Annotated in this window: 55 protein-coding genes (2 of these 55 cut by a window edge); 25 read left to right on the plus strand and 30 right to left on the minus strand. The window is 73.7% G+C overall.

Annotated elements, in window-relative coordinates; all coding sequences use genetic code 11:
* Window positions 1–903, plus strand: partial view of a ComEC/Rec2 family competence protein gene (locus ACX9MN_RS15100; protein WP_489724825.1) — the end only. Its footprint begins 1,425 nt before the window's first position; the window shows 903 of its 2,328 coding nt (coding positions 1,426–2,328); its start codon lies beyond the left edge, outside the window; its stop codon occupies window positions 901–903.
* Here the strand turns inward: ACX9MN_RS15100 and lexA are convergent.
* Window positions 897–1,625 (minus strand): transcriptional repressor LexA, encoded by a 729-nt coding sequence (lexA, locus tag ACX9MN_RS15105; RefSeq protein WP_489724826.1) that lies wholly within the window; start codon window positions 1,623–1,625, stop codon window positions 897–899. The genes ACX9MN_RS15100 and lexA overlap by 7 nt on opposite strands.
* Window positions 1,626–1,875: 250 nt before the next feature.
* Here lexA and ACX9MN_RS15110 point away from each other — a divergent pair, with 250 nt between their 5' ends.
* Entirely contained in the window at window positions 1,876–2,325 is a 450-nt protein-coding gene (locus ACX9MN_RS15110; RefSeq protein WP_026604787.1) for a hypothetical protein, read from the plus strand.
* Window positions 2,326–2,342: 17 nt separating this feature from the next.
* On the opposite strand, the gene ACX9MN_RS15115 is transcribed toward ACX9MN_RS15110, so the two are convergent.
* Window positions 2,343–2,558: a hypothetical protein gene (locus ACX9MN_RS15115; protein WP_020092272.1), complete on the minus strand. Its 216-nt coding sequence runs from the start codon at window positions 2,556–2,558 to the stop codon at window positions 2,343–2,345.
* Window positions 2,559–2,878: 320 nt separating this feature from the next.
* On the opposite strand from ACX9MN_RS15115, the gene fae reads away from it, so the two are divergent.
* Window positions 2,879–3,418: a formaldehyde-activating enzyme gene (gene fae, locus ACX9MN_RS15120; RefSeq protein ID WP_020092273.1), complete on the plus strand. Its 540-nt coding sequence runs from the start codon at window positions 2,879–2,881 to the stop codon at window positions 3,416–3,418.
* 146 nt (window positions 3,419–3,564) lie between these two features.
* Here fae and ACX9MN_RS15125 read toward each other — a convergent pair whose 3' ends face one another.
* The 5 genes from ACX9MN_RS15125 to ACX9MN_RS15145 form a co-directional block, all read right to left on the minus strand.
* Complete coding sequence (locus ACX9MN_RS15125) at window positions 3,565–4,191, minus strand: Uma2 family endonuclease (protein WP_042675400.1); 627 nt, start codon at window positions 4,189–4,191, stop codon at window positions 3,565–3,567.
* A gap of 65 nt (window positions 4,192–4,256) precedes the next feature.
* The gene (locus ACX9MN_RS15130) at window positions 4,257–4,721 is read right to left on the minus strand and encodes a hypothetical protein (protein WP_489724827.1); all 465 of its coding nucleotides are present in this window, start codon (window positions 4,719–4,721) and stop codon (window positions 4,257–4,259) included.
* A gap of 67 nt (window positions 4,722–4,788) precedes the next feature.
* A complete protein-coding gene (locus ACX9MN_RS15135) occupies window positions 4,789–8,073 on the minus strand; it encodes an error-prone DNA polymerase (protein WP_489724828.1) in 3,285 nt (1,094 codons plus the stop codon).
* Entirely contained in the window at window positions 8,070–9,755 is a 1,686-nt protein-coding gene (locus ACX9MN_RS15140; protein ID WP_489724829.1) for a Y-family DNA polymerase, read from the minus strand. The genes ACX9MN_RS15135 and ACX9MN_RS15140 overlap by 4 nt, the downstream gene beginning before the upstream one ends.
* Entirely contained in the window at window positions 9,682–10,467 is a 786-nt protein-coding gene (locus tag ACX9MN_RS15145) for an ImuA family protein (RefSeq protein ID WP_489724830.1), read from the minus strand. Before ACX9MN_RS15145 ends, ACX9MN_RS15140 begins: the two co-directional genes overlap by 74 nt.
* Window positions 10,468–10,692: 225 nt before the next feature.
* Here ACX9MN_RS15145 and ACX9MN_RS15150 point away from each other — a divergent pair, with 225 nt between their 5' ends.
* Complete coding sequence (locus ACX9MN_RS15150) at window positions 10,693–11,595, plus strand: collagen-like protein (RefSeq protein WP_489724831.1); 903 nt, start codon at window positions 10,693–10,695, stop codon at window positions 11,593–11,595.
* A 10-nt stretch (window positions 11,596–11,605) separates the two neighbouring features.
* Here ACX9MN_RS15150 and ACX9MN_RS15155 read toward each other — a convergent pair whose 3' ends face one another.
* Entirely contained in the window at window positions 11,606–12,823 is a 1,218-nt protein-coding gene (locus ACX9MN_RS15155) for a TIGR03862 family flavoprotein (RefSeq protein WP_489725228.1), read from the minus strand.
* A gap of 256 nt (window positions 12,824–13,079) precedes the next feature.
* Here ACX9MN_RS15155 and ACX9MN_RS15160 point away from each other — a divergent pair, with 256 nt between their 5' ends.
* Window positions 13,080–14,627 carry an MDR family MFS transporter gene (locus tag ACX9MN_RS15160; protein ID WP_489724832.1) on the plus strand — a complete coding sequence of 516 codons (1,548 nt, stop codon included), beginning with the start codon at window positions 13,080–13,082 and terminating at the stop codon, window positions 14,625–14,627.
* A gap of 275 nt (window positions 14,628–14,902) precedes the next feature.
* Window positions 14,903–15,937, plus strand: a complete 1,035-nt coding sequence (locus ACX9MN_RS15165) for a TerC family protein (RefSeq protein WP_020092281.1) — start codon at window positions 14,903–14,905, stop codon at window positions 15,935–15,937.
* A gap of 24 nt (window positions 15,938–15,961) precedes the next feature.
* Here ACX9MN_RS15165 and ACX9MN_RS15170 read toward each other — a convergent pair whose 3' ends face one another.
* The 3 genes from ACX9MN_RS15170 to ACX9MN_RS15180 all read right to left on the minus strand — a co-directional run bounded on the left by ACX9MN_RS15170 (window position 15,962) and on the right by ACX9MN_RS15180 (window position 17,876).
* Entirely contained in the window at window positions 15,962–16,717 is a 756-nt protein-coding gene (locus ACX9MN_RS15170; RefSeq protein WP_489724833.1) for an N-acetylmuramoyl-L-alanine amidase, read from the minus strand.
* Window positions 16,714–17,454: a TerB family tellurite resistance protein gene (locus ACX9MN_RS15175; protein WP_020092283.1), complete on the minus strand. Its 741-nt coding sequence runs from the start codon at window positions 17,452–17,454 to the stop codon at window positions 16,714–16,716. Before ACX9MN_RS15175 ends, ACX9MN_RS15170 begins: the two co-directional genes overlap by 4 nt.
* A gap of 152 nt (window positions 17,455–17,606) precedes the next feature.
* Window positions 17,607–17,876: a YMGG-like glycine zipper-containing protein gene (locus ACX9MN_RS15180; protein ID WP_012318984.1), complete on the minus strand. Its 270-nt coding sequence runs from the start codon at window positions 17,874–17,876 to the stop codon at window positions 17,607–17,609.
* A 251-nt stretch (window positions 17,877–18,127) separates the two neighbouring features.
* On the opposite strand from ACX9MN_RS15180, the gene ACX9MN_RS15185 reads away from it, so the two are divergent.
* Window positions 18,128–18,817, plus strand: a complete 690-nt coding sequence (locus tag ACX9MN_RS15185; protein ID WP_489724834.1) for an urease accessory protein UreE — start codon at window positions 18,128–18,130, stop codon at window positions 18,815–18,817.
* Window positions 18,818–18,912: 95 nt separating this feature from the next.
* On the opposite strand, the gene ACX9MN_RS15190 is transcribed toward ACX9MN_RS15185, so the two are convergent.
* The 3 genes from ACX9MN_RS15190 to ACX9MN_RS15200 all read right to left on the minus strand — a co-directional run bounded on the left by ACX9MN_RS15190 (window position 18,913) and on the right by ACX9MN_RS15200 (window position 19,902).
* Complete coding sequence (locus ACX9MN_RS15190) at window positions 18,913–19,338, minus strand: GFA family protein (RefSeq protein ID WP_489725229.1); 426 nt, start codon at window positions 19,336–19,338, stop codon at window positions 18,913–18,915.
* Between the two features lie 164 nt (window positions 19,339–19,502).
* On the minus strand, window positions 19,503–19,718 hold the full coding sequence (locus ACX9MN_RS15195) for a hypothetical protein (RefSeq protein ID WP_091680256.1): 216 nt from the start codon (window positions 19,716–19,718) through the stop codon (window positions 19,503–19,505).
* Window positions 19,719–19,731: 13 nt separating this feature from the next.
* Window positions 19,732–19,902 (minus strand): hypothetical protein, encoded by a 171-nt coding sequence (locus ACX9MN_RS15200; protein ID WP_157862090.1) that lies wholly within the window; start codon window positions 19,900–19,902, stop codon window positions 19,732–19,734.
* A gap of 321 nt (window positions 19,903–20,223) precedes the next feature.
* On the opposite strand from ACX9MN_RS15200, the gene ACX9MN_RS15205 reads away from it, so the two are divergent.
* A complete protein-coding gene (locus tag ACX9MN_RS15205) occupies window positions 20,224–21,099 on the plus strand; it encodes an SDR family oxidoreductase (RefSeq protein ID WP_091680254.1) in 876 nt (291 codons plus the stop codon).
* Between the two features lie 68 nt (window positions 21,100–21,167).
* Here ACX9MN_RS15205 and ACX9MN_RS15210 read toward each other — a convergent pair whose 3' ends face one another.
* From ACX9MN_RS15210 to motA, 3 genes are all read right to left on the minus strand, one after another.
* Complete coding sequence (locus ACX9MN_RS15210) at window positions 21,168–22,778, minus strand: methyl-accepting chemotaxis protein (RefSeq protein ID WP_489724835.1); 1,611 nt, start codon at window positions 22,776–22,778, stop codon at window positions 21,168–21,170.
* Window positions 22,779–23,674: 896 nt separating this feature from the next.
* The gene (locus ACX9MN_RS15215; RefSeq protein ID WP_056532644.1) at window positions 23,675–24,535 is read right to left on the minus strand and encodes a flagellar motor protein MotB; all 861 of its coding nucleotides are present in this window, start codon (window positions 24,533–24,535) and stop codon (window positions 23,675–23,677) included.
* 22 nt (window positions 24,536–24,557) lie between these two features.
* On the minus strand, window positions 24,558–25,421 hold the full coding sequence (motA, locus tag ACX9MN_RS15220; protein ID WP_020092314.1) for a flagellar motor stator protein MotA: 864 nt from the start codon (window positions 25,419–25,421) through the stop codon (window positions 24,558–24,560).
* Window positions 25,422–25,711: 290 nt separating this feature from the next.
* On the opposite strand from motA, the gene dusA reads away from it, so the two are divergent.
* Window positions 25,712–26,770, plus strand: a complete 1,059-nt coding sequence (dusA, locus tag ACX9MN_RS15225; RefSeq protein WP_447699098.1) for a tRNA dihydrouridine(20/20a) synthase DusA — start codon at window positions 25,712–25,714, stop codon at window positions 26,768–26,770.
* Window positions 26,771–26,791: 21 nt separating this feature from the next.
* Here the strand turns inward: dusA and ACX9MN_RS15230 are convergent, their stop codons facing one another.
* From ACX9MN_RS15230 to cobS, 3 genes are read right to left on the minus strand one after another with little or no spacing between them, the layout of a single operon-like run.
* Window positions 26,792–27,484, minus strand: coding sequence for a retropepsin-like aspartic protease family protein (locus ACX9MN_RS15230; protein WP_091680249.1), 693 nt, complete (start codon window positions 27,482–27,484; stop codon window positions 26,792–26,794).
* Window positions 27,481–27,693, minus strand: coding sequence for a DUF1289 domain-containing protein (locus tag ACX9MN_RS15235; protein ID WP_489724836.1), 213 nt, complete (start codon window positions 27,691–27,693; stop codon window positions 27,481–27,483). The genes ACX9MN_RS15230 and ACX9MN_RS15235 overlap by 4 nt, the downstream gene beginning before the upstream one ends.
* A gap of 52 nt (window positions 27,694–27,745) precedes the next feature.
* Window positions 27,746–28,579, minus strand: a complete 834-nt coding sequence (gene cobS, locus ACX9MN_RS15240; protein ID WP_100251970.1) for an adenosylcobinamide-GDP ribazoletransferase — start codon at window positions 28,577–28,579, stop codon at window positions 27,746–27,748.
* Between the two features lie 86 nt (window positions 28,580–28,665).
* Here cobS and cobT point away from each other — a divergent pair, with 86 nt between their 5' ends.
* On the plus strand, window positions 28,666–29,706 hold the full coding sequence (cobT, locus tag ACX9MN_RS15245) for a nicotinate-nucleotide--dimethylbenzimidazole phosphoribosyltransferase (protein WP_100251971.1): 1,041 nt from the start codon (window positions 28,666–28,668) through the stop codon (window positions 29,704–29,706).
* A 138-nt stretch (window positions 29,707–29,844) separates the two neighbouring features.
* Here the strand turns inward: cobT and ACX9MN_RS15250 are convergent, their stop codons facing one another.
* Window positions 29,845–31,437, minus strand: coding sequence for an ABC transporter substrate-binding protein (locus tag ACX9MN_RS15250; RefSeq protein WP_489724837.1), 1,593 nt, complete (start codon window positions 31,435–31,437; stop codon window positions 29,845–29,847).
* Between the two features lie 117 nt (window positions 31,438–31,554).
* On the opposite strand from ACX9MN_RS15250, the gene ACX9MN_RS15255 reads away from it, so the two are divergent.
* The 4 genes from ACX9MN_RS15255 to queC all read left to right on the plus strand — a co-directional run bounded on the left by ACX9MN_RS15255 (window position 31,555) and on the right by queC (window position 34,456).
* A complete protein-coding gene (locus ACX9MN_RS15255; RefSeq protein ID WP_489724838.1) occupies window positions 31,555–32,232 on the plus strand; it encodes a GntR family transcriptional regulator in 678 nt (225 codons plus the stop codon).
* A 104-nt stretch (window positions 32,233–32,336) separates the two neighbouring features.
* Complete coding sequence (locus ACX9MN_RS15260; protein ID WP_489724839.1) at window positions 32,337–33,290, plus strand: dihydrodipicolinate synthase family protein; 954 nt, start codon at window positions 32,337–32,339, stop codon at window positions 33,288–33,290.
* A gap of 100 nt (window positions 33,291–33,390) precedes the next feature.
* Entirely contained in the window at window positions 33,391–33,747 is a 357-nt protein-coding gene (queD, locus tag ACX9MN_RS15265) for a 6-carboxytetrahydropterin synthase QueD (protein WP_020092323.1), read from the plus strand.
* The gene (gene queC, locus ACX9MN_RS15270) at window positions 33,737–34,456 is read left to right on the plus strand and encodes a 7-cyano-7-deazaguanine synthase QueC (RefSeq protein ID WP_489724840.1); all 720 of its coding nucleotides are present in this window, start codon (window positions 33,737–33,739) and stop codon (window positions 34,454–34,456) included. Before queD ends, queC begins: the two co-directional genes overlap by 11 nt.
* Here the strand turns inward: queC and ACX9MN_RS15275 are convergent.
* A complete protein-coding gene (locus ACX9MN_RS15275) occupies window positions 34,443–35,009 on the minus strand; it encodes a TetR/AcrR family transcriptional regulator (RefSeq protein ID WP_042673639.1) in 567 nt (188 codons plus the stop codon). The two genes, queC and ACX9MN_RS15275, sit on opposite strands and share 14 nt — an antisense overlap.
* Window positions 35,010–35,169: 160 nt before the next feature.
* Here ACX9MN_RS15275 and ACX9MN_RS15280 point away from each other — a divergent pair, with 160 nt between their 5' ends.
* The 6 genes from ACX9MN_RS15280 (at window position 35,170) to ACX9MN_RS15305 (ending at window position 40,567) form a co-directional block, all read left to right on the plus strand.
* Window positions 35,170–36,132 carry a quinoprotein relay system zinc metallohydrolase 2 gene (locus ACX9MN_RS15280; protein ID WP_489724841.1) on the plus strand — a complete coding sequence of 321 codons (963 nt, stop codon included), beginning with the start codon at window positions 35,170–35,172 and terminating at the stop codon, window positions 36,130–36,132.
* Window positions 36,133–36,173: 41 nt separating this feature from the next.
* A complete protein-coding gene (locus ACX9MN_RS15285; RefSeq protein WP_489724842.1) occupies window positions 36,174–37,028 on the plus strand; it encodes a quinoprotein dehydrogenase-associated SoxYZ-like carrier in 855 nt (284 codons plus the stop codon).
* A 2-nt stretch (window positions 37,029–37,030) separates the two neighbouring features.
* On the plus strand, window positions 37,031–37,627 hold the full coding sequence (locus ACX9MN_RS15290) for a rhodanese-like domain-containing protein (RefSeq protein ID WP_100251975.1): 597 nt from the start codon (window positions 37,031–37,033) through the stop codon (window positions 37,625–37,627).
* A gap of 122 nt (window positions 37,628–37,749) precedes the next feature.
* On the plus strand, window positions 37,750–38,568 hold the full coding sequence (panB, locus tag ACX9MN_RS15295; RefSeq protein ID WP_489724843.1) for a 3-methyl-2-oxobutanoate hydroxymethyltransferase: 819 nt from the start codon (window positions 37,750–37,752) through the stop codon (window positions 38,566–38,568).
* Between the two features lie 22 nt (window positions 38,569–38,590).
* Complete coding sequence (locus tag ACX9MN_RS15300; RefSeq protein WP_489724844.1) at window positions 38,591–38,863, plus strand: DUF333 domain-containing protein; 273 nt, start codon at window positions 38,591–38,593, stop codon at window positions 38,861–38,863.
* 147 nt (window positions 38,864–39,010) lie between these two features.
* Window positions 39,011–40,567: a serine hydrolase gene (locus tag ACX9MN_RS15305; protein ID WP_489724845.1), complete on the plus strand. Its 1,557-nt coding sequence runs from the start codon at window positions 39,011–39,013 to the stop codon at window positions 40,565–40,567.
* Between the two features lie 9 nt (window positions 40,568–40,576).
* On the opposite strand, the gene ACX9MN_RS15310 is transcribed toward ACX9MN_RS15305, so the two are convergent.
* Window positions 40,577–41,572, minus strand: coding sequence for an NUDIX hydrolase (locus tag ACX9MN_RS15310; protein WP_020092332.1), 996 nt, complete (start codon window positions 41,570–41,572; stop codon window positions 40,577–40,579).
* A 216-nt stretch (window positions 41,573–41,788) separates the two neighbouring features.
* Here ACX9MN_RS15310 and thiE point away from each other — a divergent pair, with 216 nt between their 5' ends.
* From thiE to ACX9MN_RS15325, 3 genes are all read left to right on the plus strand, one after another.
* The gene (thiE, locus tag ACX9MN_RS15315) at window positions 41,789–42,517 is read left to right on the plus strand and encodes a thiamine phosphate synthase (RefSeq protein WP_489724846.1); all 729 of its coding nucleotides are present in this window, start codon (window positions 41,789–41,791) and stop codon (window positions 42,515–42,517) included.
* The gene (gene thiD / locus ACX9MN_RS15320; RefSeq protein ID WP_489724847.1) at window positions 42,514–43,329 is read left to right on the plus strand and encodes a bifunctional hydroxymethylpyrimidine kinase/phosphomethylpyrimidine kinase; all 816 of its coding nucleotides are present in this window, start codon (window positions 42,514–42,516) and stop codon (window positions 43,327–43,329) included. The genes thiE and thiD overlap by 4 nt, the downstream gene beginning before the upstream one ends.
* A 136-nt stretch (window positions 43,330–43,465) precedes the next feature.
* Entirely contained in the window at window positions 43,466–44,092 is a 627-nt protein-coding gene (locus ACX9MN_RS15325) for a helix-turn-helix domain-containing protein (RefSeq protein ID WP_020092335.1), read from the plus strand.
* Here the strand turns inward: ACX9MN_RS15325 and ACX9MN_RS15330 are convergent.
* The 6 genes from ACX9MN_RS15330 to ACX9MN_RS15355 form a co-directional block, all read right to left on the minus strand.
* Entirely contained in the window at window positions 44,067–45,086 is a 1,020-nt protein-coding gene (locus ACX9MN_RS15330) for an AraC-like ligand-binding domain-containing protein (RefSeq protein WP_489724848.1), read from the minus strand. The genes ACX9MN_RS15325 and ACX9MN_RS15330 overlap by 26 nt on opposite strands.
* 257 nt (window positions 45,087–45,343) lie before the next feature.
* Window positions 45,344–45,922, minus strand: coding sequence for an ABC-type transport auxiliary lipoprotein family protein (locus ACX9MN_RS15335; protein ID WP_020092337.1), 579 nt, complete (start codon window positions 45,920–45,922; stop codon window positions 45,344–45,346).
* A gap of 121 nt (window positions 45,923–46,043) precedes the next feature.
* Window positions 46,044–47,126, minus strand: coding sequence for an MlaD family protein (locus ACX9MN_RS15340; protein ID WP_020092338.1), 1,083 nt, complete (start codon window positions 47,124–47,126; stop codon window positions 46,044–46,046).
* A 134-nt stretch (window positions 47,127–47,260) separates the two neighbouring features.
* Entirely contained in the window at window positions 47,261–48,070 is an 810-nt protein-coding gene (locus ACX9MN_RS15345) for an ABC transporter ATP-binding protein (protein ID WP_056532693.1), read from the minus strand.
* A gap of 10 nt (window positions 48,071–48,080) precedes the next feature.
* Complete coding sequence (locus tag ACX9MN_RS15350; protein WP_056532696.1) at window positions 48,081–49,235, minus strand: ABC transporter permease; 1,155 nt, start codon at window positions 49,233–49,235, stop codon at window positions 48,081–48,083.
* Window positions 49,236–49,309: 74 nt separating this feature from the next.
* A complete protein-coding gene (locus ACX9MN_RS15355; protein ID WP_489724849.1) occupies window positions 49,310–50,452 on the minus strand; it encodes an MFS transporter in 1,143 nt (380 codons plus the stop codon).
* 145 nt (window positions 50,453–50,597) lie between these two features.
* Here ACX9MN_RS15355 and ACX9MN_RS15360 point away from each other — a divergent pair, with 145 nt between their 5' ends.
* Both ACX9MN_RS15360 and ACX9MN_RS15365 read left to right on the plus strand, forming a co-directional pair.
* Entirely contained in the window at window positions 50,598–51,896 is a 1,299-nt protein-coding gene (locus tag ACX9MN_RS15360; protein WP_489724850.1) for a hypothetical protein, read from the plus strand.
* A 103-nt stretch (window positions 51,897–51,999) separates the two neighbouring features.
* Complete coding sequence (locus tag ACX9MN_RS15365) at window positions 52,000–52,440, plus strand: DUF1489 family protein (RefSeq protein ID WP_091925910.1); 441 nt, start codon at window positions 52,000–52,002, stop codon at window positions 52,438–52,440.
* Between the two features lie 69 nt (window positions 52,441–52,509).
* On the opposite strand, the gene ACX9MN_RS15370 is transcribed toward ACX9MN_RS15365, so the two are convergent.
* A protein-coding gene (locus tag ACX9MN_RS15370; RefSeq protein ID WP_489724851.1) for an apolipoprotein A-IV repeat region-like domain-containing protein crosses the window boundary here: on the minus strand, window positions 52,510–54,582 show its 3' end. The gene runs 5,331 nt beyond the window's last position; only the last 2,073 of its 7,404 coding nucleotides appear in the window; its start codon lies off the right edge, out of view; its stop codon occupies window positions 52,510–52,512.

Raw genomic sequence — 54,582 nt, forward strand, 5'->3', positions numbered from 1 at the left:
CTCGTCGGCAACGCCCTGACCCTGCCGCTCGTCTCCCTGGTGGTGATGCCCGCCGCGGTGATCGGCTGCCTCGCCTATCCCTTCGCCCTCGACCGGCCGGTCTGGTGGCTGATGGGGCAGGCGGTGGCCGGGATGCTGGCGATCTCGGACTGGATCGCCGGGTTCGAGCGGGCGGTCCTGGTGCTGCCGGCCTTCGGCGCCGGGGCGCTGGCCCTGCTGACCGCCGGCCTGCTGCTGGGGACGCTGCCGGCCTCGCGCCTGCGCTGGCTCGCCGTGCCGCCGGTCCTGCTCGGGCTCGTCCTCGCGGCCCGGCCCGACCACTACGACCTCTACGTCGACCGGCAGGGCGCGGGGGCCGCGGTGCGGGGCCCGGACGGGCGGCTCGCGGCCCTCGGCAGCCCTTCGGGCTTCGTCCTCGAGCAGTGGCTGAAGGCGGACGGCGACGGGCGGCGGTCCGCGGCGCTGATCGTCCGGTCGGGCAGCGGGCGCTGCGACCGGCTCGGCTGCACCGCCCGGCTGCCGGACGGGCGGGCGGTCGCCCTGGTCCGGGACCGGCGGGCCTTCCCGGAGGATTGCGCCCGCGCCGCGGTGCTGATCACGGGCCTCGCGGCGCCGCCGACCTGCACGGGGCCGCTGGTGATCGACCGGCGCGTCCTCGCCGCCCGCGGGGCCGTGGCCCTCCGGATCGACGGCGACGGCTTCGCCGCGCGCTACGCCCGGAACGACGGCCGCGCCGTGCCCTGGCAGCCGGCCGCCGGGCGCGGGCCTGGACCGCCGCGGCCGGTCACCGCGGAGCCGGGCGACCGCCCCGCGGAGGACGGGGTCGCCGCGACGCCGGAGGCCGACGCCGCGCCGGGCGGAGACCTCGCCCCCGGCGACGCGCCGGCCGAGCCGCTTCAGTAGCGGCGGACGAGGCTCACGAGGCGGCCCTGGATCCGGACCCGGTCGGGCCCGAGCACGCGGGTCTCGTAGGCCGGGTTGGCGGCCTCGAGGGCGATCGACGAGCCGCGGCGGCGCAGGCGCTTGAGCGTCGCCTCCTCGTCGTCGATCAGTGCCACGATGATGTCGCCGGTATTGGCCGTCTCCTGCTTGCGGATGACCACGAGGTCGCCGTCCAGGATGCCCGCCTCGACCATCGAGTCGCCGCGCACCTCGAGGGCGTAGTGCTCGCCGCCGGCCACGAAGTCCGGCGACAGGGTGATGGCGTGGCTCTGGTTCTGGATCGCCGAGACGGGCGTACCGGCCGCGATCCGGCCCATGACCGGGATCGAGATGGCGCGGCCGGACTCGTCGATCATCCGCGTGCTCGCCGGGGCCGGCGGCTGCTTGGACTTACCGCCCTCGACCACGCTCGGCGTGAAGCGGCGCGGCTCGACGGGGGCCTGAGTCGCCGGAGCGGCCTGGGTCAGGCTCTCGGGGATCCGGATCACCTCGATGGCGCGCGCCCGATTGGGGAGGCGCCGGAGGAAGCCGCGCTCCTCGAGCGCCGTGATCAGCCGGTGGATGCCGGATTTCGACTTGAGATCGAGGGCATCCTTCATCTCGTCGAACGACGGCGGGACACCGCATTCCTGCATCCGGCTCTGGATGAATCGCAGGAGGTCCAGCTGCTTGCGCGTGAGCATCGACGGGGGACTCGCGGCTTGGCGGACCGCCACGTGACGGTCTCCGAAACAAATCACGAACAGGTTAAACGTTCCGCAAGTGTTCCGCAAGAGCGGCACCGCTCGGCCCGGCGCGCCGCGGCGCGCCCGCGGGAGTAAGGTCGAGAAACGCATTGACGGCGCAAGCGGAGCCGTTTCAATGCATCGCGGCGCCCCGCCGGGAAGGCGGCGGATCCGGGGCGCGGGCTGGGACCCTCTTGGAATGACGAGGATGCGACGACCCGCAGCTCTGCTGCCCCTCGGCCTCGCCGCCCTCGGCCTCGCCGGCTGCACCACCGGATTCTCCTACATCTCGCGGAACTACGTGGCGCTCACTCCCCAGGTCGTCACGATCGGCTGCAAGGAGCCCTACGAGGTCTACGACAACCGGCAGCTGCGCCGGATGCTGATCGTGTCCAACGCCCTGCGCGAGTATACCGGCTGCAACCTGAGCGAGGTCCGGATCGATCCGGAGCCGGGCGCCACCCGGGTGAAGCGCTTCCGCACCGCCGCCCGGGCCTATCTCGACGAGACCGTGCGCGAGGATTGCCGGATCACCGGCGAGACCGTGTTCGATCCGCTGAAGACTGAGTTCGCCTACGCCTGCGACGCGCCGATCGAGAAGCGCGGCACCGTGGTCCCCCGCCTGCCGGGCCGCAATCCGGGCCTCGGCGTGCGCTGACGGCTGGCGGCGCGTCCTCAGGCGCCCGGCTTCGGGAAGGTCCGCTCCGCGGCGTCGCCGGCGGCGGCCAGCAGGGCGCGGGCGAAGGCCCGGGCCTCCGTCCGGTCGAGCACGATCGCGGCGGTGACCGGCGCACCGCCGAGGTCGGCGAGGGCGAGTTCCAGGCGCACCCCGTCGGGCACGGCGCTCGCCTGAAGGCTCCAGCCGGAGCCCCGGTCCGTGCTCTCCGCCATCGTGTTCCTCCCGCATGCCCGGCACGGCGCCGCGCGCCCACCGGAACGGCCAGGCCCGGGACCGCTCCCGGAGCCGCGCTCCGATCTTCCCTGCCTCGCCTGTCCGCGTTCCTCAAGGCCACAGGCCGCGCAGGGGTGGAGATGCGCGCCGTCGCGGATGCCGGCGGCCGCATCGCGGCGACGCGGGGCGGCACGGGTCCGCGCCCGCGCCGCAGCGCGGGCGAGGGCAGGGGCGGCCGGGATGGGAGCCGGCTTCGGGGCGATTGACGCGAGGCCGCCGATGATGTCTCCCGCGGGCTCCGATCAGGTGGAGTTCGAACATGCAAGAGATCTGGTTCCGCACGGGCGAGGCCACGGTGCTGGCGGCCGAGGGCCAGTACACCGACGCCATGCCGGAGGTGCTGATCGGCTCGGTGCGCGGCCCGGTCGGTCAGGCCTTCGCGTCGATGATGGGGCAGGTCCAGGGCCACACGCGGATGTTCGTGGTGCGCGACCTCAACCAGCTCGTGCGCCCGGCCACGATGATGACCACCAAGGTCACGATCCACACGGCCGAGTATGCCGAGCTCCTCGGCGGCGTGGTCCAGGCCGCCACCGGCGACGCGATCGTGGACTGCATCATCGAGGGCATCCTGCCGAAGGACGGGCTCGACGAGCTGTGCATGATCATCATGATCTGGCTCGATCAGCGCTGCGCCGAGGACGACAACCTCGACCAGAAGGACCTCTACCGGACCAACTACGAGGCCACGAAACTCGCCATCGCCCGCGCCCTCAAGGGCGAGCCCACGGTCGACGAGCTGATCGCCAACCGGAAGACCGTGAAGCACTACGCGCTCGACGGCGTGATCGAGTACTGAGCGGCCGCTCGGCGGGGCACGCCGCCCCGTCATCGCGCGGCGAAGCGCGTCGGGGCAGCGCGCGTTCGGTGACCGTGGCGCCGCCTGGATCGCTTCGCTGCGCTGGCAAGGAGGGGGCCAGCCCGGTTCCTTCGATGGTTTGTGGGTCAACCCGGTCCCGACGCACGCCCCACGGGCGTGCGTGCGTAGAGATCGGCCACGGCACACTCGAGGCCGAAGACGGGGAGCGCCAGACGATCATCCCCGGTGAGGCGGGTGCGGGTCCAAGTCTCACCGCTGCGCACGGAAAGAGACAGTGCGCAGCTCCTCTGCTCGATCAGAAGCACGGCCTGACAGAGCGGCAACGCCTCGTAGCCCGCGCGCTTGACGTCGATCTTCGTCCGGTGCGTACCGGGCAGCTTCCGGTGATCGCTCGGCGAGAGGATCTCGGCGGCGAGGTAACAGCCCTCGACCACGTTCTGGTCGGGCTCGATGGTCGCCGCATCGATGACCGCGACATCCGGGACGTAGGTGTGTCCCGTGAGGAACGGCCTGAGGTCGATGGCGGGATCGTGGATGGCGATCCACGACGAGCCCGACCGCTCCAGAGCCGCGTTCAGCAGGCGCTGGAAATTCACGACCACGACCTGATGGATGAGGCTCGGCCGGGCCTGCATCACGATCTGGCCCTCGATGAGCTCCCACTTCTCCTCATCGGGGCGCGTCTCGATGAAGTCCCGGAAGCCCCGATGGGGATCGGTCCTGTGGATGGGCGGGGTCTTGAGAGTCGTCATGGGCAGCCAGGGCCGAGTCGACGGAGATCGAGGATTCCGCCGACGGTTCGCCCGGTCAAGGGCGCCTAACCCGGCGGGATACGCCCCACCGAGCACAGGGTGCGCATCGTGCTGCTGCCCGGGTCGGTGTAGCAGGACGCCGACCAGCCGTTCTGCTGGATGAACGACTTGCGCCGCTCCGCCAGCGCGGTCCGGTAGGCGGTGGCGATGATCGGCTCGACGGTCGCGGCCGGTTGGCCGATGAGGATCTCGGAGGCCACCGACAGGTCGCGGAAGAAGGTCGCCGAGGGGCTCGGCTCGGCGGAGGTCGCCTGCACGATCGGCTCGGCCCGGCAGGTCACGTCGAACTTGATCGGGCCAGCCACGCGGATGTCGATGCTGGGGCCGGCGCGCTTGCCGACCCGGCCGCCGATCGCGTCGGCGATCTGGCGGGTGAGGTCGTCGCAGCTGTCGGCCCGGGCGGCCTCCGCCAGGAGGGGCAGGGCCGCGCAGGCGGCGAGGAGGAGGCGCGGGACGGAGAAGCTCGACATCGCCGCACTCTACGCGCGGCGCAGGGCCTGTCGAGGGGCTGGTCGAGGGCCGCTCGAAGGGCCGGCCTCAGTGGAAATCCCGGCTGGGGAACACGCGCCGGTCCGGGGGCACGCCGAAATCCGTGTTCTCGGGCGGCAGCTTCATGCCGGCCTCGCGCAGGTCGCGCAGGGCGGCGGTGAGGTCGCGAAACCCCTCCGCCACGAGGTGGACCACCCCGTCCGCCCGCTGGATCCGGCCGCGCACGGCGAGGAACCGCGCCTGCATGGCGATCCGGCGGTTCGCCTCGAACACGGTCTTCCAGACGATCACGTTGGCGATACCGGTCTCGTCCTCCAGCGTCAGGAAGACCACGCCCTTGGCGGTGCCGGGCCGCTGGCGGATCAGCACGAGCCCCGCCACCGTGACCCGCGCCCCCTGGGGCAGCGCCGGATCGAGATGGGCCCGGGCCGGGATCGCGCCGATCCGGGCGAGCCGCCCCCGGAAGAACGCGACCGGGTGCCCCTGGAGCGACAGGCCGGTGGCGGCGTAATCCTCGGCCACGGCCTCGGACGGGGCCAGGGGCTGAAGGTCCACCGTCGGCTCGTGCCGGAACAGGCCGTCATCGGCGTGCCACGCGAAGAGCGGCAGGGGTGCGTCGAGGAGATGGGCGCGGCGCTCGCTCGCATCGGCCTTGGCGGCCTTGCGGGATGACGTCCCCTCCAGGGTGCGGACCATCCACAGGGCGGCGCGCCGGTCGAGGCCGAGCGAGCGGAACGCGTCCGCCTCCGCCAGCCGCTCCAGGGTGTTGCGGGGCAGGGCGAGGGACGCCTGCAGGCCCTCGATGCTGGCGTAGCCGTTGGCGCGCAGCCGCACGAGCCGGCGCATCGCGGCCTCGGGCAGGCCGCGCACGACGCGCAGACCGATCCGCACGGCGTGCAGCGCCGGATCCCCGGCCGGCTCCAGGGTGCAGTCCCAGTCGCTGGCGTTGACGCAGACGCCCCGCACCTCGACCCCGTGGGCCCGGGCGTCGCGCACCAGCTGGGCCGGCTGGTAGAAGCCCATCGGCTGGGCGTTGAGGATCGCGGCCAGGAAGACGTCGGGGTGCCGGCACTTCATCCAGGCCGAGGCGTAGACGAGGAGCGCGAAGCTCGCCGCGTGGCTCTCCGGGAAGCCGTAGGTCGAGAAGCCGCGGATCTGCGCGAAGCAGCGCTCGGCGAAGTCCTGCGGGTAGCCCCGGCGGGTCATGCCGCCCACGAACTTCTCCGCGAAGCCGCCGATCGACCCGACGTGGCGGAAGGTCGCCATCGCCCGGCGCAGCCCGTCGGCCTCGGCCGGGGTGAAGCCCGCCGCCGTGATGGCGATCTGCATGGCGTGCTCCTGGAACAGCGGCACGCCGTAGGTCTTCTGCAGGACCTCCTTCAGCTCGTCCGCCGGGCCGTGATCCGGGTGCGGGGCCGGGTACTCGACCGGGTCGATCCCGGAGCGTCGCCGCAGGTAGGGATGGACCATGTCGCCCTGGATCGGGCCGGGGCGCACGATCGCGACCTGCACCACGAGGTCGTAGAACTCCCTGGGCTTCAGGCGCGGCAGCATCGACATCTGCGCCCGGCTCTCGACCTGGAACACGCCGACGGAATCGGCCTTCGTCAGCATCGCGTAGGTCGCGGGATCGTCCTGCGGCAGGTCGGCCAGCGTCTCGTAGAAGGTGCCGTGATCCTTCTCCAGGAAATCGAGGCCGCGCTTGAGGCAGGTCAGCATGCCGAGCGCCAGCACGTCGACCTTCATCAGGCCGATCGCGTCGATGTCGTCCTTGTCCCACTCGATGAAGGTGCGGTCCGCCATGGCGCCGTTGCCCACCGGCACGGTCTCGTCGAGGCGGCCGCGTGTCAGCACGAAGCCGCCGACATGCTGCGACAGGTGGCGGGGGAAGCCGATCAGCTGGTGGGCGAGGTCGAGCGCCTGCCGGATCGCCGGGTTCTCCGGGTCGAGCCCGGCCTCGCGCACGTGCTGGTCCGGCATGCCGGTGCCCCAGGAGCCCCAGACCGTGTCGGCGATCGCCGCGGTCACGTCCTCGGTCAGGCCCAGGACCTTGCCGACCTCGCGGATCGCCATGCGGGGCCGGTAGTGGATCACCGTGGCGCAGAGGGCGGCCCGCTCCCGGCCGTAGCGGGCGTAGAGGTGCTGGATCACCTCCTCGCGGCGCTCGTGCTCGAAGTCGACGTCGATGTCGGGGGGCTCGCCGCGGTTCTCCGAGATGAAGCGGGCGAAGAGCAGCCGGTGCTTCGACGGGTCCACCGCGGTGATGCCGAGGCAGAAGCACACGGCGGAATTGGCCGCCGAGCCGCGGCCCTGGCACAGGATGCCCCGGCCGCGGGCGAACTCGACCACGTCGAACAGGGTCAGGAAGTAGCGGGCGTATTTCATCTTTGCGATGAGCCGCAGCTCCTCGCGCAGCGTCGCCGCGACGCCGTCCGGGACCTCGCCGCCGTAGCGCCAGCGCGCCCGTTCCCAGGTCTTCTCCTCCAGGTATTCCTGCGGCGTGCGCCCGGGGGGCACCGGCTCGTCCGGGTACTCGTAGTGCAGCTGCGACAGGCTGAACTCGCAGGCCTGCGCGATCTCGACGGTGCGGGCGAGCGCCTCCGGGTGGTCGGCGAACAGCCGCGCCATCTCGGCGGCGGGCTTCAGGTGGCGCTCGGCATTGGCCTCCAGCCGGTAGCCGGCGTCCTCGATCCGGCAGCCTTGGCGGATGCAGGTGACCACGTCCTGCAGCGGGCGTCGCTCGGGATGGTGGTAGAGCGCGTCCGAGACCGCGACCATCGGGGCGCCGGAGGCCGCGCCCAGCTCGGCGAGCAGCCCGAGGCGCCGCCGCTCGTCGCCGCGGCGCGTGTGGCTCGCCCCGAGGAAGGTCCGGCCCGGGGCGGCGGCGGCCAGCGCCTCTAGCCGCGCCCGGAAACCCTCCGGCAGGCGCCGGGCCGGCGGCATCGCGATGAACATCTGCCCCTCGGCGGCCTCCACCATCTCGGCGAAGGAGAAGCGGCACGCGCCCTTGCGGACGCGCCGGTTGCCCAGGGTGAGCAGCCGGCAGAGGCGCCCCCAGGCGCCCCGGTCCATCGGGTAGGTGACGGCCTCGAACCCCTCCTCGGTGACGAGGCGCACCCCCGGCAGGATCCGGATCGGTGTGCCTTCCTGGTCGAGCGCCAGCGCCGCCGCGTGCGCCCGGACCACGCCGGCCACGGTGTTGCGGTCGGCGATGCCGATGGCCGCGAGGCCGTAGGACGCCGCCTGCACGACGAAGTCCTGCGGATGGGAGGCGCCGTGCAGGAAGGAGAAGTTCGTGGTGACGGCGAGCTCGGCGTAGGCGGGACCGCTCACGCGAAGAGCCCGTGGACGTACCACGCGGCCGGGCGATCGGGGGCGTGCGGGCCGTCGCGGTAGAGCCAGAGCCGGTGCCCGGCCTCGCACTCGATGCGGTAGTAATCGCGATCCGCACCGGGCGCGCGCCACCATTCGGCGGCGATCCGCTCCGGCCCCTCGGCATGGGCGACGCGGTGGATCCGGGCGCGCCAGCGGAAGCGCCGGGGCGGCCCTTCCGGGACGGTCGAGAGCACGTCGAGGGCGGCCTCGCCGCGGGGGAAGATCACCAGGGGGCGGGGCGGGAGGTGGTCGGGCCAGGGGGACGCGCCGGTGCGCGCCTCCTCTTCCGCCGCTGGGCCGGAAGGCTCAGCCATCACGGTTGAACGCCGACGCTGAAGGAGCGCATCCGGCCCACTCTCCCGTTCGGGAGCGGGGGGCGGGAGAGGCGCCCGTGGCCGGCCGACGCCTCGATCGGTCGACGGTCCGTGCCCCATTCCGGCAACCCAGACCCGGTCCCGGTCGGCCCGCTCCGGCAGGTGGCTCGCCCGCGGCTCGAGCCGCAGGAGCGCCCGCCCGAGGCGCTGCGCCAGGGCGTCGGCCAGGAACCCGATCCCGTCGCCCGGGGCCGCCGCGCCGAGATCCGTCTGGCGGGCCGGCATGGGGCCGGTCACCGTCACGGCGAGCGCCACCGTCTCGAAGCCGAAGCCGGCGTCGAGGGCGGGGCCCAGCCGGTCGAGGCGCAGGGCGACGAGGGCCGCGACCCGCTCAGGATCGCGCTCGGGGCGGGACAGGCCGAGATCGATCACCCGCAGGGCGCCGTCGACCCGGTGCAGGCCGAGGCGCAGGGCGCAGGCGCCGAGCCCGTCCCGCTCCAGCCGCGGCGCGGTCTCCGCCATCAGGTCCCGGGCGGTCCGGACGATGTCCGACTGCCGGCCGATCGGGTCGAGGAAGCCGCGGGCGGCGGCGTAGGCGGCCGCCTCCGTCAGGGGCGCCAGCGGCTCGGGCCGGCGGCCCAGGGCCTGGTCGAGCCGCAGCAGCAGCGCCGCGCCGAAGCGGCGGGCGAGGGGCCCCCGGGGCAGGGCGTCGAGCTCGCCGATCCGGCGCAGGCCGAGCCGCTTCAGGCCCGCGACCGTGCCGGGATCGAGGCGCAGGGCGTCCACCGGGAGGGCCCGCAGGGCCTGCGAGGCCCCGCCCGGCGGCACCACGACCGGATCAAGCCCGCCCTGCCGCGCCAGCGCGAAGGCGGCGCCGGGCGTGTCGGTCAGCGCGATCCCCGCCGGTACGCGGCTCCGCGCGAGCCGGGCGGCCAGGTCCGCGACGAGGTTCGCCTCGCCGCCGCGCAGGTGGCTCGCGCCGGCGACGTCGATGTAGAGCCCGTCCGCCGCCTCGCCCGGCCCGAACGGGGCCACGTGGGGCGCGTAGCCGCTCGCCCAGCGGCAGAGCCGCAGCAGGGCGTCCCGGTCGGCCTCCGGGTCGGCCGGGTAGACCTGGAGCGGCACGCCGATCCGCGCCCGGACCCGGCCGAGGGGCTCGCCGACCCGGAGGCCGAGGGCGCGGGCCTCCGGGTCGAGGGCCACGAGCCGCAGCCCGCCGGACCCCTCGGCCGCCACCGCGAGGGGGCCGCGCTCAGGCGCGAGACCGGCCCGCCGCAGCCGCGTCACCGGCCAATGGCTCAGGCAGATGCAGACGATGCGCGGCATGGTCCCACTCCAGAAGCCAGTCGCCGCCCCGCCCGTTGCGGCAGCGCTCGAGCCGCGCCCGCCAGCGCGGCCTGTCCAGGGTGCCGAACCGGTCCCGCGCCGCCGGGGCGGCGGCGATCCGCCAGCGCGTGGCGGCCCCGTTGGGCAGACCGGCCGACGCCGGCCGCAGGATCAGCAGCAGCGGCGGCGCCGGCCCTTCCGCGGCGAGCTGCAGGCGCCGGCCCGGCTTCAGCGGCAGCCCGTCCCGCAGGAGGCCGATCAGGGCCGTGAGCGCCCGCGCGTGCAGGGCCGCCTCCAGGGCGCGGAACACCTCCGCGTCGCTGCCGGCTTCCAGCAGCAGCAGGCGGCCGGGGTCGAGGCCGAGGCCGGCGAGGCCGTGCCCGTAGGGCAGGGGCTGGCCGGGCGCGGCGGCGATCAGCGCTTCCCCCGGCTCCCGGGCGAGCTGGCGGGCGCAGAGCGCCAGGGCGAAGCCCAGGGCCGCGATCGCATCCGCGGGCTCGGCCGGCGCGATCTCGTGGGGCGGCCCGAGGGCGAGACCGCCGCCCGGCAGGTGCGCGTCGAGATCCGGAACGCCCAGCGGCAGGACCGGGGCCGGATCCCGGCCGCGATCCGGCGGCGCGAGGCGCGCCCGCAGGACCGCCAGCCGGGCCCGGGGATCGCCCCGCGCGATCGCCGCCTCGGTCTCGTCGGCAGGGTCCAGCCCCATCTCCATCGGCTCCGGTCATGCTGGACGATAGGAACATAACAGGAACATGCACAAACGGTTTCCGCGGGGTCCCGGAATCGCGCGTGGCGGCAGCGGCTTGGCCTGTGGACGGCTGTGGACGCCTGTGGAATCGACCGCCCCCGCGCCGTCCGAGGTCGCGGTTGACCGCAATCGCAGGGCGAGACCAATGTCCGGACGCCGCGCGCGTGACGCGGCCGAACCGGACCGCGCATGCGCTCAGCCCTCAGCTCAGCCCTCACTCTGACGCTCCTGCTCGCCCTGCCGGGCGCGGCGCTCGGCCAGCAGGCGGATCCGCCGGGGGCCGCCGCCCCGGATCCCGCCGCGTCCACCCCCGCGACGGGGCGGGCGCGCCCGGCCCGCCCGCGGGTCCGCCACGCGCAGGCCCCGAGCCAGCCGATCATGGTCTACGACGCGCGGATCGAGGCCGGCGACCTGAGGATCTCGGGCTCCGTGCGCAAGCCCGGCGCGATCGTGGTGCTGGACGACGACATCTCGATCCAGGCCGACCGGCGCGGCCGGTTCACCTTCCGGCTGCCCTACCGGCCCTCGACCTGCGTGGTGACGCTGAAGGCGGAGCCGGACGAGCGCGAGGCGGTCGTGGCGAACTGCGCGCCCGAGGGTCCGCCCGGACCGCCCGGTCCCCAGGGTGCGGCGGGACCGCCCGGCGAGACGGGTCCCAGGGGCGAGACGGGGGCCAAGGGCGAGACCGGTCCCAAGGGGGAGCAGGGCCTCAAGGGGGATCAGGGCCTCAAGGGCGATACGGGTCCCCAGGGCGAGCCCGGCCCGAAGGGGGAGCCCGGTGCCACGGGCGCGGCCGGCCCGCAGGGCGCACCGGGCCCGAAGGGCGACGCAGGAGCCTCGGGCCCGCCGGGCGCACCGGGCTCGCGGGGGCCGATCGGGCCGCAGGGCGGCCCGGGCCCGAAGGGCGAGGCCGCCAGCCTGCGGCCCGTGCGCAAGTCCGACTGCCCGGGAGGCTGCACGATCACCTGCGGGACCGGGGAGATGCTGGTCACGGCCCACTGCCTCAAGGGCGGCGCGCCGACCTACGACGGGGAGGGCGCCAGCTGCCCGGCGGAGGCGACCGGCATCGTCGGGTTCTGCACGCGGCCGTGAGCCGGGCGGGTCAGCCGCCGGTCTCGCGCAGCCAGTCGAGCATCCCGGCGGCGGCCGACCGGCCGCCCGCGAAGGCGCCCTGGAGGAGGTAGCCGCCGGTCGGCGCCTCCCAGTCGAGCATCTCGCCGGCCAGGAACAGGCCGGGATGGGCGCGCAGCATGGACCGCCCGTCCAGCGCGTCGAGCCGGACGCCGCCCGCCGTCGAGATCGCCCGCTCGATCGGCGCGGAGGCGGTGAGGGTGATGGGCGCAGCCTTGATCAGCCCGGCGAGGGCCCCGGGCTCCGCCGGGAGGGCGCCGCCGGCCGCCTCGCGCAGCAGCCCCGCCGCCGCGGGCGCGAGGCCCGCGGCCTTGCGCAGCCGGGTCGCGGCCGAGTCGCCCGGCCGGGCGCCGGACAGGCGGCGGGCGAGGGCGTCCCGGGTCAGGTCCGGGCGGAGATCCACGACGAGCCGGGCGCTGCCCCCGGCCGCGATCGCCTCGCGCAGGGCGCGCGAGAGGGCGTAGACCGCCCCGCCCTCGAGGCCGGCCTCCGTGATCACGGCCTCGCCCCGCACCGTGGTGCCCGCGCAGGTGAGCGCCACCCGCTTCAGCGGCGCGCCGGAGAACCGCTCCCGGAACAGGTCGGACCACGCCGCCGCGAAGCCGGCATTGGCCGGACGCAGGGGCGACACCGCCACGCCGAGCCCCTCGAGGAGCGGCACCCAGCGCCCGTCCGAGCCGAGGCGCGGCCAGCTCGCCCCGCCCAGCGCCAGCAGGGTGGCGCGCGGCCGGATGTCCAGGGGACCGTCCGGGGTCTCGAAGCGCAGGCCCCCGGCGATCCCCGTGAGCCGGTGGCGGGTCCGGATCCGGACGCCGAGGCGGTCGAGCCGCGCCAGCCACGCCCGCAGCAGGGGCGAGGCCTTGAAGCTGCGCGGGAAGACGCGCCCGCTCGTGCCGACGAAGGTCGGCTCGCCGAGATCCGCGCACCACGCCCTGAGCGCGTCGGGCGGGAAGGCCGCGATGGCCGCGTCGAGGGCGCCGCGCGGATGGTAGCGGGCGAGGAACTCGGCCCGCGCCTCGCCGTGGGTGATGTTGAGGCCGCCGCGCCCGGCGATCAGCAGCTTGCGGGCGACCGACGGCATGCGCTCGTAGACCGTGACCGCGCGGCCGGCCTCGCCCAGCAGCTCGGCCGCGGCGAGCCCGGCGGGCCCCCCGCCCACGATGGCGATTGCGTCCCTGTCATCCGGCATGGGGCGGGAGAGCGACAGCCCGGCACCCTCTGTCAAGGGCGAAGGTCGGATCGGCGCCGGGCGCCATGGGCCGGCCTCCGGCGTTGCGCTAGGAAACGGACACGCCCGAACGCACGTTCTTCCCGATCCCGGGCGCCGCGGTTACCGGTGCACCGGCCCGCGACCGCGGCCCGCCCGCGCCCCCCTCATGCCGCCCCAGGCCCCGTCCGCCCCGGACGGTCGGCCGGCACGGTCCGGATCAGAGGCTCTCAGACACGTGGCCAGTCCCGTCGCCGTCACCGAGATCCAGCCGCAGGCCCAGGCGCAGGCCCAGGCGCGGGCCGCCCCGCAGGCCGCGCTCAGCCCCGGCGAGATCCGCGCCATCGTCTACGGGCTGATGACCGCGATGCTGCTCGCGGCCCTCGACCAGACCATCGTGGCGACCGCCATGCCGACCATCGGCCTCGACCTCGGCGACGCCGCGAACCTGCCCTGGATCGTCACCGCCTACCTGCTGGCCTCCACGGCGGTGACCCCGCTCTACGGCAAGCTCAGCGACATCCACGGCCGGCGGGTCATGCTGCTGATCGCCATCGCGACCTTCGTGGTCGGCTCGCTCGCCTGCGCGCTCGCGCCCACGATGGTGGCGCTGGCGCTCGCCCGGGGTCTCCAGGGTGTCGGCGGCGGCGGCCTGATCGCCCTGGCGCAGACCATCCTGGCCGACATCATGTCGCCCAAGGAGCGGGCGCGCTACCAGGTGGTGATCGCGGGCGTGTTCGTGACGGCCTCGGTGGCGGGGCCGCTGCTCGGCGGCCTCTTCGCCCAGCACCTGCACTGGTCCCTGATCTTCTGGATCAACCTGCCGATCGGCGTCCTCGCCTTCGCGCTCACCAACGCCAACCTCAAGCGCCTGCCCCGCCACGAGCGCCGCCACCGGCTGGACTATCCCGGCGCCGCCCTGATGGTGGCGGGCTCCGTCACCCTCCTGCTGGCCCTGAGCTGGGGCGGGGTGCGCTATCCCTGGGACTCGGCGCCGGTCCTCGCCCTCCTGGCCGGGGCGGCCGTGCTGGGCGGCGGCTTCGCGGCGCGGCTCGCCACGGCGGCCGAGCCGCTGATCCCCACGGAGGTGCTCAAGGACCGGGTGGTCTACAGCGCGACGCTGGCGGCGTGCTTCGCCATGGGCACCTTCATCGGGCTCACCATCTACGTGCCGATCTTCCTCGAAGGGGTGATCGGGCTCTCGGCGAGCGAGTCCGGGGTGGCCCTGGTGCCGCTGATGATCGGCACCGTCACGGGCGCGACCCTGTCGGGCCGGTCGATGCTGCATTTCCGGCACTACAAGCGCGTGCCCCTGGCGATGATGTGCGTCAGCCTCGCCTGCTGCGCCACCATCGCCTGGCAGGGCCGGGCGCTGCCCTTCTGGCTCATGGAGGTGCTGTTCGCGCTGCTCTCCATGGGGATCGGGACGATCCTGCCGCTCTCGACCATCTCGATCCAGAACGCGGTGGAGACGCACCAGCTCGGCATCGCCACCGCCGCGATGAACTTCTTCCGCTCCCTCGGCGGGGCCCTGATCGTGGCGGCCTTCGGCACGATCGTGCTCGGCGGCGCCGCGGGCGGGGCGGGGGGAGGGGCCCACGACGTGGAGAGCCTGATCCGCGGCGCGGACCCGGCCCAGCTCGCCCTGACCTTCCGCCACGTCTTCCTGGCCGCCTGCCTCGGCCTGCTCGGGGCCTTCACGTTCCTGGCGCTGATGGAGGAGCGGCCCCTGCGCGAGCGCACATCCCCCAAGATGGCCGCCGAGACGCCGGACGCCTCCGCCTGACGGCGGCGCGGAACCGGACGCGGTCCCTCACCCCGCGCGCGCTCCTGCTCCGGGACAGGAGGTCGCCCCGACACGCGCGCCCGCGTCGCGGCGGGGCCACGGGGAGCGGATAGCGTCACCGGACCGCGCGCCGGCCGGGCGCTCTGCCCTTGATTCGCCCGGATCACCGCTTACGTCGGCCCCATCGGCTGCGGGCCCCTCTGGCGGGCGCTCCTCAGCGCCCGTGATGTCGGAGCCGATGCTTTCCATCTGGAATCAGCATCAGGTCCCCGCACATGATGGACGTCCTCACCGTCGAATGGCTCGGCAAGCCGTTGTGGATGTGGCTCGGGTTCCACGTCCTGATCGCCTGCCTGCTCGCCTTCGACCTCGGGCTCCTCCACCGCGACAAGGAGCACGAGATCGGCGTCCGGGAGAGCTTGGCTCTCACCGGCTTCTACCTCGCCCTCGGCCTCGCCTTCGGCGGCTGGATCTGGTGGTATCTCGGGCCGTCTTCCGCCGAGGAGTACGTCACCGGCCTCGTGGTCGAGAAGTCGCTGTCGATGGACAACGTCTTCGTCATCGCCATGATCCTCACGGCCCTGGGCATCCCGCGGGCGGCCCAGCACCGGGTCCTCCTCTGGGGCATCCTGGCGGCCGTGGTGCTGCGCGGCCTGATGATCGGGCTCGGCGCCGCCCTGGTGCACGAGGTGCACTGGGTGCTCTCCCTGTTCGCCGCCTTCCTGATCTACGCCGGCCTGAAGATCCTGCTCTCGGGCGACGAGGAGGAGGGCGACTTCCAGAACAGCGCCGTCGTGCGCTGGTTCAAGACGACCTTCCGGGTCACGCCCGACCTGCACGGCCAGCGCTTCACCGTGCGCAAGACCGACCCGAGGACCGGCAAGGTCGCCCTGTACTTCACCCCGCTGGCGCTCGCCCTGGTGCTGGTGAACGGCGCCGACGTGATCTTCGCGGTCGACAGCGTGCCGGCGATCTTCGCGATCACCACCGACACGTTCGTGGTCTACACCTCCAATATCTTCGCGATCCTGGGCCTGCGCGCCCTCTACTTCGCGCTCGCCGCGATGGTCGACCGGTTCGCCTACCTGAAGACGGCGCTGGCCTTCATCCTGATCTTCATCGGCGCCAAGATCGTCGTGGCCGACACGTTCGGGCTCATCCACGTGCAGCCCTGGGTCTCCCTGGTGGTGACCCTGACGCTGCTGGCGGCCGGCGTCTTCTACAGCCTCTGGCGGACCCGGACCGACGCGCCGGTCGCGCCGGCCCCGGAGGCCGGGCACCCCCGTGAGGCCCGGGCCCACCGCGCCTGAGGGGGCCCGGCGGGCGCCCGGCCCTCAGGCCGCCGGCAGCGCCGCGATCAGGTCGCGCAGGGTGGTGATGGTGGAGGCGTCGGCCACGCCGTCCACCCGCGCCGGGCGGAAGTGGCGCTGGAACGCGGTGACCACCGCCTGGGTGCGCGCGTCGAACAGCCCGGTCACCGGCAGGTCGTAGCCGTAGAGCGCGAACATCGCCTGCAGCGCCTCGACGGGCTGGCCGGCATCGCCCCGCGCGAAGAACCGGCCGTCCTGGAGGCGCGCGGGGGGCACGCGGTGCCCCACCCCCGCCGCCGCCAGACGGTCCCACGGGAAGATCTCCCCCGGATCCACCTTGCGCTCGGGCGCGACGTCGGAATGGGCGAGCACCCGCTCCGGCGGGATCGGCCAGCGGGCGAGGATGTCCCGGGCCAGCGCGATCACCGCCTCGACCTGGGCCTCCGGGTAGGGCGGCAGGCCGCCGGCATGGCCCGGGTTCACGATCTCGATCCCGATCGACCGGGAATTGACGTCGGTCTCGCCCTTCCAGGCGCCGGCGCCGGCGTGCCAGGCCCGGCGGGCCTCCGGCACCATCTGGACGATCCCGCCATCCTCGAACACGAGGTAGTGCGCCGAGACCTCGCTCAGCGGGTCGCGCAGGCGCGCGAGGGCGGCGGCCCCGCTGTCCATCCCGGTATAGTGCAGGATCAGCATGTCGAGCGGCCCCGCGCGGCGGGCGCCGTGGTTCGGCGAGGGCGCGACGCGGCGGGCGAGGGGGCTGTCGGGGGTCAGGCTCACCGCAGCCCGCGCTCCTGCGCGATCCGGTCATAGGCGGCGTTGATCGCGGCGAGCCGCCGCGTGGCGATGGCCACCGCCTCCGTCGGCAGGCCGCGGGCGAGCGCCCGGTCCGGGTGGTGCTCGGCCACCAGCGCCCGGTGGCGGGCCTTCACGGCGGCGTCGTCCGCCTCGCGGTCGAGCCCGAGGACGCCGTAGGGATCGTCCGGCAGCCGCACGTGGCGGGCAGCGATGCGCCGGAACGCCGCCTCGTCGAAGCCGAAGATGCCCGAGACCGCGCGCAGGTAGCGCTCCTCGGCCTCGTGCAGCGCCCCGTCGGCGCCGGCGATCTGGAACAGGCCGTCGAGCACGTCCTCGAGGAGCGCCGGCTCGTCGCCGAAGGTGGTCGCCAGCTGCTGGGCGTAGGCCTCGAAGCCGTTCGTGGTCTTCTTGGCGAGGTCGAACAGGCGCTCGACGCCTGCCCGCGCGGACGGCTCCACCTGCACGACCCGGCCGAACGCCTCGACCTCCGAGGGCAGCACGACGCCGTCGGACTTGGCCATTTTGGCGGCGAGCGCCACGAGGCCGGTGGTGAACACGACGTCGCGCGGCGTCCGCCCGAAAGGCGCGCCGACGCGGTCGAGCAGGAAATGACCGGCGACCCCGCCGATCAGCGCCCCGAGGGGGCCGCCGATCGCGAGGCCGAATCCGGCGCCGCCGAGCTTGCCCCAGACGCCCTGAGTCTTGGTCGCCTGAGTCATGGGACGACCGGTCCCGGCGCTGATCCTCGGCTCGGCTCTGTCATCGGCGGCGGCGGGGTTCCGGCACCGGGACGGGCCCGGCCGAGCGACGGGATAGCCGCTCCGCACGCCGCGAGGAAGGGCCGGGACGCGCCCGGCCCGCCCCCTTCAGCTCAGCGGCAGTACACGTTGCCGTAGGCGTCGCGATAGGTGCCGTAGGGGCAGCGCGGCGCGGTCGAGGCGCCCACGATGGCGCCGCCGGCGCCGCCGATCGCGGCCCCCGCCAGGGCACCGCCCGCGCGGCCGGTGGCCGCCGCGCCGATCGCGGCACCGGTCAGGGCGCCGAGGCCGGCGCCGCCCAGAGCCCGGTCCTCCGGGGTGTTGCAGCCGGCGAGCGAGAGGGCGGCGATGGTGGCGATGGCGGCGGCCGTCAGCTTCTTCATGGTCCCCAGAACTCCCTTGTGAATCCGGTCCGGCCGGTGGCCGTGATCGTTGCGGATCGGGTCGAGCTTAGCAGGAAAGGAATGTCGGCCATACGGCTAAGGTTCCATCGGCCGCGAGACGCGTTGCGAGACGAGTTGCGCCCGGTTCCCGTCTCGCCCTATGCCACGTTCGGAGGCGCTCCGGCCGCGGTGCCGCGACGCCCTATCCGGCACCACGCCCGGCACCAGTCCGGCACATGTCCGAGGGTCCCATGCCGACAGCCACCACGATCGTCCGCCGGGCCGCGGTCCGCGCCGACCGCGTCGCCGACACGGTGACCCTCGACCGCGCGGGCCGGGCTGCCGTCGCCGGATCCCTGGTCGCCGAGGGCGGCCTCGGCTTCGACGTCGCGCTCACCAAGGCCGCGGCGCTCGAGGACGGCGACGCCCTGCGCCTCGACGACGGCCGGCTCGTCGCGGTGCGGGCGGCCGCCGAGGATCTCTTGGAGGTGCGCGCCGAGAATCCGGCCCGCCTGCTGCGCCTGGCCTGGCAGCTCGGCGGCAGCCACGTGGACGCCGAGATCGGCGCGGACGTGCTCTACGTGCCGGCGACGCCCGCCGCGGCCGAGTTGGTGCGCGGGCAGGGCTGCGTCGCGACCCCGGTCTCCCGTGCCTTCCGTCCCGAGCAGGCCGCCCACGATCACAGCACCTGCGGGCACGATCACGGGCACGACCATCACGCCCACCATCATCACGACCACGGGCATGAGCACGGCCATGACCACGGGCATGACCACGCCCACGCGCACGATCATGGGCACAGCCACGATCACGGGCACGAGAAGCACGGCCACGATCATGCCCACGGTCACAGCCATGATCACGGCCATGATCACGAGCACGGGCACCAGAAGCACGGCCACGTGCACGGTCCCGGCTGCGGCTGCGGCCACGATCACTAGCGGTTGAGCCGGGCCCGATCGGGGATCCCGCACCGGGCCCCGACCGCGGACGGTCCGCCGCCGTCACGCGACCCTCACGCAGCCCTACGCGGCCGTCACTCTGCCGGGACGAAGCGCAGCGTGCCGGCGCGCCGCGTGGGCTGGCCGGTGTCGTTCGTGTGATTGACGCCGTCCATCACCGGGACCTCCGGAAAGTCGAAGGGACTGACCCCGTCCAGGCAGGCCACGTTGACGGCGTGGACGTTCGGGTCCGACCGCCGCTGATGGTGCGTGTAGACGCCGCAGCGGGAGCAGAAGAAGTGCTGCGCCGCCCCGGTATGGAACCGGTAGGTCGTCAGCGCCTCCGCCCCCTCCAGGATCCTCACCCCGCCCGGCCGCGCCATGACGACGACGGCGCCGCGCATGCGGCAGTAGGAGCAGGTGCAGCGTCGGATCGACGCGAGATCCCCGTCAAGGGCCGCCTCGAAGCGCACCGCCCCGCAGTGGCAGCGTCCGGACCGGGTCATCGCGTCGTCCGCCATGGTGCTGGGCATCCCGTGCGTTTTCCTGCGACCGGGCGCGGCGGCAGAGCCGGCCGGCACCTCGAACCGTAAGTTTCCGGCACCGTGCGGACAATCACCATGTCGTCACACGATGTGTCAGGAAAACTCACACAGGGTCGTCGGCGGGCCGAGATCCCTGCCGGTCACAGGCGCTTCGGGACGGGCCTGAGGCAGTAGAGGCGCGCCGCCTCGGCGGACAGGCTGTCCTGGGCGGCCACGCACTGGTCGAGGGTGAGGCCGATGCTGGCCGCGTAGGGCTCGTTGGGCGACAGCGCCGCGCGCGCGAGGGCCGCCAGGTACAGCAGGAACGCCGCGACCGCGACGACCAGCGCGGCGACGAGGACGCGGTTCAGCAGCATCGCCGGCGACCGCTCACGGGATCCCGACCAGCAGCAGCGCGAGCGCGAGCACCGTGAGTCCCGCTCCGATCAGCGTCACGGCGGTGTAGTCGCGTCCGGACCGCCGCGCGGGCGCGCGACCGGGCCGGATCGTGATCCGCGCCCCGGATCCCTGCGCGGGACCCGGATCCCCGGGCTGGCTCACTGCAGCAGGCCCCACAGGCCCGTCGCCAGCCCGAAGGTGAGCGAGAGCATCGCTGCGCAGATCAGGACCCGGTCGATCACGCGGGCGGGCCGATCCTCCGGCTGAACGTCGATCATGGCGGGACCTCCTCTCGGCCAGAGTGACGAGCGGCTGTTGCTGACCTGTGTCGGCCGCTCGCCGGCACACGGGTTCGTGTTGTCCGCGAGGGGGGAGGGGGGAGGGCGGCCTCGAACGGGGCTGTGCCGGCGGGGCGCGGCGCCAGGGCACCGGAACACCCGGGATGCCGTGCGGTTGGACCGGCATCCCCATCGGAGACGACGCGTGACCACGGATCCGCTGCACAAGTATCCCCGCCCGCCCTTCGCGGCGCAGCCCCAGAGTTTCCCCGGCAAGACCGGCCGCATGGAGCCCGAACCCGACCACGGCGAGGCGAGCTACAAGGGCTCGGGCAAGCTGACCGGCCAGGCCGCGCTGATCACCGGCGGCGATTCCGGTATCGGCCGCGCGGTCGCCATCGCCTTCGCCCGGGAAGGGGCCGACATCGCCATCTCCTACCTGCCGGACGAGCAGGCCGACGCGGAGGCGGTCGCCCAGTGGGTCGAGAAGGCGGGTCGGCGGGCACTGCTCCTGCCGGGCGACCTCAAGGACGCCGCCTACGGGCGCCAGATCGTCGCCCGCACGGTCGAGACGTTCGGGCGCCTCGACGTGCTGGTCAACAACGGCGCGTTCCAGCAGCCGAACGAGGACCTCGCCGCGATCGACGACGCCGTGTTCGAGGACCATTTCCGCACCAACGTGTTCGGCGCGTTCTACGTGACCAAGGCGGCGCTCGCCCATCTGAAGCCCGGCGCCTCGGTGATCTTCACCTCCTCGGTGAATTCCAAGCACCCGATGCCGTCGCTCATGGCCTACAGCGCCACCAAGGGCGCCCTGAGCAACATGGTGCTCAGCTTGGCCCAGCTCCTCGCCGAGAAGGGCGTGCGCGTGAACGGCGTGCTGCCCGGGCCGATCTGGACCCCGTTCATCCCCTCCGGGATGAGCCAGGATTCGGTGAAATCCTTCGGCAGTCAGGTTCCGTTCGGCCGGCCCGGACAACCGGCCGAACTCGCCTCGGCCTACGTGATGCTGGCCTCCGAGGAGAGCAGCTACACGTCGGGCGCGCTCGTCACGGTGGCCGGGGCCATGCCGGTGTTCTGACGCGCCTCGCCCGCGCGTTTCACGGACAGGCCCCGCGGCAGCGGCGCCCGTCCGGGGCGACGGCGCGCTCAGGCGGCGCGCATCTCGACGAGGAAGCGCATCACCTCGGCGCGCAGGGCCTCGGCGCTGCGGCAGACGTCGCCGGCCGCGGCACCGACCTCCCCGGCCACGCGGTGCGTCGCCTCCGCCGCCGACGAGGCCGAGACCACGTTCGCGCTCACCGCGTCGGTCCCCCGGGCGGCCTCGTCGATGTTCTGCGAGATGTGCCCGGTGGCGAACCGCTGCTGCTCGACCGCCGTCGCGATCGCGCTGGCGATCGCGTTCATCGTGTCGACGGTCCTCCCGATCGAGTGGACCGCGCCGACCGCCTCCGTCGTCTCGCCCTGGATCGCCGCGATCTGCGCGGTGATCTCCTCCGTGGCCTTCGCGGTCTGCCCGGCCAAACCCTTCACCTCGGCGGCGACCACCGCGAAGCCGCGCCCCGACTCGCCCGCCCGCGCCGCCTCGATCGTGGCGTTCAGCGCCAGCAGGTTGGTCTGCTCGGCGATCGCCGAGATGATCCGCACGACTTCCCCGATCCGCTCCGCCGCCCCGGCGAGGCCGCGGATCTGCCGGTCGGTCCGCTCCGCCTCGCTCACCGCCTGACCGGCGATCGCGGCCGACTTGGTGACCTGCCCGCCGATCTCGCCGATCGAGGCGGACAGCTCCTCGGTCGCCGCCGCCACCGTCTGCACGTTGGCGGCCGCCTGCTGCGCCGCCCCGGCCGCCGAGCCGGCCTGCCGCGACGCCTGCGCGGCGGTGTCGGCCATCGCCCGACAGGCCTCCCGCATGCCGGCCGCGGCGGTGTCGACCCGTGCCAGGAGCTGGCTCGCCTCGGTGTCGAAGCTGCGGGTCACCGCCTCCATCCACTGGGCCCGCTCCTGCCGACGCTCCTGCTCGGCGCGCTGCTCGGTCGACAGGGTCCGCGCCTCGATCATGCTGTCCCGGAACACGCCGGCGGCCTCGGCCATCTGGCCGATCTCGTCGCGCCGGCCGAGACCCGGGATGGCGACGTCCGTCGCGCCGCCGGCGAGGCGGCGCAGGGCGGCCGTGAAGGCGCTCAGGGGGCGGGTGATGCTGCGCGCCAGCAGGAACCCGACCAGCCCGATCCCGATCGCGAGGGGGATCAGCCAGAGCAGGGTGGTGACCATCCGCGCCCGGTCCAGGGCGTGGATGTCGTCCACGTACAGGGCCGAATTGATGACCCATTGCCAGGGCTCGTAGGCGAGCGAGTAGGCGACCTTCGGGGCGGGCTCGGTCTCGCCGAGGCGGGCCCAGCGGTACTCGGTGAAGCCGCCGCCCTCCCGGGCGTGCTGGATCATCGTCCAGACGAAGGTCTTCTTCATCGCCGCGTCGTCGCGGGACCGCGTGCCCTCGATCTTGGGATCGGGATGCACGACGTTGCGGCCGATGTTGCCCGGCTCCGAGCTGTAGACGAAGACGTAGTCGCCGCCGTTGTAGCGCATGGCCCGCAGCGCCTCCGCCGCGCGCCGCCGCGCCTCGTCGGCCGAGACGGCGCCGGCCTCCGCCTGCCGGGCGAACGCCGCCACGATGCCGTGCGCCGACTCGACCTGGGCGCGGATGGCGGCCTTGCGCCCCTCCATCATCACCGCGCCGACGGACGAGACCTGGACGCCCACGATCGATATGAATGCCAGAAGGATGCTACTGATAAGACAAAATATCTTTCTACCGATCGTCATATCAAATATTCCTAACTATAAATAAAGCTACACCGCGAAGCTCGCGGATCGAATCAACTGTCCTTCGGCGCCGCGGCCGCCGATCATCTGCCGAACATTGGAATAATTCCATTCCGGCCACACATGTGAGATATGCTTCATCGCGCTCCCGGCGGAGCGGTCGGCCGGGACGATCGACCTCGTCGCGGACGGTCTCGTGCCGCCGTCGCACGACCCGCGGGCGCCGATCGGCGGGCCGGACGCGCCCACCGCGCGGCCGGAGCGGGCGAGGCAGGAACACGACGTTCGAGAGGCGCACGCCGCGCGACACGCGGCGGGTCAGCGAGCCGCCGGTCGTCCACGCCCGCCCGTCGACCGCGCTCGACCAGCTGCTCCGGGCGGCCTGCCGCCGGTCCGCTTCCGGGAGTCAGGGCGGGGGGGCGAATTGCGCGCAGGTCCCGGCGGTGAATCGTCGGACGCTGTCGCGCCCCGTGGAGCGCGAGGCGCGCGGCCCGACCGCGACATCGATGTCCGGCGTCCCGGCGAGAGGATGCCCGGGGCTGACCCGGATCGCGCCGGTGCGGCCTCGAACCCGGAGGCTCCGAGCGCGGCGGGCTCAGGGATCGCGGTGCCGCTCGCGGGCGACGCGCGCGCCGCCGCGCCGTCAGCCTTCCGCCTCGGCGCGGCGCGGGCGCTCGGCCCGGTCGCCGGCCACCCGCGCCGCCTCGACACCGCGCGCCGGAAGCGACGCGGCGGCGCGCGGTCCCGCGCGGAGCGCGTGACGCGCCGCGGTGACGTGAGGCGGCATCGACGGCGCGCCGCGTCGCGGTCCGACGCGACGCGCCGCTCCGGCGTCAGCGGAGAAGGTTCGGGGGCACCGGCGGGCTCGCGTTGAGCAGCGTGATCGTCACCCGCCGGTTCGGCGCGAGATAGGGATTGTCCGGGAAAACCGGCTCCGTGTCGCCGCGTCCCGACACGGAGGAGAAGTTGTCGTTGGGAACCCCGGCACCCGACAGGACCTCGCGCACGGCGAGGGCACGCCCGGCGGAGAGGTTCCAGGGCTCGCCGGCCCGCGTCGAGCCCGGGCGCGCAACGGCCGTGTAGCCGGTGATCGACAGGCGGTTGGGCAGCCGCCGGATGGCGGGCGCGAGGGCCTCCAGCACGCGACGGGTGCGGTCGTAGGGCTCGACGGACCCCTCGCGGAACATGGAGCGGCCGTCCTGGTCCACGAGGGAGACGTTCACGCCCTCCTTGGTCTGCTCGATCACGATGTTCTTCGACAGTTCGGCGATGTCGGGCATCGTCTGGAGCGCCTGCCGGAGGCTGGCTATGGCGCTGAAATTGGCCTCCACGTTGGCGACCGGGCGGCTGGCATCGACGTCGCTGACGCGCCCCGGGCTGGTCGGGCGCGTGATCTCCTCCCGCTCGGCGGAGCCCCGCTCCGCGTCGCGGGGCGTGGATGGCTTGTTGCCGGACGTGTCGAGGGCGGTCCCGTACAGGATTCCGCCGGCGCCGCTGGTCGCAGGGCTCAGAGCCGCCGGCGAGAAGTACTCCGCCAGGCCGATCTTCTGCTCCTGCGTCGTCATGCTGATCAGCCACATCAGCAGGAAGAACGCCATCATGGCGGTCACGAAGTCCGCGTAGGCGATCTTCCAGGCCCCGCCGTGGTGGGCGTGGGCGGCCTTCTTGACCTTCTTGATGATGATCGTCGCCATGGACTCCCTCCCGGATGTCGGATCAGCTCTGGGCGGGCAGAGCGGCGGTCGCCGCTTCCACTTCGTTGAAGGTCGGGCGGACGTCGCTCATCAGGGACTTGCGGGCGAACTCGACCGCCATCACCGGCGGCTGGCCGGCGATGTGGGCGAGCAGCCCCGCCTTGAGCGAGAGATAGTACTTGGACTCGGCCTCGAAGAGGCTCTTGAGCGACTGCGCCATGGGCCCGAAGAAGCCGTAGGCCACGAAGACGCCGAAGAAGGTGCCGACGAGCGCGCCGCCGATCAGGTGCCCCAGCACCTCCGGCGGCTCCTTGATCGCCCCCATCGTCTTGATCACGCCGAGCACGGCGGCGACGATGCCGAGCGCCGGCGTCCCGTCGGCGAGCGACTGCATGGCCGAGACGACGCGCTCCTGCTCCTGGTGGTGCGTCTCCAGTTCCTCATCCATAAGCGCGTCGATCTCGTGGACGTTGTTGGCGCCCAGCGTCACCATGCGCATGTAGTCGCAGACGAACTCGACCGCGTGGTGGTTCGCCGCGAAGGTCGGGAAGGCGTTGAACAGCGTCGACTCGCCCGGATCCTCGATGTGCGGCTCGAGCGCCATCGCACCCTTCTGCTTCGCGAGCTTGAACAACGAATACTGCATTCCCAGCAGCTCGACATAGGATTGCTGGTTGTACTTGGGGCCCTTGATCAGCGTGCCCAGCATGGCGGGCACGGCCTTGAGCACCGGCCCGGTGTTGCCGATGACGAAGGCGCCGATCGCCGCACCCAGGATGATGACGAACTCGAACGGCTGCCACAGGACCAGCAGATGGCCGCCCATCGCCGCGTAGCTGCCGAAGACGCAGGCGAAGACGATCACTGTGCCGACGATCAGCCGCATGATGTGCCATCCTTGCGCGGCGGCAGATGCACCCCGCGCGACGCTACCAATGACCTGGGAAATCACTGATCTTGGTTAACGGCGCGTTTAGAGCCGCGGCGGCGCGCCGGTCGACGGTCCGGGCCCCGCGGTGGACCGTGCCGTCTCTTTTGACGACGATCCGGGCGTGATACCCCGTCGTCCCGTGCTTCCCCGCGGACTCGACGATGGTCCCCATCGCGCCCCCGCGGTGGGACCGGACGGGGCCGAGCGGGCACGCCACAGCCGGATTCCGAGCAGTCCGACGCCCGATGGGGCATCGCCGAGGTACAGCACGAGAGCGACAGCAAGTGATTGCCGCAACGGAAGAACCCAGAACTCTCAGCGGATGGCGCTTCTCCGTCGCCCCGATGATGGACTGGACGGACCGCCACTGCCGGGCGTTCCACCGGTCCCTCTCGGCGCGCGCCCGCCTCTACACCGAGATGGTGACGACCGGCGCGGTGCTGCACGGGCCGCGGGAGCGCCTGCTCGGCTTCGCGGAGATCGAGCACCCGGTAGCGGTCCAGCTCGGCGGCTCGGACCCGGCGGACCTGGCGCGGGCCGCCCGGATCGCCGCGGATCTCGGCTACGACGAGGTCAATCTCAACGTCGGCTGCCCCTCGGACCGGGTGCAGGAGGGCCGCTTCGGCGCCTGCCTGATGCGCGAGCCGGCCCTGGTCGGCGACTGCGTCGCCGCCATGAAGGCCGCGGTCCCCGTGCCGGTGACGGTGAAGTGCCGGATCGGCGTCGACGACCAGGACCCCGAGGCGGCGCTCGACACCCTGGCCGACGCCGTGGTGGCGGCGGGCGTCGACGGGCTGATCGTCCACGCCCGCAAGGCGTGGCTCCAGGGACTCTCGCCCAAGGAGAACCGGGACGTGCCGCCCCTCGATTACGGCCGCGCCGCGCGGCTGAAGCGGCGGCTTCCCGGCCTGCCGATCGCGGTCAACGGCGGCCTGCGCGACCTGGATTCCGCGCGGGCGCGGCTCGCCGAGGTCGACGGCGTCATGGTCGGCCGCGCCGCCTACACCGAGCCGGCGCTCCTGCTCGGGGTCGATCCCGACCTGTTCGGCGTGCCGGCGCCGGCCCCCGACGCCTTCGCGGCGGTCGCGGCGTTCGAGCCCTACATCGCCGCGTGCCTCGCCCGGGGCGAGCGCCTCCACGCGGTCACCCGGCACATGCTCGGCCTGTTCAACGGCCGGCCGGGCGCGCGGGCCTTCCGGCGCCACCTCTCGACCCACGGGATGCGCCCGGAGGCCGACCTCGCGACCCTGCGGGAGGCGGTGGCGCTGGTCTCCCGCGCCGCCCCCGAGGCCCGCGCCGCCTGAGCGCCTTGCGCGGCGGCCCGGTCAGGGCCGGCGCAGGATCAGGCGGTCGCCCCGGACCTCGTAGCCGGAGAGCCGCGACAGGAAGGTCTGGCCGAGGAGGTTTGCCGAGAGCGCGCCCGGCTTGGCCACCATGGCGTTGACGCGCCGCTCGGTGATCGTCCCGACGCTGAGCGAGTCGAGCTGGGTCGGCGCCGCGTAGGTGATGCCGTTGGCGGTGGAGACGCGGGCGGTGAACTCGGAGGGCGCGGGCGTGAGCCCCAGCGCGGCGGCGTTCTCGGCGGTGAGCACGACGCTGCTCGCCCCGGTGTCGAACAGGAAAGGCTGCACCCGGCCGTTGACCAAGGCGTCGACCCGGAAATCGCCGTCCGCCCGCCGGGTGACGGTGACGGCGCCGTCGCCGCTCGAGGTCGCGCTCCCCGGCCGGAGATCGCCGAGCACCCGGGCGCCGACATCCTGGATCCGGTCGCGGTAGCTGTAGCCGATCACCAGGGCGAGGCCGATCAGCGCCCAGGCCAGGAGCGCCTGCAGGTTCGCGCCGAGCCGGGCCGTGAACTGCCGCCAGAACCCGGCCACCACCAGGAGCAGGATCGTGCCGGTCCAGGCGAGGTTCGCCAACTGGTCGGGCTCGATCACGCCGCCGACCCTGTCGCTGCCGTCGCTGAGGACCAGGGCGACGAGAACCAGGGCGAGGGCCGCGAGGCCGAGATAGATCATGACGGCAGCGGCGCTTCCAGGGCGGTGAGGCCGGCGGCCCGCATCCGGGCGCCGAGCCCCGCCATCACGGCGCGGCGCCGGTCCTCCGACAGCGAGCCCCAGGCGGCGATCTCGTCGCGGGTCCGGCCGCAGCCGCAGCACAGGCCGGTCGCGGCGTCGAGGACGCAGACCTTGGTGCAGGGCGAGGAGGGTTTCGGCGCGGGCGGCATCGGTGATCCTTGGCCGGGGGATCGTGGCCGGGTCAAGACGCGGCGGCCTCCCTCAATCCGCCACGCCCGCCGTCGCCGCCACCAGGGCCAGCAGGGCGGCGATCTCCGCGACCTGCTGGCAGGCGCCGATGACGTCGCCGGTCTGGCCGCCGATCCTGGCGCGCGCCAGCCGGGTCAGGCCCAGGGCCGCGAGGCCGGCGCACAGGATCATCAGCGCGACGCCGCCGAGGGGCAGGCCGAGGGGCACGGCGCCGAGCGCCAGCACCGCGCCGAGGCCCAGCGCGGTGGCGAGGCTCGCCCGGCCCGGGCGGCCGACCGAGGCGGAGAGGCCGCCCGGCCGCGCCGGCGCGAGCAGCACCATCGGGGCGAGGGCGGCGACCCGCGACAGGGCGGCCGCCAGGATCAGGCCGGTCACGGCCGCGTGGCCGATCCGGTCGAGGAGCGTCGCCAGGGCGCCGATCCGCAGGGCCAGCGCCAGGACCAGGGCGGCGCCACCGTAGGCGCCGATCCGGCTGTCGCGCATGATCTCCAGGCGGCGCTCCCGGGTGGCGCCGCCGCCGAACCCGTCGGCGACGTCCGCGAGCCCGTCCTCGTGGAGGGCGCCGGTCGCCACCACGGCGACCGCCACCGCGAGGGTCGCGGCCAGGAACGGCCCGAGCCCGACGGCCCAGCCGGCCGCCAGCACCAGGGCGGCGGGCAGCGCCAGGATCAGGCCGGCCAGCGGCAGCATCCGCGGCAGGGTGGTGAAGTCGGGGCTGCGGTGCGGGTCCGGCTCGCCGGGCAGTTGCGGCACCGGCAGGCGGGAGTAGAAGCGCAGGCACCCGGCGAGGTCGTAGAGGGCGCCGCGCCCGGGCCAGTCGGCCTCCCCGCCGGTCTGCCTGTTCATCGCGGCCTCTCGCATCCGCCCGCCACCGCGCGCCGCTCCCGTATAGTCTCCCCGTCCGGAGGCGCCCACAGGAAATCATCGCCGCCATGACCGATTCGACGACCGCTCCCGAACCCGGCCCCTTCGACGACATCCGCAACCTGCTGAAGGCGATGCCGGGCCCCGACGCGGAGGCGAAGGAAGCCGTCGCGGCCCGGGACGCGACCCTGACGAAGCCCGCCGGTTCGCTGGGGCGCCTCGAGAGCCTCGTGACGTGGCTGGCGGCGTGGCAGGGCAAGGCGCCGCCGACCTTCGACCGGCCGCTGGTCTGCGTCTTCGCCGGCAGCCACGGGGTCACGCGCCGCGGCGTCTCGGCCTTCCCGGACGCGGTCAACCGCCAGATGCTCGACAACTTCGCCGCCGGGGGCGGGGCGATCAACCAGATCTGCGCGGCCTACGGCCTCGGCTTCAAGGTGTTCGACCTCGCCCTCGACATGCCCACCGGCGACATCGCGGAGGGGCCGGCCCTCGACGAGCGCGCCACGGTCGCCACCATGGCGTTCGGCATGGAGGCGGTGGCCGCCGGCACCGACTGCCTCGGCATCGGCGAGATGGGCATCGGCAACACCACGGTGGCGGCCGCCCTCTACGCCGCCCTGTTCGGCGGCGATCCCGCCCACTGGGTCGGGCGCGGCACAGGAGTCGACCGGGACGGCCTGTCCCGGAAGGTCGCGGCCGTGGAGGCGGCGCTCGCGCACCATGCCGGCCACCTCGACGACCCGCTCCAGGTCCTGGCGCGCCTCGGCGGCCGGGAGATCGCCGCCATGGCGGGGGCGATCCTGGCCGCGCGGCTGCAGCGCATCCCGGTGGTGATCGACGGCTACGTGGCGACCGCCGCCGCGGCCGTGCTGCACGCCGCCGACCCGGGCGCCCTCGACCACTGCCTCGCCGGCCACGTCTCGGCGGAGGGCGCCCACGCGGAGGTTCTGGAGCGGCTCGGGCTGGTGCCGCTGCTGGCGCTCGGCATGCGCCTCGGCGAGGCCTCGGGCGCCGGCATGGCGATGGGCCTGCTGAAGGGCGCGCTCGCCTGCCACACCGGCATGGCGACCTTCGCGCAGGCCGGCGTGTCGGGGAAGGGCGCGGGCTGAAGCCGCGCGGGCACCTGCGCCCTCGCGTCTTTGCGAGCGGAGCGAAGCAATCCAGGGCAGCGGGACGTCGGCAAGCGTAGCGTCGCTGGATTGCTTCGCTGCGCTCGCAAAGACGGACGGTCTTCTGGCCGGCCGTGATCAGCCGGTCTTCTCGATGTTCCAGAAGAACTGCACCGGCGCCATGACCATGCCCTTGAGCTTCGCGCTGACCGCCATCGGCTGCTGCACGAGGCCCGCGGGGGCGTAGGGCACGACCGCGAAGGCCCGCTCCTCGATGCGCGCGGCGAGCGCCTTCTGCTGCGCCTCGTCGCTGGTGGCGATCCACTCGCTGCGCAGGCCCTCCAGGGTCGGGTCGTCCGGCCAGCCGAACCACGCCGCCTGACCGTTGGCGCGGATCAGCGGGTGGAGCGCCGGGTTCAGCACGTCGGCCCCCGACCAGAGGGTGTGGAACAGCGACCAGCCGCCGGCATCGACCGGCCCGCGGTTGCCGCGGCGGGCGATGAAGCTGCCCCAGTCGGTCGAGACCAGATCGACGTTCATGCCGAGCTGCTTGAGCAGGTCCTGGGTCACCAGCGACTGGTTGTAGGCGATCGGCTGGTCGGCCGGGGCCAGCAGCACCACGCGCTCGCCCTTGTAGCCGGCCTTGGCCAGCATCGCCTTGGCCTTGGCGAGGTCCGCCTGCATGGCCGCGGCCCCGCCGGCCCCGGTCGACATCGGCGAGCCCGGCGTGAAGAAGGTCTTGGCCTCCCGGTAGTATTCGGGGCTGCCGACGACCGCCTGCATGTAGTCGTCCTGCTTCATGGCCATCATCACGGCCCGGCGGATCTCGGGATTGTTGAACGGCGGCTGCGTGTGGTTGAACCGCATCAGCAGGATCAGCCCGAGCGGCACGTTGCGGATCTCGATCCCCGGCTTGCCCTTGAGGACGGGGATCAGGTCGATCGCCGGCTGCTCGTACCAGTCGACCGCCCCCTGGATCATCGCGCCCACCGCCGCCGAGGCCTCGGTGATGGCGAGCCACTCGATCCGGTCGACCTTGGCGACCTTGCCGCCGGCCGCCCAGGAGGGCGCCTCCTCGCGGGGGCGGTAGCCGGCGTGGCGGGTGTAGATCGCGTTCTGGCCCGGGATCCACTCCCGCGCCTCGAAGCGCCAGGGCCCGGAGCCCGTGGCGTCGGCGATCGGCTTGGACGCGTCCTGGAGGGCGACGCGCTCCGGCATGATGAAGGGCACGTTCGAGGACAGCTTGCCGAGCGCCGCCGGGAGCAGGGGGAACGGCTTCTTCAGCGCGACCGTGAAGGTCCGCGCGTCCTCCTGGCCGTACCCCTCCACGAAGCCCGCCAGGGTCTGGCCGAACGCGTCCCGCTTGGACCAGCGCGCGATGGACGCGATGCAGTCCTTGGCCTCGACGGGGGAGCCGTCGTGGAACGTGAGGCCGTCGCGGAGATGGAAGGTCCAGCGCAGGCCGTCGGGCGCGGTCTGCCACTCGCTCACCATCTGCGGCTGGATGCGGAAATTCTCGTCGGTGGCGAACAGCGTGTCGTAGACGAGATAGCCGTGATTGCGGATGACGTAGCTCGTGGCGACGATCGGATCGAGGGACGGCAGGGGCGTCGACGGGATGAAGCGCAGCACGCTGCCGCCGCCGGGCTGGGCCCGGACCAGGTGCGGGAGGCCGAGGCCGGCGGCCGCGCCTGCGGTACCGGCCAGGATCTGGCGGCGGGAGAGCGTCATCGCGGGCACCCTTGTCGTGATCGAGCCCGTTGCCCGATTGATTTTATACAATTTCAACACCGGAGCTCCGCCGTCAAGGGTCCTGCGGGGCATCCGGGGTCGACCGGGAGCGAGACGATGAAGAACCGGACCATCGCGGGCTCGATCGGGACCGAGATCCGGCGGCGCATCCTCGACGGCCGCTATCCGGCCGGCTCGCAGCTCCGGCAGGACGGCCTCGCGGCTGAGTTCGGCGCCAGCCGGATCCCGGTGCGCGAGGCTCTGTTCCAGCTGGAGGCCGAGGGCCTCGTGCGGATCCTGCCGCATCGCGGGGCCATGGTGGCGCCGCTCTCGGCGGCCGACGCCGCCGAGGCCCTCGAGCTCCGGGGCGCCCTCGAGCCGCGCCTCCTGGCCCTCTCGGCGCCCCGCCTGACCGACGACGACTACGCCCGGGCCGACGCCCTGCTGGAGGAGTACGCCGCGGCCCTGCGGGCGGGCGCGACGGCGCGCTGGGGCGCCCTCAACACGGAGTTGCACCTCCTCCTCTACGGCCGGGCGGATCGTCCCCGCGCCCTCGGACTGGTCGGCTCCCTGCTGGCCGAGTGCGACCGCTACACGCGCCTCCAGCTCTCCACCGACAGCGCCGAGCTGGAGCGGGCCGACCGCGAGCACCGCGAGATCGTCCGGCTCTGCCGGAACGGCCACGTCTCGGCCGCCTGCGCCCTCCTGACCGACCATATCGACCACGTCGCCGCCGCGCTGATGGCGTTCCTCGGCACGGCGCCCGGCGCAGCCCCCACAACGGCGATTGTATAAAATCCTTGCCAGACTCGCGCGGCGCTGCCATGGAGGGGCGAGCCGCCCCGCGAGGCCAGCAAGGCCGGCCGGGACGGTCCCACCTCCCAGCAGGCGAGCCGGCGATGGCCTTCGATCGACACATCTTCTCCGGCACGATCCCGGCCCTGATGACGCCCTGCCGGCCGGACCGGACGCCCGACCTCGACGCCCTCGCGCGCAAGGGGCGGGAGCTCGTCGATGCCGGCATGTCGGCGGTCGTCTATTGCGGCTCGATGGGCGACTGGCCGCTGCTCACCGACGAGGAGCGGATGGCGGGCGTCGAGCGGCTGCTCGCCGCCGGCGTCCCGGTGATCGTCGGGACCGGCGCGCAGAACCCGAAGCGGGCGGCGGCGCTCGCGGCGCACGCCAAGGCGGCCGGTGCCCACGGCCTGATGATCATCCCGCGGGTCCTGTCGCGCGGCAGTTCGTCTGCGGCCCAGGAGGCGCATTTCGGCGGCATCCTGGAGGCGGCCGTCGACCTGCCGTCGGTGATCTACAACAGCCCCTATTACGGGTTCGAGACCCGGGCGGACCTGTTCTTCCGCCTGCGCGCCCGCCACCCGCACCTCGTCGGCTTCAAGGAATTCGGCGGCGCGGCCTCGCTCACCTACGCGGCCGAGCACATCACCGGCCAGTCGCCCGACATCACCCTGATGGTCGGCGTGGATACCCAGGTGGTGCACGGCTACGTCAATTGCGGCGCCCGGGGCGCCATCACGGGCATCGGCAACGTCCTGCCGCGGGAGGTGCTCCACCTCGTCGGCCTGTGCGAGAAGGCCGCCGCGGGCGACGTCCGGGCCCGGCGCCGGGCCGAGGAACTCGACGCCGCGCTGGCGATCCTGTCGAGCTTCGACGAGGGGACCGACCTCGTCCTCTACTACAAGCACCTGATGGTGCTGGAGGGGAACCCGGAATACGCGCTGCACTTCAACGCCACCGACGCGCTCAGCGCCGGTCAGCGCCACTACGCGGAGACGCAGCTGCGCCTGTTCAAGGCGTGGTACGCACAGTGGTCGGAAGCCGGCGCCGGGGCCTGATCCCCAGGCGCGCCGCCGAACGCAGGGCAGCCCGCCTTTGCGCGGGACCGCCCGTCGGCGCTATGGCGGGGGCGAGATCGGCCTTACCCGCGAACCGTCCATGAAGATCACTCAAGCCTTCACCTTCGAGGCGGCCCACCGGCTGCCGAACGTGCCCGAGACCCACCGCTGCCACCGGATGCACGGGCATTCCTACCGGGTCGAGCTGACGGTCGCCGGCCCGGTCGATCCCCACACCGGCTGGGTGATCGACTTCTACGACATCGAGTCGATCTTCGGGCCGCTGCTCGCCCGGCTCGACCACCACTGCCTCAACGAGATCGAGGGGCTGGAGAACCCGACCGCCGAGAACATCGCGGCCTGGATCTGGCAGCGCCTCCGGCCGGACCTGCCAGGCCTCGCGCTCGTGCGGGTCGCCGAGACCCCGATGTCCTGGGCCGAGTACGATGGCGAGTGAGACCGCGATCGCCGGGGATCGCGCCGCGCTGGTGCTGTTCTCCGGGGGCCAGGATTCGGCCACCTGCCTCGCCTGGGCGCTGGACCGGTTCGACCACGTCGAGACCCTCGGCTTCGACTACGGCCAGCGCCACCGGGTCGAGCTCGACCGCCGCGCGGCCCTGCGGGCGGGCACGACCGCCCTCGATCCCGCCTGGGCGGCCCGCCTCGGCGAGGACCACACGCTCGCCCTCGACGCCCTCGGGCAGGTCTCCGAGACGGCGCTGACCCGGGAGGCCGCGATCGGCTACGAGGCGTCGGGCCTGCCCAACACCTTCGTGCCCGGCCGCAACCTCGTGTTCCTGACCTTCGCGGCGGCGCTCGCCTACCGGCGCGGGCTCCGGCACGTGGTCGGCGGCATGTGCGAGACCGACTATTCCGGCTACCCGGATTGCCGCGACGACACGATCAAGGCCCTGCAGGTGGCGCTCAATCTCGGCATGGAGCGGCGCTTCGTGCTGCACACGCCGCTGATGTGGCTCGACAAGGCGCAGACCTGGGACCTCGCCGAGAGCCTCGGCGGGCGGCCGCTGGTCGACCTGATCGTCGAGGAGAGCCACACCTGCTACCTCGGCGAGCGCGGGCAGCGGCATCCCTGGGGCTACGGCTGCGGAACCTGCCCGGCCTGCCGGCTGCGGGCGGACGGCTACGCCCGGTTCACTGCGGCCTGAGGCCGTCGACCAGCACCGCCAGCGTCCCCCGGAAGGCGTCGGGGCTCGCGAACAGGCGCTCCATCAGGAGCGCGCCCTCCAGGGTGGCGACGACGTAGCGGGCGAGCGCCGCCGGATCCGCGCCGCCGCGGACGCTGCCGTCCGCCTGGCCCGCGCGCAGGATGCCCTCCAGCCACGCGAGATGGTCCGCGAAGAAGGCCGCGACGTCCCGGCGCAGGCGCTCGGGCAGGGCCTCGCCCTCGATGGCCAGCGCCGCGCAGAGGCAGCCGAGCCCCTGCTCGACGCCGCCGAGATAGAGCCGCCCGTAGGCCTCGACCCGGCCCGGCCCGTCCGGCACGTCCCGGCGGATCGCCTCCAGGGCCGCGGCGTAGCGCGCCGCGTAGGCCGCCACCAGGGCGGCGCCGAGATCGACCTTGGTGGGGAAGTGGTGGTGGATGCTCGCCTTGCGGATGCCCACCGCCGCCGCGAGGTCGGCGTAGCTGAAGCCGGCGAAGCCGCGGCCCCGCACCAGGGTCTCGGCCTGCATCAGCAACTCGGCGCGGGTATCCCTCATCGCGGCGAACGTCGCTCCAAAACTCACCCCCGTCATCGCACGAAGTCACGCGAACGTGCGGCCGCGGCGGGGACCGGCTCCCGGCGACCCCTTGACGGACGATCAATCTACCTACTTAATGGTAGACAATCAAGAACGGGCAAGATCGGGAGGTTTCGGCATGACGGCACGCGCCGTCCATCCGCGGAGGCAGGCCGCCGGGCCGACGCGGCGGTACGCCCTCTTCGCGGGGCTCTGCCTGTGCTGCCTGCCGACGCTGGGCCGCGCCGCCGAGAGCTTCACGATGGAGGAGGTCGGGCCCGGCCTGTACGTGCGCAAGGGCCTGATCGCCGACGCCACCCCCGACAACGCCGACGCCATCGCCAATATCGGCTTCCTCGTCGGCAGGACCGGCGTGGTGGTGACCGAGTCCGGCGGCAGCCTCGCCGACGGCCAGTGGCTGCGCGCCGAGATCGCCAAGCGCACGGACAAGCCGATCACCCACGTGGTGCTGACCCACGTCCACCCGGACCACGTCTTCGGGGCGGGGGCCTTCGTCCAGGACAAGCCGGTCTTCATCGGCCACGCCAAGCTCACCGAGGCCCTGGCGGCCCGGGGCGAGTTCTACCGCAAGCGGCTGATCGATCTGCTCGGCGAGGACCGGACCGGGCCGGTGGTCTACCCGACGATGAGCGTCAAAGACACGGCCGAGATCGACCTCGGCGACCGGCGCCTGACCTTCACGGCGCACGGTCCGGCGCACACCACCTCGGACCTGTCGATGATCGATTCCGGCAGCGGCCTGCTGTTCCCCGCCGACCTGCTGTTCGTGAACCGGATCCCCTCCCTCGACGGCAGCCTCAAGGGCTGGCTCGCCGAGATCGAGCGGCTGAAGGCCATGGGTCCCGCCCGGGCCGTGCCGGGCCACGGCCCCGTCGCGGTCGACCTTGCCCCGGCGCTCGCCGACCTCTCCGGCTACCTGACCGCCCTGCGCGACGGCACCCGGGCGGCGATCGCCAAGGACGTGCCCATCGAGAAGGCCGTGACCAGCGTCGCGGCGGACCAGCGCGACAAGTGGGCGCTGTTCGACACCTACAACGGCCGCAACGTCACCGTGGCCTACCAGGAACTCGAGTGGGAATAGGTTTCAGAATCCCCATATCCAAGCCAATCGGGAGGCACGCCATGACGCACAGGATCGGACAGACCTTCATCGGACAGACCTTCTCCAGCCTCGCCCTCGGCCTCGTCCTGGCGACGACGGCGCTGTCGGGACCGCTCGCCGGCGCCGCGCGGGCGGCCGGCGCCTCCGACACCGATCAGGAGCGGGCGGCCCGCTGGCAGGAGATCGCCAAGTCGATCTTCGGCGACCGCCAGATTGCCCCGACCGACAGCCTCGTGAAGATCGAGGCGCCCGCCCGGGCGCTCGACGCCGCCCTGGTGCCGATCACCCTGACCATGCCCAAGGACGGGCAGATCAAGGCGGTGTCGCTGATCATCGACGACAACCCGGCGCCCTACGCGGCCAAGTTCGAGTTCGGGCCGGCCGCCGACACGGCCGAGTTGAAGCTGCGCGTGCGGGTCAACAACTACACCGACATGCACGCCGTGGTGGAGACGACGGACGGCAAGCTCTACGAGGCCAAGCAGTTCGTGAAGGCCTCCGGCGGCTGCTCGGCCCCGATGGGGATGAGCGACGAGGAGGCCATGAAGGGCATGGGCGACATGCGCATGAAGTTCGCCGAGACGGCGGCCGGCAAGCCCGTGGAGGCGACGCTGATGATCCGCCACCCGAACTTCTCCGGCATGCAGATGAACCAGGTGACCCGCGACTACACGCCGGCGCGCTACATCGACAAGCTCACCGTCTCGGCGGGCGACCGGAAGGTCTTCACCATGACGGGCGACATCTCGATCGCCTCGAACCCGGTGATCAACTTCGCGTTCAAGCCGGACGGCAAGCCGATCCAGGTGGCGGCCTCCGACAACCAGGGCGGCCAGTGGCAGCACAGCTTCACCGCGCCGAGCCCGACGAACTGACCATGCGGCGCCTCCTCCTGACCGGCCGGGCCGCGGCGGCCTGCGCCGCGCTCCTCTGCCTCGCCGCGGCGCCGGCCGATTCGCCGGTGAACGTGCCCGAGCCGGAGGGGCTCTACGCCGGCCCTCCGAAGGGCTACACGCCGCAGACCCTCAAGGGTGCCGCGGTGGTCGACGCCGACGCCGTCGCCGCCCTGATCGCCGGCCCCGACAAGCCGGTGCTGCTCGACGTGGCGGCGCCGGACCGCAAGCCGTCGAACTTCCCGGAGAGCCGCCTCTGGCTGCCGGTGCATCCGTCGATCCCCGGCGCCGTCTGGATGCCGGAGGCCGGCGCCGAGCCCCTGGCGCCGGCGCGCGAGGCGCTCTTCTACGCCCGCGTCGCGGCGCTGACCGGGGGCGACAAGGCGAAGCCCGTCGTGGTGTTCTGCCACGTCGAGTGCTGGGGCAGCTGGAACGCCGCCAAGCGGCTGGTGCTGAAGGGCTATACCGGCGTGCGCTGGTTCCCCGAGGGCGTCGAGGGCTGGCAGGAGATGCACGAGACCGCGAACCTGACGGTCGATCCGGACTGGAAGGCGGGCGCCGAGCCGCAGGCGGGGCGCTGACCCGCATCGCCGGGCATTGTAAGAGACGCCGCGGAACGAGGCTCGCGTGGCGGGGCGCGCGCTCTCCCGGGCGGGAGAGGGGCCCGCGCCGCGTCCCGAGTGGCCGGAATGAGGTCTGAACCATGTCGCAGGTCGTGCAGTCCCGACGGCTCCGGGCGGTCGATATCGGCAATCGCAAGGCCGAGGGGCGCAAGATCATCGCGCTCACCGCCTACCACGCCCACACGGCCGGCATCGTCGATCCCTATTGCGACTTCATCCTCGTGGGCGATTCCCTCGGCATGGTGATGCACGGGATGGAATCGACGATCCCCGTGACCCTGGAGATGATGATCCTCCAGGCCCAGGCGGTGATCCGCGGCACGCAGAAGGCGCTGGTCGTGGTCGACATGCCGTTCGGCTCCTACGAGGCGAGCCGGGAGCAGGCCTTCCTCAGCGCCTCCCGGGTTCTCAAGGAGACCGGCGCGGGCGCGATCAAGATGGAGGGCGGCGCCCATTTCGCCGAGACGGTGGCGTTCCTCGTCCAGCGCGGCGTGCCGGTGATGGGCCATATCGGCCTCACCCCGCAGGCGGTGAACACGATGGGCGGCTTCAAGGTCCAGGGCCGGGCCCCCGACGACGAGCGCCGCCTCTTGGAGGATGCCCGCGCCATCTCGGAGGCCGGCGCCTTCGCGATCGTGCTCGAGGGCATCGTCGAGCCGGTGGCGCGGGCGATCGCGACCTCCCCCCAGGTCACCGCCGCCACGATCGGCATCGGCGCCTCGGCGGTCTGCGACGGCCAGATCCTGGTGCTGGAGGACATGCTCGGCCTGTCCGAGCGCACGCCGAAATTCGTGCGCCAGTTCGGGAGCCTGCGGACCCACATCGAGGACGCCGTGAAGGCCTACGCGGACGAGGTCCGGGCCGGCCGGTTCCCGGCCGACGACCACACCTACGGTTAGGGCAGGGCGGCCCATGACGCGCATGATCGGACCGTGGAGGGCGCCCGCCGCGTGGCCTGTCCGCACGCTCGCGGTCTGCGCCGCCCTTGCCGGATCGGGGCCGGCCCGCGCGCTGGAGAACCCGGCCTCGGCCTTCTGCGCGACGATGGGCGGGCAGACGATCCTCGCGAAGCTGCCCGATGGCGGCACGATCGGGCTCTGCGCCCTTCCGGGGCGGAAGATCGTCGAGGAATGGACGCTGTACCGGATGCTCCGCGGCGAGAAGCCGGCACCCGGCGCCGACCCGTTCCGCTAGCCCGGCCCGGTTCCCGAACAGTCTTCGTCCGTGTCCGTCGGGCCGGCCCGCGCATTCGCGGCGCGGCCCGGGGCGGCGCGATTGATTTCGCCGGCCCGACGATGCCACTCTCGAGGTCCGAGCTCTCTCAGGCGGGATCGACGACTCATGCAGCGGGCCCGATCGCGCCGGCGCCTCGTCGGCGCGTGCCTCGCCCTCGGCCTGATCGCGGCCGGGCCCGGAGCTGGATCCGCCGGGACGCTGACGCGGGCGCAGGTCGAGGCGCAGCTGCCGGCGCTGGAGGCGCTGGCGCGGCGGGCCGTCGACGGGGGCGCGGTGCCGGGCCTCGCGGTCGCGGTCGTCCTCGGCGACGAGACGCTCCTCCTGAAGGGATACGGCCTCAGGCAGGCCGGGAAGCCCGAGCCGGTCGGCCCCGACACGGTCTTCCAGATCGCCTCCCTGTCCAAGCCCGTCACCGCGACGATCGTGGCCGCCCTGGTCGGCGACGGGGTGGTCGACTGGGATTCGCGCGTCGCGGATCTCGACCCCGCCTTCCAGCTGCACGAGCCCTACCCGACCGCGCAGGTCACGGTGCGCGACTTCCTCAACCATCGCAGCGGCCTGCCGGGGACCGCCGGCGACGATCTGGAGGCGATCGGCTTCGGCCGCGACGCGATCCTGCACCGGCTGCGCCTCGCGCCGCCCGCCTCCAGCTTCCGCGCCGGCTACGCCTACAGCAATTTCGGCTTCACCGAGGGCGCGGTCGCCGCCGCGAAGCCGACCGGCCAGCCCTGGGAGGCGGTGGCCCGGGACCGGCTGTTCCGGCCGCTCGGGATGGCCGCCACCGGCACGACCCACGCGGATTTCCTCAGCCGGCCCGACCGCGCGGCGCTCCACGTCCGGGCCGGCGGCGTCTGGACCGCCAAGATCGAGCGGAATCCCGACGCGCAGGCGCCGGCCGGCGGCGTCAGCAGCGATGTCCGCGACCTCTCCCGATGGCTGCGGCTCGTGATCGGCAAGGGCCGTTTCGAGGGCGCGCAGCGCGTCGCGGCCCCGGCCCTGGCGCAGACGCACGTCCCGCTCATGGCCCGCGGCCGCAACCCCGTGACCGGAGCCGCGTCCTTCTACGGCCTCGGCTGGAACGTCGAGTACGGCCGCCACGGCCTCGTCTGGGGCCACGCGGGCGCCTTCAGCGTCGGCGCGCAGACGCTCGTCTCGATCCATCCGGAGGCCGGTCTCGGGATCCTCGTCCTGACCAACGCCTTCCCGTCCGGCGTGCCGGAGGGGCTGGCCGACAGCTTCGCCGACCTCGTCTTCGACGGCCGCGTCGACCGGGACTGGGTGACGGCCTGGGGCGCCGCCTACGAGAACCTGTTCGCGCCGGGCATCGCCGCCGACAAGGCGGCCTACGGCACGCCGCCGGCGCCGCCCGCCGCGCCCCTGGCGCTCTCGGCCTATGCCGGGCGCTACGCCAACGCCTATGTCGGCGAGGCCGTCGTGGTGGAGGCGGACGGCGCCCTGACGCTGACGGTCGGCCCCGCGGGGGCGCGCCGCTACCCCCTCCGGCACTTCGACCGCGACCTCTTCCTCAGCTTCCCGGACGCCGAGGCGCCCGACCGCCCCTCCGCCGTCCGCTTCGCCATCGGCAGCGACGGCCGGGCCGCCGCCGTGACGGTGGACGCGCTCGACGCGAGCGGGCTCGGCACCCTGGCGCGGCGAGACTGACCGCCGCCGTCACCCCGCCCGCCGCGACGGCAGCCGCAGGCCCGGGGCCGGGCGCTCCAGCAGCACCTCCCGGCGGAAGCGCACCAGCCGCGCCGGCCGGCCGGCGGCGCCGCTGGTCACGCTCTCGGTCTCCTCCACCAGCCCCTGCTGGGCCACGAGGCGCCGGAAGTTCTGCTTGTGCAGCTGCGTCCCCGACAGGGCCTCCACGGTCTTCTGCAGCTGCAGCAGGGTGAATTCCGGCGGCATCAGCTCGAACACCACCGGGCGGTACTTGATCTTGCCCCGGAGCCGGCCGATCGCGGTCGCGAGCACCCGCCGGTGGTCGAACGCCATCGGCACGCCGGTCGGGTCGTTCGGCAGGGCCGGGCCGGGATTGCCCCGCGCCTCCGGGATCAGCCCGGCCTCGAACAGCAGCTCGTAGCGCTCCAGGACGCGCTCCTCGTTCCACGTGCCGCCGTTCATGCCGAAGGTCAGGCCGAGGCGGTCGAGGCGGCGGGTCCGGGTGGCGCAGTCCGCGGGCTCGGACGCCCATTCGGCGAGCCGCGCCTCGATGGCGTCGAGCTGGCGCGGGCGCCCCTGCCGGAAATCCTCGTAGGGCAGGTAGCGGTACCAGTTCTGCCACGCGGCCTCGGCGAGCCCCGCCGGCCGCTCCTCGCGGACGAGCGCCAGATAAGCCACCGAGAGGGAGTGCACCCCCGACAGGGTCGCCGTGCCGGAGCGGTCGCGGTCGCCGAAGGTGTAGAGCTGCTCCACGTAGCCGAGGCGCTGGTGCGTCTGCCGCTCCACCCAGGCGCGCAGGCCCCGCTCCAGCGTGGCGTGCTCGGGGACGAGGGGGCCGGCCGGCAGGCCGTCGCCGCGGCCGGGCGCCTGGTCGGGGACCCGGATCGTCAGGGCGCGCGGCTCCCCCTTGGTCGCGGCGACGATCACCGCGACGAGGCCTACGGAGGAGCGCTCCGGCGGGGCCTGCCCCCCGCGCGCGTCCGTCTGCGCCGCGGCACCCGTCATCGTTCCTCGACCGTCCGTCCCCCGGGATGCGCCGTAGCGGATCCCACCTATAGGGGGACAGGATCGCCGCGCGTCAACGCCGCCGTATGACGGAGCGGGGGACCCGTCGACGCACCGCTCTCCACCGGCCGCTTGCCAACGCCGCGAGGCCTGCCCAAACAGGGGCCCGGGAGCGCCGGCACGGGACCGGCCGAGGCGGACCGAGCGACGACAGCGATGCCAGCGAGCGCGATTTCCCCCGCAGCTTCCCCCTCGACCCCGACCGGCAGCCGGGCCGTCGACCTGCGGCTCTACGGGCTCCTCGATGTCGGCGTCTGCGGCGCCGACGGGGCGCGGCTGGCGGAGCTCGGCGCCGAGGCGGTGGCGGGGGGCTGCACCCTGCTCCAGTACCGCGAGAAGGACATCGCCGATGCCCGCGCCGCCCTGGCGCGGATCCGGGCGATCCTGGCGGCGGTGGGCGGCCGCGTCCCGGTCCTCGTCAACGACCGCGTCGACCTCGCCCTCGCGGCCGGAGCCGACGGGGTGCATCTCGGCCAGGGCGACCTCCACCCGGCCGACGCCCGCCGGCTGCTGGGGGAGGGCGCGATCATCGGCCTCACCCTGAAGAAGCCCGCCCAGGCCGACGAATTGTACCGGCTGCCCGTCGACTACGCCTGCATCGGCGGCGTGTTCGCCACCACCAGCAAGGACAATCCCGACCCGCCGGTGGGCCTCGACGGCTTCGCCAGCATCGCCTTCCGCGCCCGCCTCGCCCGCGGGGCCGGCCTGCCGCTCGGCGCCATCGCGGGGATCGGGCTCGACAACGCCGCCGCGGTGGTCGCCGCGGGGGCGGACGGGGTCGCGGTGATCACCGCGCTGTTCGGCGCGGAGTCGGTGCGCCAGCGCGCCCGCGACCTGCGCGCGCGGATCGACGGCGCCCTGGCGGAGCGGGCCGGCGCCCGATGAGCAGCCCCGCGCCCATCGCGGTCACGATCGCGGGCTCGGATTCCGGCGGCGGCGCCGGCATCCAGGCGGATCTCAAGACCTTCTCGGCGCTGGGCGTCTACGGCGCCAGCGTGATCACGGCGCTGACCGCGCAGAACACGACGGGGGTCCAGGGCATCCACGACGTGCCGGCGGAGTTCGTCGCCCGGCAGATCGACAGCGTGTTCTCCGACCTCGACGTGAGGGCCGTGAAGATCGGCATGCTGTCGCAGACCGCGGTGATCGCGGCGGTCGCCGAGGGCCTCGCCCGGCACGCCGGGTCGATCCCGGTCGTCCTCGACCCGGTGATGGTCGCCACCAGCGGCGACCGGCTGATCACCGACGACGCCGTGGCGACGCTCCGCGAGCGGCTGCTCCCGCGGGCCGACCTGATCACCCCCAACCTGCCGGAGGCGGCGGTGCTCCTCGGCGAGCCCGTCGCCGCGGACGCGGCGGCGATCGTGGCCCAGGCGCGGCGGCTGGTCGCCCTCGGCGCCCGGGCGGTGCTGATCAAGGGCGGCCACGGCGCGGGGCGCGAGAGCATCGACCACCTCGTCACGGCGGACGGCACCCTGCGGACCCTGTCGGCGCCGCGGATCGCGACGCGCAACACCCACGGCACCGGCTGCACCCTCTCGGCGGCGGTGGCGGCGGGCCTCGCCCAGGGCCTGGCCCTGCCGGAGGCGGTGGCGGAGGCCAAGGCCTACCTCACGGCCGCCCTCGCGGCGGCGGACAGCCTCGCGGTCGGGACGGGGCACGGGCCGGTCCACCACTTCCACGCCGTCTGGACTTAGAGGCCGATCCGGCCGCCGCTTTCCGGTGCGCACGCCGCCGCGCACGCCGCCCGCCGCCTTGCAACCGGGCGTCGATTGCGTTTGAAGAAGCGTACGATCGTTCGGATAATGGAACGGTGCAGGCGGATCGGGGACGATGCAGGATCAGGCGGAACGGCCCGACCGGGCGCGCGGGCGCGACCTGCTGACCGGCGCGCAGGTGCTCTCCGGCCAGCTCGGCAAGACCATCCAGCGGCTGCGCAAGGCCTACAACCTGTCGCTCTCGGAACTCGCCGAGCAGTCCGGCGTGGCCAAGTCGATCATCAGCCAGATCGAGCGCAACGAGACCAACCCGACGCTGGCGACGATCTGGCGCCTGTCCCAGGCCCTCGACGTGTCGATCGAGCGGGTGTTGGCGGCCGGCGACGAGGAGCCGTTCATCGAGAAGACCTCCCGGGCCGACACGCCGATCCTCGTCTCCGAGGACGGGAAGGTGCGGCTGGCGATCATCGGCTGGCTCAAGACGATCGAGTGGCTGCAATGGTACGAGGTCACGGCCGACCCGGGCGGCGTCCTCGACTCGGACCCGCACCAGCGCGGCTCGGTGGAGTCGCTCTCGGTCACCGAGGGGGCGTTCGAGGTCGAGATCGGCGGCGTCGTGCAGCGGGCGCGGGCCGGCGAGACCCTGCGCTACCGCTGCGACCGGCCCCACCTCGTGCGCTGCACGGACGGTCCGGCCCGGGCCACCATGGTGGTGATCATGAAGGCCGCCGTGATGGAGTGAGGCGGCCCGGTCGGCCCTCCGGCCCACCCTCGGCGCCCCGCGCGAGGGCGCGCACGCGGTAGTCGCGGAGGCTCAGGCCGTAGCGCTCCTTGAAGCGGCGGGAGAAGTGGGACTGGCTGAGGAAGCCGCAGCCATACGCCAAGGTCCCCAGCGGCATGTGGAGGCAGCCCGGATCGGCCAAGCGCTTGGCGGCCGCCTCGAGCCTGCGGTGCCAGATCCAGTCGGAGATGTGCCGGTCCTGCGCGCGGAACAGCGCCTGCAGCCGGCGCAGGGACACGCCGGCCGCGGCCGCGAGCCGGGGCGGGTCCAGGGTCGGATCGTGGAGATGGGCCTCGAGATAGGCCCGGGCGCGCTGCACCACGACGCTGTCCTGGACGGGCCGCTGCGCCTCCCGCGCGAGCCGCTCCGCGAGGCTGGCGACGATGAGGTCGAGCCCCGTGGAGACCATGCTCTCGGCCACCTGGGGCGTCAGCCGGTCGCCCAGGCTGAGCAGGTTGCCCAGGAACGACCGGGTCAGGGTCGCGGTCGGCAGATCGCCGCCGACAGTCACGCCGGCGAACAGGCGCGCGGAGCCCAGAGCCCCCTCCAGCCGCTCCCGCGGGATCCCGATGGCCAGCACCTCGCTGTAGCCGCTGTGCTCGATCGTCCAGGGTGTATTCGTATCCCGGATCGAGAAGTCGCCGACCCGATCCGTGCTCGACCGATCGTACTGATCCGCGCGGACCTGTCCCGAGAGCACGATGCTCATGAACAGGTGGTCGGTCTTGTGGTTTTCATGGCGAAGCGTGCGCGGCGTCGTGGCCGCCCGCAGGTTGCGCAGCGCGAATTTCGTGAAGACCAGGCCGCCGATACTGGCCCCCTCGATCGTCGCGTGAAAGGGCTCGTCGTTGAGACAAGTCTGCGCCATCGGAACCAGGCGATCTTCGCAGACATCTCGCCAAAGGCGAAACTTGTCCTTCTCCAATACACCTTCAGTTGAGAACAGAGTCTGCATCGCGGCAGCCGTATGACCGCGATTGCTGCGAACCGCAACCGCGCCCCGTCTACGCACGCCGCCGCGGCGCCGCGGGACACGGATTGATCGGCAGGAAATCCCGCGCGCCCACGATGGACCGTCGGGCCCGTCCCATCACCCGTGGCGCCTGTCGGGCCGTGGAGCGGATCCGCACGGCTGGCATTCGGAGGACGCTCCGTCGCGAGCGCCCCGCCCCGGCGGGGGCGTCGGCGCGGCCCGGCCCGGCCGCGGGGCCGTCAGCGCCCGCTGTTCACCCAGCGCACAACGTCGGCCAGCACGATGCTCAGCGCCTGATCGAGGGCGCGGGCGCCGCTGCCGGCATCGATCTTGGACACCGGCACGCGGGCCGTGAAGATCCGCGCCGCCGCAACCCTGCCGGTGCCGTCGGCCACGAGCTTCAGCGACAGGTCGACCACCGCCTCGCCGGTCCCGGACTGCACGTCGAAGGCGCGGATCTCGCTGATCAGCTGGTAGTCGGCCACGACCTTGTCGCCGGGCCGGCTCACCGAGCGGAGCCGCCCGGAATTCTCCAGGCTCTGGATGAGCCGCGTCTGGATCAGGCGCGGCAGCCGGTCGGCCCACTGGCCGCCGCCCAGGAACGACAGGGCGCCGCCGTTCTCGCGGACGATGATCCGGTCGGCCTCGAAGGGCTGGATGCTCACCGGCTCCGAGACCGCGATCGAGCGGCCGGCCGCGATCGGCCGCCCCGCGGCCGGCAGCGCCGCGAGGTCGAAGGTGAGGGGCGCCGCGCCGCCGCAGCCGCCCAGGAGGGCGGCGAGCAGCGCGGCGGCGGCGATGTGGGACGAGCGGACCATACGCATGACCTGAAGGACCCCGCCGGCGAACGGCGGAGCTGTATAAGCTATGCGGTTAAAACTAATCCGCTGCGGCATCCGTGCCGTGCGCCGGGACACATCCGCCCGGCGACGCGGCATTTCACCGGCCACCGTTGTATTCAGGCAACGAAGGCTTGCCGCCGAAGATCACCTGGCTCGGGTCGCGCTCCAGGCTGCGCACCGTGCGGTTGAGGGTACTCAGCGTCCGCTGCCCGTCGCCCGACAGGGCCTCGACCTCCCGGCGGCCGGTGCCGCTCAGCCGGCCGAAATTGGCCGAGATGCTGGCGGTGCGCTTGTCGAGGTTCTCCGACATGGTCCGGAACGCCTTGCCGGCGTCGCGCACCGAGATCGCCGCCGCGCGGATCTCCGTGAAGGTGCTGGAGCCCTCCTGGCCGGAGGCCGAGCCCAGGAAGCTCTGGGCGCCGTTCAGCACCGCGTCGATCTTGTCGGCCGAGGCGCTGAGCTTGCCGGCGAGCAGCCGGGCGTCGTGCAGGCCGGCCTCGATGTCGGGGCTGGCCTTGGACAGGGCGGCCGAGAAGCGGTCGGCGTTGTCGATCACCCGGCCGAGCTTGGCCCCGTCCACGGCCTTGACCAGCGCCGAGATGTTCGGGCCGGCATCGGCCAGCGTCTTCGAGAAGGTCTCGACGTTGGTCAGCGACCGGTTGATCGCCCCCTCGTTGGCGGAGACCAGCCGGTCGAGGCGGGCCAGCATGTCGTCGGCCCGCTGCGCCACCTGGCGCGCCAGCGCCATCATGTCCTGCATGTCGGAGGAATCGGCGAAGATCGTCGGCGGCTCGCCGTTGGCCATCGGGGTCAGCACCGGCGCGTCGGCGTTGCCGCCCGACAGGGAGATCACCGAGACGCCGGTGAGCATCGCCGAGTCGAGGCGGGCGCGGGTGTCGGCCCGGAGCGGGGTCGCGGGATCGACCTTGATCGTGGCGAGCACCCGGCGGGGATCCTGCGGGGCGAGGCGGATGTCGGTGACCTCGCCGACCTTGATGCCGTTGAAGTTCACGCTCGAGCCGCGCGACAAGCCCCCGACCGAGCCGGAGAAGACGATGCGGACGAGCTGGCTGACCTGCCGCGAGGAGCCGCCGGAGAGCCACAGCACGGTGCCGAAGCCCGCCAGGATGACGGCGATCGTGAAGGCCCCGATCAGGGCGTAGTTCGCGCGGGTTTCCATGCGCTCAACCTGCGGTTCTGGCCGGCGGAGATCCGGCCGGGCCTGGAGCCCCGGCTCCCGGAGGGGAGCAGGGCGGGATCTGGGTGGGACGGCGGCGATCGGGCATCGGGTCAGGCACGGGATCAGGCACGGGATCAGGCATGGGCCGAGGCGCCCCCCGTCGCGATGGTCCGGGCACGCTTGCCGTGGAAGTACGAGCGCAGCCAGGGATGGTCGCTCGCCAGCATCTCGTCGATCGTGCCGGCGGCGATGATCTGGCCGTCGCCGAGCGCCGCGATGCGGTCGCAGGCGGTGTAGAGGCTGTCGAGGTCGTGGGTGACCATGAAGACCGTCAGGCCCAAAGTCTCCTTCAGGGTCGAGACGAGGTCGTCGAACTCGCCCGCGCCGATCGGGTCGAGGCCCGAGGTCGGCTCGTCGAGGAACAGGATCTCGGGATCGAGCGCCAGGGAGCGGGCGAGCGCCGCACGCTTGATCATGCCGCCCGACAGTTCCGAGGGCAGCTTGTCGGCGGCGTCGGGCTTGAGGCCGACCATCTCGATCTTGAGCCGGGCGAACTCGTCGAGCAGGCGCTCGGACAGGTTCAGGTGCTCGCGCATCGGCACCTGGATGTTCTGCTTGACGGTGAGAGCCGAGAACAGGGCGCCCTGCTGGAACAGCACGCCCCAGCGCTGCTCCATCCGGCGCCGCTCCGCGTAGGTGAGTTCGTCGACGTCGCGGCCGAACACCTCGATGGTCCCGGCCCGCTTCGGGTTGAGGCCGAGGATCGTCCGGGTGAGCACCGACTTGCCCTGGCCCGAGGGCCCGACGAAGCCCAGGATCTCGCCGGCGCGGATGTCGAGGCTCAGGCCTTTCAGGATGTTGCGGTCGCGGAAGCCGACCACGAGGTCGCGCACGCGGATGATCGGGGCGGGGCCATTCGGCGAGGCGGTCATCGGGGCATTCATCGCGGCGGCCTCAGAAATCGATCGCGGCGAAGAACACCGCGAACAGGCCGTCGAGGACGATGACCATGAAGATGGACTTCACCACCGACGCGGTGACGTGACGGCCGAGCGATTCCGCGGAGCCCTCGACCGCGAAGCCCTCGATCGTGGCGATCACCCCGATCGTCAGCGCCATGAACGGCGCCTTGATCAGGCCGACCATGACGTGGTGGACGCCCACCGCCGCCTGGAGCCGGACGAGGAACTGGTCGAGGGTCAGACCGCCGTAGAGCATCGCGGTGAGGCCGCCGCCCGCGAGCGCCGCGAGGTCGCCGATCAGCGTCAGCATCGGCAGGCCGATCATCAGCGCGAGCACCCGGGGCACGATCAGGATCTCGACGGGGTCGAGGCCCATGACCCGGAGCGCGTCGACCTCCTCGCGCATGCGCATGGAGCCGATCTCGGCGGTGATCGCCGAGCCGGAGCGGCCGGCGACCATGATCGAGGTGAGCAGCACGCCCATCTCGCGCAGGATCAGGAGGCCGATCAGGTTGACCACGAAGGTCTGGGCGCCGAAGCGCTGGAGTTGGAAGATGCCCTGCTGGGCGACGATGCCGCCCACGAGGAACGAGATCAGCACGATGATCGGCGTGCCGTTGAGCGCCACCTGCTGGATCTGGTTGATCAGGGCGTTGCCGCGGAACGTGCCGGGCCGCAGGGCGACGCGCCCGCAGGCGGCGATCAGCTCGCCCAGGAACGCGAGGGCGGTGACGAACTCGCGGCCGCCCTGCACGGTCCGGCGCCCGGTGGCGTCGAGCAGGCCGACGACCGGGCCGTGCCGCCGCGGCGGCGGCGCGTCCGGCTCGCGCAGCCGGACCTCGCCCAGCAGGGTGCGGTGCTCCGGGCGGGCGCCGAGATAGGTGAGGGCGCTGCCCGCCTGCTCGATCTCGGCGCGGGTCCGCTCCAGGACCCACGCGCCGAGCGTGTCGAGGCGCTCGATCCCCGACAGGTCGACCGCCACCGGCCCGGCGCGGCCGGCCGCCGCGATGCGCGCGGCCGCGGCCTCGACGGTCGGGGCCTGGTCGGCGGTCCAGCGGCCGTCGAGCGCCAGGCGGCCGTCGGCCGACCGGTCCCGCAGCGCGGCGCCGGCCAAGGCGCCGGGAACAGTGCCCTCGCTCAGCAACACCCATACTCCTCGATCGAGGCACCACCCTGCCCGGCGGTTATGACGACATTACGGTTGACGATCCGTCTCCAACCTCACCCCCGGCGGGAGGCCAGGGCGAGGCCCAGGCCGGCGGCGGCGAGCGGCGCCATCAGCAGGAAGGCGAGGGGGCCGCCGGCCCGGTAGGCGACGCCGCTCCCCAGGGTCGCGACCACCGAGATCCCGGCATTGACCGCGCTGAGCGTGCCCTGCGCCCGGCCCCGCGCGCCGTCGGGGGCGTAGGCCGAGACCGCCGCCATGGCGCCGAGCTGGGTCGCCCCGAAGGTCAGGCCGTGGAGGCACTGGAGGGGCACCAGCGCGGCGAGATGGTCGCCGAGGAGGTACATGCCGATCGCCCGCAGGATCGCCGCGACGGCCCCGGCGCCGAGGAGCCGCACCGGGCCGCGCCAGGCGGCGGGCAGGGCGGGCAGGCCGGCGAACAGGACGATCTCGGCCAGGACGCCGATCGCCCAGAGCGCGCCGACCCAGGTCGGCGGGATGCCCTGGCCGGTCCAGTAGATGCTGCCGAACCCGTAGATCGCCCCGTGGCTCGCCTGGATCGCGGCCGCCGCGCCGATGCACAGCCAGAGCCGCCGCGGCAGCCGCGTCCGGCCGTCGCCCGCCGCCGACGGCGGCAGGGCCGCCACCGCGCGGCTGCGCCACGCCACCAGACCCGCGCCGAGGGCGAGGCCGGTCAGGAGCAGCGGCACGGCGAGCCGGCCGCCGAGCGCCGTCAGCAGCAGCCCGCCCGCGAGGTTCGCCAGCAGGAACGCGATGGAGCCCGCCATCCGGATCCGCGCGTAGGTCAGGCGGGCGTCTTGGCGCACGGCCGCGAGCGTCAGGTAGTCGATGCAGGGCACGAGCGGCGCGCCGGCGACCGCGTTGAGCACGATCAGCCCGGCCAGCAGCGGCCACCCGATCCCGGCCGCGGCGGGCATCAGCGCGTAGGTCAGGCTCAAGGCGAGGCTGCCGAGCAGGATCAGCCGCCGGGGCCCGAGGCCGCGGTCGAGGAGGCTCATCAGCGGCGCCGTGGCGGCGATCCGCGTGGCGATCGGCAGGGCGAGGAGGAGACCGATCACCCGGGCATCGAGCCCCAGGGCGTCGAGCCACAGGGGCATGAACGGCATCGCGATGCCGATCTCGGTGAACACCACGGCGTAGAGCAGCGACAGGCGCGCCGGGCCGGACGGGCGGGGCAAGGCGGGTCTCGACGAGCGGGGTGAGCAGGGAGGTGGGACCGGGAAGGCGTCCGTAAGCGCCCGTTAAAGGCCCTCTGTCAAATTCGCCGCGATTGGCGCGCATCGGGGCCGCCGCCGCGCCCGCATTCAGCGTCCAGAGAGGCCCATGTTCGGTTCCGTCAACCCGAGCGCGCACGCTTCGGCCGAGTACGAGGCGATCGAGGCGACGATCAGCGCCAGCGAGCGCGGCCGCTGGTTCCTCGCCGAGTACGCCCGGCGCAACCGGGGCGCCGAGACCGAGGTGCTGCTCGGGGCGATCGCGCGGCTGGAGCGGAGCGTCACCGCCGACCGCGGGCAGGAGGCCTTCGGGCACCTGCGCGGCAATCTCCTCGACATGGCCGACGCGATCAGCCGGACCAAGGGCGAGATCGCGGCGCTCAACACCCCGAACGGCGACGAGACCCGGCTGACGCAGGCGTCCCTCGCCCTCGACGCCATCGTGCGCGAGACCGAGCAGGCCACCTCCGACATCCTCAGCGCCGCCGAGTCGATCCAGGAGGCAGCCTGGACCCTGCGCGAGCACGGGGCCGAAGCGCAGGCCTGCGACGCCCTCGACCGCCACGCGACCGCGATCTACACGGCCTGCTCCTTCCAGGACCTGACCGCGCAGCGCACTGCCCGGATCGTCTACACCCTGCGCTACCTGGAGGACCGGGTCTCCGCGATGATCGCCATCTGGGGCGAGGACGCGGTGCGGGTGCCGCCCCACCGGGGCGCGCGGCCGGCCGGCGAGCCGGCCGATCTGAACCAGAGCGACATCGACCGCTACATCGCCATGGACGTGCCGGCCGTCACGGTGGCGGCCCTCGTGGCCCGCCCCGGCAGCCCGGCGCTGCACGAGGATCTGGTGTTCCTGCCGGTCCAGGCGGAGGCCCGGGCGCCGGAGGCCGAGCCGGAGACAGAGGTCGCGGCCGAAGCGCCGGCCGCGCCGGAGCCGGTGGCGGAGGCCGAGCCGGACGCCGTGTCCGAGCCGAAGGGAGCGGCCGCGCTGGCATTCGCCCCGGAGCCGGACCTCGCCGCGCCGGGGGACGGGCCGGAGGCCGCACCCGCGGCCGACTTGGAGGCCGGCTTGGAGGCCGGCTCGAAGGCCGATCTGGAAGCGGACTGGGCGGTCGATCTCGAGGCCGCCCCGGAGCCGGAGCCGGCTCCGGAGGTCGCCTCCCTTCCCGTCGCCGATCCGTCCGCCGCGGACGCGCCGGAGCCCGCCACCGCGAGCGAGGAGGCGTTCGAGGCGGACGTCGAGGAGGACGTCGCGCGGGACATCTCGCGGGACGTGGCCGACCTCACCTGGGGCGAGACCGTCGCGGCGGCGCCCGAGCCGGCGATGCCGCCGGAGGAGCCGGCCCTGAGCTTCGCCGAGATCGACGCGCTGACGCCGGAGCAGCGGCTCGCGCTCTTCGCCTGACGGGTCCGGCCCGGCGCCGGCGCTCCGGCGCGGTTCGACAGGCGCGCGCCGGCGCGGACCCTGCTATCAGGAGCGCCCCCGGCACCCCCGAGCACGCGCATCCGTGGCCCTGCACCTGATCAAGCTCTGCGTCGGCCCCGCCACCATCGCCGACCTCGAGGCCCGGCAGGCCCGCTTCCGCGCGGAGGCGCTCCGGGACGGACGGCAAGCGGCGCCGTTCCACGTCACCCGCACCCTGCCCAAGCGCCACCGGGAGATCACCGGTCAGGGCTCGATCTACTGGGTGATCCGCGGGACGCTGTCCTGCCGGCAGGCGATCACCGCGATCGAGCCGCTCACCGGGGAGGACGGCATCCCGCGCTGCCGGCTGGTCTTCGATCCCCGGCTCGTCCCGGTGGCGCCCCGGCCCTACCGGCCGTTCCAGGGCTGGCGCTACCTGACGGCCAGCGACGCGCCGGCCGATCTCGGGGCCGAGGCCTCGGGGGACCTCGCCGAGATGCCCGAGGCCCTGCGGCGCGAGCTAGTCGGCCTCGGCCTGCTGTGAGCGCGGGGCGGGTCTCGTCGTCCCCGGTACGACCCGCCGGCGCCGCGAGCGGCCCCGGCGGGATCGGTCCTACGCCCCGTCGAAGCGCCCGCTGGCATGGGCCAGCATGGTGTAGACCTTGCCGGTCTCCGAGGTCAGGTAGGCGTCGGTGCGCTTGGCGTCGCTGTCGTTCTTGACCACGTCGCCGAGCAGGCGCTCGAACTCGCTGACGTAGCGGTCGACGCTGCGGCGGAACTCCGCATCGGTCCTGTAGCGGCGCTGGATCTCCGCGAAGGTGGCCCGGCCCTGCGGCGTGTAGATCCGCGGGTCGAACAGGTTCGGCTCGCCCCGGCGGTACCGCTCCCACAGGTCGACCGCGGTCCGGTGCTCGATCATCTTGGCGATGTCGGTCGAGATCGTGTCGAGGGCGATCCGCCCGGTCTCGGCGGCCGCCACCGCGGGGCGGCGGGCCGCCGGCGCGGGCGCCGGGGCGGCGGCCGGCGCGTCGGCCGCCGGCTCCTCGTCGTCGTCCAGCGAGGCGCGGGTCAGCAGGTCGGACAGCCAGCCGCGCTTGTCGCCGGCCTGCGCCGGGCGGGCGGTCGCGGACGGGCGCGGCGCCTCGATCTTGGCCGTGGCGGGCCGCGGCGTCGCCGCGGGCGCCGGCAGGGCCGGAGCCGCGGGGGCCGCCGTCGGCATCGCCGGTGCGACCGGGGCCGCGGCGGGCGCCGCCGCCGCGACGGCGCGGCCGCCGCTCTCCGCGACCCGGCGCTGGGGCTGCGCCTGCGGCTGGGCGACGTCGACCGAGCGGCCGGAGCGGGAGACCAGGGACGACAGCTCGTTGAGGGCCTTGATCTGGTCCGCCACCACCCGGCGCATCTCGCCGGTGGCGTCCTGCGTCTCGCGCGGCAGCTCGAGGACGCCCTTGGCGAGCTCGGCGCGGGTCGCGTCGAGTTCGCCGCGGATCGAGCCCGCCATCTCGCGCAGGGCCGAGAAGGAGTCGCCGAAGCTGGCCTGGGCCTCCTGGAAGCCGCTGCGCATCTCGCGGGCCGCCTCCTCGATGACCTGCCGGACGCCCTGGGCGGCCTTCTCGCCCTCGGCGCTGGCGCTGTCCTTCAGGTCGGCGAAGGCGCTCGTCACCGAGGCCCCGGCGCCCTGGGCCGACTGGGCCAGGGACTCGCCGACGCTGCGGGCACGCTCCTCGGCGGCGCGCAGGGTCTGCTCGATGGTCTGGGCCAGGGCGGTGCCGTTCTGCTCCAGGGCGGCGGCCCGGGCCTCGAACGCGGCCAGCGCCTCGGTCAGCTTGGTCTCGCGGCCCGACAGGGCCGAGTCGAGGCGCTCCTCGATGGCCGCCAGGGAGGCCGCGGCCCGGTCGAGGGCCGCCACGTGCGCGGCGGTCTGCTCGCCGAGGGAGCGGCCGCGGCCGTCGAGGGTCTCGGCGAGGCGCGAGGCCTCGCTGAGCGCCCCGTCGGCGGCGCCGCGCAGGGCCTCGACCTGGGCCGAGACGCCGGCGCTGGCCCGGCCGGTCTCGGCGGCGATGCGCTCCAGCGCCCCCTGGACCTGCTCGATCCGGCCGGTGAGACCCTGCTCGATCGCGCCGAGGTTGGTGTCGGCGCCGGCCACGAGGTCGGTCAGCGCCGTGTTGGCGGCCTCGATCCGCTGCAGCAGCGCGCCGAGCTCGCGGCCCATCCGGTCGTTGGTCTCGAACAGCTCCGAGAGCGTGCGGCCCGCGCCGTCCTCGACGGCGGCGCGCAGCAGCTCGGCCGAGGCCCGCGACTGCACGGCCAGCTCCTCGGTCCGCTCCCGCAGGCTCTCGGCGAGCGGCATTCCGGTCTCGGCGAGCGTCCGCTCGATCGCCTCGGCCCGGTCCGACAGGGCCCGCGACAGGTCCATCATCGGCCCGTCGATGGCGCCGCGCAGGCGCTCGACATGGCCCTCCAGGCTGTCGCCGACGGCGCGGCCGCTGCCCTCGACGCTGGCGAGCAGCGCGCCGCCGCGCTCCTCGATGGCGCGCACCAGGGTCTCGGCGCTCTCGGCGAGGCGGCGGGACAGGGCCTCGCCGCGGGCGTCGACCAGGGCACCGAGCGCCGTGGCGCGGCGCTCGAACCCGGCCCCGAGGGCCTCGGTGCGGGCGTCGATCAGGCCGGCGAGCGCGGCCTCGCGGCG

The organism is Methylobacterium sp. 1A (genome assembly GCF_058072805.1).

Bases quoted from the DNA above. Each gene is read 5' to 3' on its own strand.
- lexA (WP_489724826.1), bottom strand. From the start codon at position 1,625: ATGCTCACGCGCAAGCAGCTGGACCTCCTGCGATTCATCCAGAGCCGG.
- ACX9MN_RS15110 (WP_026604787.1), top strand. From the start codon at position 1,876: ATGCGACGACCCGCAGCTCTGCTGCCCCTCGGCCTCGCCGCCCTCGGC.
- ACX9MN_RS15115 (WP_020092272.1), bottom strand. From the start codon at position 2,558: ATGGCGGAGAGCACGGACCGGGGCTCCGGCTGGAGCCTTCAGGCGAGC.
- fae (WP_020092273.1), top strand. From the start codon at position 2,879: ATGCAAGAGATCTGGTTCCGCACGGGCGAGGCCACGGTGCTGGCGGCC.
- ACX9MN_RS15125 (WP_042675400.1), bottom strand. From the start codon at position 4,191: ATGACGACTCTCAAGACCCCGCCCATCCACAGGACCGATCCCCATCGG.
- ACX9MN_RS15130 (WP_489724827.1), bottom strand. From the start codon at position 4,721: ATGTCGAGCTTCTCCGTCCCGCGCCTCCTCCTCGCCGCCTGCGCGGCC.
- ACX9MN_RS15140 (WP_489724829.1), bottom strand. From the start codon at position 9,755: ATGCCGCGCATCGTCTGCATCTGCCTGAGCCATTGGCCGGTGACGCGG.
- ACX9MN_RS15145 (WP_489724830.1), bottom strand. From the start codon at position 10,467: ATGGAGATGGGGCTGGACCCTGCCGACGAGACCGAGGCGGCGATCGCG.
- ACX9MN_RS15150 (WP_489724831.1), top strand. From the start codon at position 10,693: ATGCGCTCAGCCCTCAGCTCAGCCCTCACTCTGACGCTCCTGCTCGCC.
- ACX9MN_RS15155 (WP_489725228.1), bottom strand. From the start codon at position 12,823: ATGCCGGATGACAGGGACGCAATCGCCATCGTGGGCGGGGGGCCCGCC.
- ACX9MN_RS15165 (WP_020092281.1), top strand. From the start codon at position 14,903: ATGATGGACGTCCTCACCGTCGAATGGCTCGGCAAGCCGTTGTGGATG.
- ACX9MN_RS15175 (WP_020092283.1), bottom strand. From the start codon at position 17,454: ATGACTCAGGCGACCAAGACTCAGGGCGTCTGGGGCAAGCTCGGCGGC.
- ACX9MN_RS15180 (WP_012318984.1), bottom strand. From the start codon at position 17,876: ATGAAGAAGCTGACGGCCGCCGCCATCGCCACCATCGCCGCCCTCTCG.
- ACX9MN_RS15185 (WP_489724834.1), top strand. From the start codon at position 18,128: ATGCCGACAGCCACCACGATCGTCCGCCGGGCCGCGGTCCGCGCCGAC.
- ACX9MN_RS15190 (WP_489725229.1), bottom strand. From the start codon at position 19,338: ATGGCGGACGACGCGATGACCCGGTCCGGACGCTGCCACTGCGGGGCG.
- ACX9MN_RS15195 (WP_091680256.1), bottom strand. From the start codon at position 19,718: ATGCTGCTGAACCGCGTCCTCGTCGCCGCGCTGGTCGTCGCGGTCGCG.
- ACX9MN_RS15215 (WP_056532644.1), bottom strand. From the start codon at position 24,535: ATGGCGACGATCATCATCAAGAAGGTCAAGAAGGCCGCCCACGCCCAC.
- motA (WP_020092314.1), bottom strand. From the start codon at position 25,421: ATGCGGCTGATCGTCGGCACAGTGATCGTCTTCGCCTGCGTCTTCGGC.
- dusA (WP_447699098.1), top strand. From the start codon at position 25,712: ATGGGGCATCGCCGAGGTACAGCACGAGAGCGACAGCAAGTGATTGCC.
- ACX9MN_RS15230 (WP_091680249.1), bottom strand. From the start codon at position 27,484: ATGATCTATCTCGGCCTCGCGGCCCTCGCCCTGGTTCTCGTCGCCCTG.
- ACX9MN_RS15235 (WP_489724836.1), bottom strand. From the start codon at position 27,693: ATGCCGCCCGCGCCGAAACCCTCCTCGCCCTGCACCAAGGTCTGCGTC.
- cobS (WP_100251970.1), bottom strand. From the start codon at position 28,579: ATGAACAGGCAGACCGGCGGGGAGGCCGACTGGCCCGGGCGCGGCGCC.
- cobT (WP_100251971.1), top strand. From the start codon at position 28,666: ATGACCGATTCGACGACCGCTCCCGAACCCGGCCCCTTCGACGACATC.
- ACX9MN_RS15250 (WP_489724837.1), bottom strand. From the start codon at position 31,437: ATGACGCTCTCCCGCCGCCAGATCCTGGCCGGTACCGCAGGCGCGGCC.
- ACX9MN_RS15255 (WP_489724838.1), top strand. From the start codon at position 31,555: ATGAAGAACCGGACCATCGCGGGCTCGATCGGGACCGAGATCCGGCGG.
- ACX9MN_RS15260 (WP_489724839.1), top strand. From the start codon at position 32,337: ATGGCCTTCGATCGACACATCTTCTCCGGCACGATCCCGGCCCTGATG.
- queD (WP_020092323.1), top strand. From the start codon at position 33,391: ATGAAGATCACTCAAGCCTTCACCTTCGAGGCGGCCCACCGGCTGCCG.
- queC (WP_489724840.1), top strand. From the start codon at position 33,737: ATGGCGAGTGAGACCGCGATCGCCGGGGATCGCGCCGCGCTGGTGCTG.
- ACX9MN_RS15275 (WP_042673639.1), bottom strand. From the start codon at position 35,009: ATGAGGGATACCCGCGCCGAGTTGCTGATGCAGGCCGAGACCCTGGTG.
- ACX9MN_RS15280 (WP_489724841.1), top strand. From the start codon at position 35,170: ATGACGGCACGCGCCGTCCATCCGCGGAGGCAGGCCGCCGGGCCGACG.
- ACX9MN_RS15285 (WP_489724842.1), top strand. From the start codon at position 36,174: ATGACGCACAGGATCGGACAGACCTTCATCGGACAGACCTTCTCCAGC.
- ACX9MN_RS15290 (WP_100251975.1), top strand. From the start codon at position 37,031: ATGCGGCGCCTCCTCCTGACCGGCCGGGCCGCGGCGGCCTGCGCCGCG.
- panB (WP_489724843.1), top strand. From the start codon at position 37,750: ATGTCGCAGGTCGTGCAGTCCCGACGGCTCCGGGCGGTCGATATCGGC.
- ACX9MN_RS15300 (WP_489724844.1), top strand. From the start codon at position 38,591: ATGATCGGACCGTGGAGGGCGCCCGCCGCGTGGCCTGTCCGCACGCTC.
- ACX9MN_RS15305 (WP_489724845.1), top strand. From the start codon at position 39,011: ATGCAGCGGGCCCGATCGCGCCGGCGCCTCGTCGGCGCGTGCCTCGCC.
- ACX9MN_RS15310 (WP_020092332.1), bottom strand. From the start codon at position 41,572: ATGACGGGTGCCGCGGCGCAGACGGACGCGCGCGGGGGGCAGGCCCCG.
- thiE (WP_489724846.1), top strand. From the start codon at position 41,789: ATGCCAGCGAGCGCGATTTCCCCCGCAGCTTCCCCCTCGACCCCGACC.
- thiD (WP_489724847.1), top strand. From the start codon at position 42,514: ATGAGCAGCCCCGCGCCCATCGCGGTCACGATCGCGGGCTCGGATTCC.
- ACX9MN_RS15325 (WP_020092335.1), top strand. From the start codon at position 43,466: ATGCAGGATCAGGCGGAACGGCCCGACCGGGCGCGCGGGCGCGACCTG.
- ACX9MN_RS15330 (WP_489724848.1), bottom strand. From the start codon at position 45,086: ATGCAGACTCTGTTCTCAACTGAAGGTGTATTGGAGAAGGACAAGTTT.
- ACX9MN_RS15335 (WP_020092337.1), bottom strand. From the start codon at position 45,922: ATGGTCCGCTCGTCCCACATCGCCGCCGCCGCGCTGCTCGCCGCCCTC.
- ACX9MN_RS15340 (WP_020092338.1), bottom strand. From the start codon at position 47,126: ATGGAAACCCGCGCGAACTACGCCCTGATCGGGGCCTTCACGATCGCC.
- ACX9MN_RS15345 (WP_056532693.1), bottom strand. From the start codon at position 48,070: ATGAATGCCCCGATGACCGCCTCGCCGAATGGCCCCGCCCCGATCATC.
- ACX9MN_RS15360 (WP_489724850.1), top strand. From the start codon at position 50,598: ATGTTCGGTTCCGTCAACCCGAGCGCGCACGCTTCGGCCGAGTACGAG.